This window comes from Paracoccus alkanivorans, from assembly GCF_003697785.1.
Classification (GTDB): domain Bacteria; phylum Pseudomonadota; class Alphaproteobacteria; order Rhodobacterales; family Rhodobacteraceae; genus Paracoccus; species Paracoccus alkanivorans.
Window position 1 is genome coordinate 1 of the sequence record NZ_QOKZ01000003.1, and the last position, 57,671, is coordinate 57,671.

General features: G+C 61.2%; 43 protein-coding genes (1 of these 43 running past the window's edge). 10 read left to right on the forward strand and 33 right to left on the reverse strand.

Features of this window, described 5'->3' with window-relative positions; translation table 11 throughout:
* Positions 1 to 740: 740 nt before the first annotated feature.
* The 10 genes from C9E81_RS08265 to C9E81_RS08310 form a co-directional block, all read right to left on the reverse strand.
* Complete coding sequence (locus C9E81_RS08265) at positions 741 to 1,439, reverse strand: TerC family protein (RefSeq protein ID WP_122111872.1); 699 nt, start codon at positions 1,437 to 1,439, stop codon at positions 741 to 743.
* 175 nt (positions 1,440 to 1,614) lie between these two features.
* Complete coding sequence (locus C9E81_RS08270; RefSeq protein ID WP_122111873.1) at positions 1,615 to 2,133, reverse strand: hypothetical protein; 519 nt, start codon at positions 2,131 to 2,133, stop codon at positions 1,615 to 1,617.
* 12 nt (positions 2,134 to 2,145) lie between these two features.
* On the reverse strand, positions 2,146 to 3,651 hold the full coding sequence (locus tag C9E81_RS08275; RefSeq protein ID WP_166461859.1) for an Nramp family divalent metal transporter: 1,506 nt from the start codon (positions 3,649 to 3,651) through the stop codon (positions 2,146 to 2,148).
* 426 nt (positions 3,652 to 4,077) lie between these two features.
* Positions 4,078 to 5,340, reverse strand: a complete 1,263-nt coding sequence (gene frc, locus C9E81_RS08280) for a formyl-CoA transferase (RefSeq protein WP_122112381.1) — start codon at positions 5,338 to 5,340, stop codon at positions 4,078 to 4,080.
* A gap of 36 nt (positions 5,341 to 5,376) precedes the next feature.
* Positions 5,377 to 7,146, reverse strand: coding sequence for an oxalyl-CoA decarboxylase (oxc, locus tag C9E81_RS08285; RefSeq protein WP_122111874.1), 1,770 nt, complete (start codon positions 7,144 to 7,146; stop codon positions 5,377 to 5,379).
* A gap of 816 nt (positions 7,147 to 7,962) precedes the next feature.
* Positions 7,963 to 9,015, reverse strand: a complete 1,053-nt coding sequence (locus C9E81_RS08290; protein ID WP_122111875.1) for a ketopantoate reductase family protein — start codon at positions 9,013 to 9,015, stop codon at positions 7,963 to 7,965.
* Positions 9,016 to 9,349: 334 nt separating this feature from the next.
* Positions 9,350 to 12,820, reverse strand: coding sequence for a DNA polymerase III subunit alpha (gene dnaE, locus C9E81_RS08295; RefSeq protein WP_122111876.1), 3,471 nt, complete (start codon positions 12,818 to 12,820; stop codon positions 9,350 to 9,352).
* 138 nt (positions 12,821 to 12,958) lie between these two features.
* Positions 12,959 to 14,125: a M20 aminoacylase family protein gene (locus tag C9E81_RS08300; RefSeq protein WP_122111877.1), complete on the reverse strand. Its 1,167-nt coding sequence runs from the start codon at positions 14,123 to 14,125 to the stop codon at positions 12,959 to 12,961.
* Between the two features lie 72 nt (positions 14,126 to 14,197).
* Positions 14,198 to 15,541 carry an NAD(P)/FAD-dependent oxidoreductase gene (locus tag C9E81_RS08305; RefSeq protein WP_243698575.1) on the reverse strand — a complete coding sequence of 448 codons (1,344 nt, stop codon included), beginning with the start codon at positions 15,539 to 15,541 and terminating at the stop codon, positions 14,198 to 14,200.
* Positions 15,538 to 17,370, reverse strand: a complete 1,833-nt coding sequence (locus C9E81_RS08310) for an ABC transporter ATP-binding protein (RefSeq protein WP_122112383.1) — start codon at positions 17,368 to 17,370, stop codon at positions 15,538 to 15,540. The genes C9E81_RS08305 and C9E81_RS08310 overlap by 4 nt, the downstream gene beginning before the upstream one ends.
* Before the next feature lie 264 nt (positions 17,371 to 17,634).
* Between C9E81_RS08310 and C9E81_RS08315 the strand changes: the two genes are divergently transcribed.
* The 5 genes from C9E81_RS08315 to C9E81_RS08335 all read left to right on the forward strand — a co-directional run bounded on the left by C9E81_RS08315 (position 17,635) and on the right by C9E81_RS08335 (position 24,464).
* A complete protein-coding gene (locus tag C9E81_RS08315; RefSeq protein ID WP_122111878.1) occupies positions 17,635 to 19,338 on the forward strand; it encodes a peptide ABC transporter substrate-binding protein in 1,704 nt (567 codons plus the stop codon).
* Between the two features lie 106 nt (positions 19,339 to 19,444).
* Positions 19,445 to 21,163, forward strand: a complete 1,719-nt coding sequence (locus C9E81_RS08320; RefSeq protein WP_122111879.1) for a peptide ABC transporter substrate-binding protein — start codon at positions 19,445 to 19,447, stop codon at positions 21,161 to 21,163.
* A 64-nt stretch (positions 21,164 to 21,227) separates the two neighbouring features.
* Positions 21,228 to 22,235 carry an ABC transporter permease gene (locus C9E81_RS08325; protein WP_122111880.1) on the forward strand — a complete coding sequence of 336 codons (1,008 nt, stop codon included), beginning with the start codon at positions 21,228 to 21,230 and terminating at the stop codon, positions 22,233 to 22,235.
* A complete protein-coding gene (locus C9E81_RS08330; RefSeq protein ID WP_122111881.1) occupies positions 22,228 to 23,223 on the forward strand; it encodes an ABC transporter permease in 996 nt (331 codons plus the stop codon). The genes C9E81_RS08325 and C9E81_RS08330 overlap by 8 nt, the downstream gene beginning before the upstream one ends.
* A gap of 302 nt (positions 23,224 to 23,525) precedes the next feature.
* Entirely contained in the window at positions 23,526 to 24,464 is a 939-nt protein-coding gene (locus C9E81_RS08335; RefSeq protein WP_122112384.1) for an AEC family transporter, read from the forward strand.
* 120 nt (positions 24,465 to 24,584) lie between these two features.
* Here C9E81_RS08335 and C9E81_RS08340 read toward each other — a convergent pair whose 3' ends face one another.
* Complete coding sequence (locus C9E81_RS08340; protein ID WP_122111882.1) at positions 24,585 to 26,294, reverse strand: thiamine pyrophosphate-binding protein; 1,710 nt, start codon at positions 26,292 to 26,294, stop codon at positions 24,585 to 24,587.
* Here C9E81_RS08340 and C9E81_RS08345 point away from each other — a divergent pair.
* Positions 26,253 to 27,137, forward strand: coding sequence for a GntR family transcriptional regulator (locus C9E81_RS08345; protein WP_122112385.1), 885 nt, complete (start codon positions 26,253 to 26,255; stop codon positions 27,135 to 27,137). The genes C9E81_RS08340 and C9E81_RS08345 overlap by 42 nt on opposite strands.
* Positions 27,138 to 27,448: 311 nt before the next feature.
* On the opposite strand, the gene C9E81_RS08350 is transcribed toward C9E81_RS08345, so the two are convergent.
* Positions 27,449 to 29,077: a Na/Pi cotransporter family protein gene (locus tag C9E81_RS08350; protein ID WP_243698576.1), complete on the reverse strand. Its 1,629-nt coding sequence runs from the start codon at positions 29,075 to 29,077 to the stop codon at positions 27,449 to 27,451.
* 433 nt (positions 29,078 to 29,510) lie between these two features.
* Between C9E81_RS08350 and C9E81_RS08355 the strand changes: the two genes are divergently transcribed.
* From C9E81_RS08355 to C9E81_RS08365, 3 genes are read left to right on the forward strand one after another with little or no spacing between them, the layout of a single operon-like run.
* On the forward strand, positions 29,511 to 30,635 hold the full coding sequence (locus C9E81_RS08355) for an ABC transporter substrate-binding protein (protein ID WP_122111883.1): 1,125 nt from the start codon (positions 29,511 to 29,513) through the stop codon (positions 30,633 to 30,635).
* On the forward strand, positions 30,625 to 31,695 hold the full coding sequence (locus tag C9E81_RS08360; protein ID WP_122111884.1) for a FecCD family ABC transporter permease: 1,071 nt from the start codon (positions 30,625 to 30,627) through the stop codon (positions 31,693 to 31,695). Before C9E81_RS08355 ends, C9E81_RS08360 begins: the two co-directional genes overlap by 11 nt.
* Complete coding sequence (locus tag C9E81_RS08365) at positions 31,689 to 32,465, forward strand: ABC transporter ATP-binding protein (protein ID WP_122111885.1); 777 nt, start codon at positions 31,689 to 31,691, stop codon at positions 32,463 to 32,465. The genes C9E81_RS08360 and C9E81_RS08365 overlap by 7 nt, the downstream gene beginning before the upstream one ends.
* Positions 32,466 to 32,588: 123 nt before the next feature.
* Here C9E81_RS08365 and C9E81_RS08370 read toward each other — a convergent pair whose 3' ends face one another.
* Both C9E81_RS08370 and fdxA read right to left on the reverse strand, forming a co-directional pair.
* Entirely contained in the window at positions 32,589 to 33,395 is an 807-nt protein-coding gene (locus C9E81_RS08370) for a ferredoxin--NADP reductase (protein WP_122111886.1), read from the reverse strand.
* 16 nt (positions 33,396 to 33,411) lie between these two features.
* Positions 33,412 to 33,744 carry a ferredoxin FdxA gene (gene fdxA / locus C9E81_RS08375; RefSeq protein ID WP_122111887.1) on the reverse strand — a complete coding sequence of 111 codons (333 nt, stop codon included), beginning with the start codon at positions 33,742 to 33,744 and terminating at the stop codon, positions 33,412 to 33,414.
* A gap of 169 nt (positions 33,745 to 33,913) precedes the next feature.
* On the opposite strand from fdxA, the gene C9E81_RS08380 reads away from it, so the two are divergent.
* Positions 33,914 to 35,080, forward strand: coding sequence for an amidohydrolase family protein (locus tag C9E81_RS08380; RefSeq protein ID WP_122111888.1), 1,167 nt, complete (start codon positions 33,914 to 33,916; stop codon positions 35,078 to 35,080).
* A gap of 12 nt (positions 35,081 to 35,092) precedes the next feature.
* Here C9E81_RS08380 and C9E81_RS08385 read toward each other — a convergent pair whose 3' ends face one another.
* The 19 genes from C9E81_RS08385 to C9E81_RS08475 form a co-directional block, all read right to left on the reverse strand.
* Positions 35,093 to 35,533 (reverse strand): MarR family winged helix-turn-helix transcriptional regulator, encoded by a 441-nt coding sequence (locus tag C9E81_RS08385; RefSeq protein WP_122111889.1) that lies wholly within the window; start codon positions 35,531 to 35,533, stop codon positions 35,093 to 35,095.
* Positions 35,534 to 35,624: 91 nt separating this feature from the next.
* Positions 35,625 to 36,338 carry an ABC transporter ATP-binding protein gene (locus C9E81_RS08390; RefSeq protein ID WP_122111890.1) on the reverse strand — a complete coding sequence of 238 codons (714 nt, stop codon included), beginning with the start codon at positions 36,336 to 36,338 and terminating at the stop codon, positions 35,625 to 35,627.
* On the reverse strand, positions 36,319 to 37,098 hold the full coding sequence (locus tag C9E81_RS08395) for an ABC transporter ATP-binding protein (protein WP_122111891.1): 780 nt from the start codon (positions 37,096 to 37,098) through the stop codon (positions 36,319 to 36,321). Before C9E81_RS08395 ends, C9E81_RS08390 begins: the two co-directional genes overlap by 20 nt.
* A complete protein-coding gene (locus C9E81_RS08400; protein WP_122111892.1) occupies positions 37,095 to 38,951 on the reverse strand; it encodes an ABC transporter permease in 1,857 nt (618 codons plus the stop codon). Before C9E81_RS08400 ends, C9E81_RS08395 begins: the two co-directional genes overlap by 4 nt.
* A 79-nt stretch (positions 38,952 to 39,030) precedes the next feature.
* Positions 39,031 to 40,239 (reverse strand): ABC transporter substrate-binding protein, encoded by a 1,209-nt coding sequence (locus C9E81_RS08405; protein WP_122112387.1) that lies wholly within the window; start codon positions 40,237 to 40,239, stop codon positions 39,031 to 39,033.
* Between the two features lie 41 nt (positions 40,240 to 40,280).
* The gene (locus tag C9E81_RS08410; protein WP_122111893.1) at positions 40,281 to 40,865 is read right to left on the reverse strand and encodes an amino acid synthesis family protein; all 585 of its coding nucleotides are present in this window, start codon (positions 40,863 to 40,865) and stop codon (positions 40,281 to 40,283) included.
* The gene (locus C9E81_RS08415; protein ID WP_122111894.1) at positions 40,862 to 41,443 is read right to left on the reverse strand and encodes an amino acid synthesis family protein; all 582 of its coding nucleotides are present in this window, start codon (positions 41,441 to 41,443) and stop codon (positions 40,862 to 40,864) included. The genes C9E81_RS08410 and C9E81_RS08415 overlap by 4 nt, the downstream gene beginning before the upstream one ends.
* Positions 41,436 to 42,293, reverse strand: a complete 858-nt coding sequence (locus C9E81_RS08420; RefSeq protein WP_122112388.1) for a UPF0280 family protein — start codon at positions 42,291 to 42,293, stop codon at positions 41,436 to 41,438. The genes C9E81_RS08415 and C9E81_RS08420 overlap by 8 nt, the downstream gene beginning before the upstream one ends.
* The gene (locus C9E81_RS08425; protein ID WP_122111895.1) at positions 42,293 to 43,783 is read right to left on the reverse strand and encodes a 6-hydroxynicotinate reductase; all 1,491 of its coding nucleotides are present in this window, start codon (positions 43,781 to 43,783) and stop codon (positions 42,293 to 42,295) included. Before C9E81_RS08425 ends, C9E81_RS08420 begins: the two co-directional genes overlap by 1 nt.
* The gene (locus C9E81_RS08430) at positions 43,773 to 46,538 is read right to left on the reverse strand and encodes a molybdopterin-dependent oxidoreductase (RefSeq protein WP_122111896.1); all 2,766 of its coding nucleotides are present in this window, start codon (positions 46,536 to 46,538) and stop codon (positions 43,773 to 43,775) included. The genes C9E81_RS08425 and C9E81_RS08430 overlap by 11 nt, the downstream gene beginning before the upstream one ends.
* The gene (locus C9E81_RS08435; protein WP_122111897.1) at positions 46,531 to 47,364 is read right to left on the reverse strand and encodes an FAD binding domain-containing protein; all 834 of its coding nucleotides are present in this window, start codon (positions 47,362 to 47,364) and stop codon (positions 46,531 to 46,533) included. Before C9E81_RS08435 ends, C9E81_RS08430 begins: the two co-directional genes overlap by 8 nt.
* Positions 47,365 to 47,543: 179 nt before the next feature.
* Complete coding sequence (locus C9E81_RS08440; protein WP_122111898.1) at positions 47,544 to 49,580, reverse strand: NADH:flavin oxidoreductase; 2,037 nt, start codon at positions 49,578 to 49,580, stop codon at positions 47,544 to 47,546.
* Between the two features lie 51 nt (positions 49,581 to 49,631).
* Complete coding sequence (locus C9E81_RS08445) at positions 49,632 to 51,068, reverse strand: NAD-dependent succinate-semialdehyde dehydrogenase (RefSeq protein WP_122111899.1); 1,437 nt, start codon at positions 51,066 to 51,068, stop codon at positions 49,632 to 49,634.
* A gap of 2 nt (positions 51,069 to 51,070) precedes the next feature.
* Positions 51,071 to 52,117: a tartrate dehydrogenase gene (locus C9E81_RS08450; RefSeq protein ID WP_122111900.1), complete on the reverse strand. Its 1,047-nt coding sequence runs from the start codon at positions 52,115 to 52,117 to the stop codon at positions 51,071 to 51,073.
* An 18-nt stretch (positions 52,118 to 52,135) separates the two neighbouring features.
* Positions 52,136 to 53,599 (reverse strand): aldehyde dehydrogenase family protein, encoded by a 1,464-nt coding sequence (locus C9E81_RS08455; RefSeq protein WP_122111901.1) that lies wholly within the window; start codon positions 53,597 to 53,599, stop codon positions 52,136 to 52,138.
* 124 nt (positions 53,600 to 53,723) lie between these two features.
* Entirely contained in the window at positions 53,724 to 55,094 is a 1,371-nt protein-coding gene (locus C9E81_RS08460; RefSeq protein ID WP_122111902.1) for an FAD/NAD(P)-dependent oxidoreductase, read from the reverse strand.
* The gene (locus tag C9E81_RS08465; RefSeq protein ID WP_122111903.1) at positions 55,091 to 55,414 is read right to left on the reverse strand and encodes a (2Fe-2S)-binding protein; all 324 of its coding nucleotides are present in this window, start codon (positions 55,412 to 55,414) and stop codon (positions 55,091 to 55,093) included. Before C9E81_RS08465 ends, C9E81_RS08460 begins: the two co-directional genes overlap by 4 nt.
* Positions 55,411 to 57,399, reverse strand: a complete 1,989-nt coding sequence (locus C9E81_RS08470) for a hydantoinase B/oxoprolinase family protein (protein ID WP_122111904.1) — start codon at positions 57,397 to 57,399, stop codon at positions 55,411 to 55,413. Before C9E81_RS08470 ends, C9E81_RS08465 begins: the two co-directional genes overlap by 4 nt.
* Positions 57,400 to 57,404: 5 nt before the next feature.
* Positions 57,405 to 57,671, reverse strand: partial view of a hydantoinase/oxoprolinase family protein gene (locus tag C9E81_RS08475; RefSeq protein ID WP_122111905.1) — the 3' portion only. Its footprint extends 1,785 nt past the window's final position; 267 of the gene's 2,052 nt are visible here — the last part of the coding sequence; its start codon lies beyond the right edge, outside the window; it ends in the stop codon at positions 57,405 to 57,407.

The window sequence follows — 57,671 nt, forward strand, 5'->3', positions numbered from 1 at the left end:
TTGTCGAGCATGGTTCCCCTCCCCGAAGCTTGATTCACTCAAAACGCGCCAAGGCGCAGCCTGAAAATGTTCCTGGTATTATGAATGATGGATTCCACAACAGGACAATGTCAAGATAAACTTCGCCGAGTTGAGGCCTAATACGAAGGAATGCAGGGTCACATGTGACGTAAACGAATAAAAACTTTTATTTTCAATATTTTAGATGGATTTTGTTTTACAGCGCTTCCTGAAGCGAACGCTTGTGAGATGGTCTGACGCTCCTGTCCGGCAAGACCTTGGAGCAAATCCTCCGCCCAGCAAGAATCGACCGCTTCCCGGTCAAATTCAGGGACCGATGCACGCGCCGCAAAGCTATGCTGCAGGTGCAAAGGCGGTATGCACACCCTGGTATACCTAATTCTATGCGCGACACCTATATAGCACGCGTAACCGGGCAATACGCCAATTCGCAAACATATGGAGTAGAAACATCATGGCATTCGTGAACCCCGAACGATACACCCCCACCCTCAATACCGCTAAGCGCATCGGCTTCCTCGCCGCCCTTTTCAGCGCCCTGCGGGCCGGTGCCTCTGTAAGAAGTGGCCGTAAGCCCGCGACATCCGGCCCTCTTCACTTCCACGGCAGCCCCCGGGTTTTTTGAGATTCTCGAGATCCTGCTTTCCCGCGCTTCTGTAAGTGCCCCTCAACAGAACAATACGGACCGGGAATGTCTGCATTCCCGGTCCCAAGCTTGGTTAGTGAGCCGCTACAGCGGGAACTGCCGACTTGATCAGCGGGATAGCCGGCAAAGTATGGTCCATCAGCTGGTCAGCGCCTTCGTACAGCATACGGATGGCAACATAGAGGATGAGGACAAGACCGATCCAGGCAATCCAATGGAAACGGTGAAGAAGGCGCGCAATGAAGCTCGCAGCAAAACCCATCATGACCACCGACAAAGCAAGGCCAAAGATCAGCGCCGAGAAGTGATGTTGTGCGGCGCCGGCAACGGCCAGCACGTTGTCGAGCGACATCGAAACGTCAGCGATTAGGATCTGAATGCAAGCCTGCCGCAGGGTCTTTTTGGGTGCCTTGCTAGCCACGCTGCCGTCAGCATTAAGGTCACCATCAGACAATGCTTCGGTCGCCTCGTGCTCCTCCTCCCGAGAGACGCTGAGTTCGCGATACATCTTCCAGCAAACCCATAGCAGCAGGATGCCGCCCGCGATCAGGAGAGCACCACCCATTGACAGGAGCTGAGTGGTGATAAGCGCGAAGAAAACGCGCAGAAGCGACGCAGCCAGAATACCATACAGAATAGCTTTCTTGCGCAGTTCGGGGGCAAGACCGGCGGCAGCCAAGCCGATGACAACAGCATTATCACCGGCCAGCACCAGGTCGATCATGATCACCTGCAACAAAGCGCTTAAAAAACTTGGGTCGATACCAAGCATAGAGACACCTCAAGAAGCGGCTGAGAGGTCGCGGTGCCGACATCACGAAACGCCGCCTGAATCGCCAGAGGGGCCCGGTCACCGATACTTTGCCCAAGCAAGTGGGCAGACTACATTCAGGTATTCGGCCTTAACCTTCCTTTCATAGTCTTCCTGCGAATAGAGCGATTTCCATTCAGGTGCGCTTTACCCGTTCCTTGTTTCGCTCCTGGTACACGCTTTGCTGCATATACGCGGCAACATATGCGGCAGCAACCGGGTTACGATCACGGATGCGCAGCCACCACAGTGGAGCAATATTTTCATGGAGCCACATGAAGCCCACAGCGAAACCGGTGCTAACGAGAAGCTGGAATCCGAAGAACGCGAACACGCCGTCGGAAAGAAGGAACGGCTGACCAAGATAGGTATTGACCGCTATCTCGTACACGGTGCGAGAAACCGTATATCCGATCAACCAGTAACCCACGGCGGGGGTAATACCTCCGATCCTGATCCGGGCACTGGCCAGCAGGAAGCTGTAGCCTGCGCCGAAGAGTGCCAGAGGCACACCGATGGCCAGGATCGAAACCACGATGTAGCCGGTAGGCAGCCCTCCATAGAGGGCTACCCCGCCGACAGCGAGTGCCGCGATGGCACCGAGCAGAGAGCCGGGCAGCAGCAGCTCGGCCAATCGCTTGATGGGATTATTCATTGTGATCGGCCCTCAATCCGGCAGCGCCCCGAAGACCGCCAGGCTAACGAACAGCGCGCCGAGATATAGGACCGCGCCTGCACCGATAAGCACATTAAACACAATATGCGGGCGGATTGCTTTCGGCAGCAGAAGATTGTTCACCAGCAGCAATACGATGCAGTATCCCCCCATCGAGAAGGCCGACAAGAACGCCAAGACCCCCAGGATCGCGGTGGGTCCGTCAGCAGGCCCGAACAGCAGGATGAGAACCCCGAAGATGGTCACACCCCACAAAAATGCAAAGTAGATATGGCCCATCTTGAACTTCTTCGCGCCCGGGACAAAAAAGTAGGTCATGTCGGCTTGGCCGCGGGCAAAGGCGTCAAGTATCCCCATGGTCCCCTTGTAACCCACCAGCACCATGAAAATGAAAAACAGGGTGCCAAGAAACGCGCCACCTGCCTCCGAGAACGCATTTGCCATCGCACGTAATGCGGCCTCCTGGTTTCCCTGCTCGAACTGCATTACAACATCAGGGCTTATCCTCGATGCCGACATGGCCAGAATGGTGAAGATAATGGTCACAATCATGGTTGTGCCAAAAAACATCAGTATTGCGTCGTAACGGACCCAGCGATACCAATCTCTCCACTTGGTCAGTTCTTCCGGATCGTCGGTATCCACCATGTAGCCGGCAACGGGATAGGTTTCTTCTTCCTCGCTATGGGCGAGCCCACGAATTCTCGGGATATGGACGCCATTGCCGGCACCCTTGTCGCGCAGCCATAACGTGTACCACATCTGCTGCATGCCGGACGGTCCGGCAAAGGCGATGGAGCCCACGATGATGGGGAACCATGCCGCCGTCATCATCTCATCGGGAATATAGCCGAACGCAACCATGCCCGTCAGAGTGAGCCAAAGATCGTTCCAGGTTCCTAAGATTCCGGCGATAATGGCAGAGCCGATGACCAGGAAACCAATAAGGAACGCCATCAGTTTCTCGAGCAAATCATATACATATTTGGCGAAGGTGAAAATCATGGCTATGGAAAGCAGGCCCAGACAGGCAAACCACAGCCAGTGAATCCCGGTGATTTCCTGAAACGCCAAGGCACCCGCTGACATGTGCCCGGGCCAGATATAGGTAGCCATTGCCAACGCAAAGAAAAACCACATCAAGGGTTTCCAGATGCGCGCGGCGCCCATGAAGATGCTCTCACCGGTGGCCATGGCCCAGCGGGCCATTTCCATCATCACAACCGTCTGCACCACGACTCCGATCAGAAACAGCCATCGGATATCAGGCCCGAACATGAGAACCAGCCGCGGCCACATGAAAGTCTCGCCGAGACCTACACCCACTGCAACGAGGATCATCGCCGGCCCAACGATGTGGATCGCCTGAGGTGCTGCCGGAAGTTTAGCGATCCGCAGTGGATCAAGCCCCCCCGCCTTCCAGTATCTCGGTTCCTCTTCACTCAACGTCACCTTGCCAGCTTCGGCAAGTGACAGATTTTCATTTTTGTAGTTCATAACGTTCTCCTCCCTAGAGTGTACGTTGAGGATTTCTGTCGAGGCTGTTATTCGTTCTTGGACTTCTCCTGTTTGCGGTTGAACTGGTGAGGAAGTTAATCTTGATTAGATCTATGGGAAAAATCTTACAGGGTCTTATTGGCGCGACGCCAACAATCAGACTGTAGGTGCACTTGCAGGCTGCCTTATTGGTATTATGAATTCTGAGCGCCAAAAAGGCAGCCTGTCAAGAATGATTGCGGAAGGGCGCGATCTACCGAAAGCCAGGGCGGGTTTTCGGAACCCGTGCCAGCGTAGTTCCAGTCAGTTGCCCCACTGATGTCCGTTCTCACGCTTCAAGGGCGAAGATTCCAAAGCAGGAACGGATATCATTCAAAAATGGGGCAACTGGGCAAGTTATAACGTGAAGGGTTTCCCTCTTGCGGATTATTTGGACGCGGCGCCTACGGCGCCTGATTCGACAATTTTCTCGATCGCAGTACCATCATAGCCCAGGACATCCTTCAGGATCTCCAACGTGTGCTCTCCCAGCAGTGGCGAACGCATCACCTCTACCGGACTGTCACTAAGCTTGATGGGACATCCGACCGAGGTATACCGGCCTCGCGTCGGGTGATCGACGTCGACAATGGTGCCGGTCTTGCGTAGCCCCTCATCCTCGATCAGCTCTTTCGTCGACAGGATCGGTCCGACGGGAATATCCAGCGGATTGCAGATATCCATGACCTCGTATTTGGTCTTGGTCATCGTCCATTGCTCTATCCGCTCGAATATCTCGTTCAGCTTGTCCAACCGCTCCGGCGGCGTGGCGTAACCTTCCCGGGTCTTCCATTCCGGCTCGCCGATCACATCGCAGATCCGTTCCCACACAGCTGCCTGGGTAATGAAATAGGTATAGGCGTTCGGATCGGTCTCCCATCCCTTGCATTTCAGGATCCGGCCCGGTTGCCCGCCACCCGAGTCATTGCCCGCGCGAGGCGTTGCGTCATCGAAAGGGATACCCTCGCCATATTGCGAATATTCCGTCAACGGCCCATGCTCCAGCCGTTGCTGATCCCGCAGCTTCACCCGGCAGAGATTCAGCACCCCGTCCTGCATCGCCGCCAACACCTTCTGACCCTTACCGGACTTCTCGCGATGGAAAAGCGCGGTGACGATACCAAGCGCCAAATGCAAACCGGTGCCCGAGTCTCCGATCTGCGCGCCGGTCACCAGAGGAGGACCATCGCGGAATCCGGTGGTCGAAGCCGCACCGCCCGCACATTGCGCGACATTTTCATAAACCTTGCAGTTTTCGTAATTGCCCGGCCCGAAGCCCTTCACAGAAGCCAGGATCATCCTCGGATTGATTTCCTGAATGCGTTCCCAACTGAACCCCATGCGATCGAGAGCGCCCGGGGCGAAATTCTCCACCATCACGTCACATGTCTCGATGAGGCGGGTCAGAATTTCCTTGCCGGTCGCGTTCTTCGAATTCAACTCGATCGAACGCTTGTTGTGGTTCAGCATCGTGAAGTACAGGCTGTCCGCACCCGGAATATCGACCAGTTGCTTGCGGGTGGCATCACCGACACCCGGACGCTCTACCTTGATTACGTCCGCGCCGAACCACGCGAGAAGCTGGGTGCACGTCGGCCCGGACTGAACATGGGTGAAATCGAGGATCTTGACACCTTCAAGGGCTTTCATATTTTTGTCCATCTTCTAAGAAATCGTATATCGCGTTCACTTGCCTTCGGCCTTGGCCCTGGCGCGTGCCTGTGCCACGATGGATTGCGGATTGAGGCTGCCGATATTGCCGCTTTCCTTGCCCGCAGCCGGATCGATCACGGCATTGATTAGCGTGGGCTTGCGCGAGGCGAATGCCTCGGTCACGGCGGTATTCAACTCGTCCGGAGTCTTCACGTTGACCCCGACTCCGCCAAAGGCCTGCATCATCTGGTCATAGCGCGCATCCGGGACGAAAACGGTCGTGGCCGGATCGGAAGTGCCGGACCTGTTGACGTCATCGCCCCGATAGATGCCGTTATTGTTCATGATAACGATGCAAACCGGCAGCTTGTAACGGCAGATCGTCTCGATCTCCATTCCGCAAAAGCCGAAGGCGCTGTCACCCTCCACGGCCAGAACCTGGCAGCCGGTTTCCACGGCGGCGGCCACCGCATTCCCCATGCCGACCCCCATGATCCCCCAGGTGCCGACATCCAGTCGCTTCCGGGGCTTCATCACATCGACCACCGACCGGGTCAAATCCAGCGCGTTCGCACCCTCATTGACCAGAACCGTATCCGGATTTTCGGCAATCGCCTTTTTCAGCACACCGAGTGCAGCGTGATAGTCCATCGGGTTCGAGTTGTTCTGAAGCCGCGGGGCCATCTTGGCGATATTCGCTTCGACCTTGCCGCGGATCATACCCGTCCAATCTTCGGACGGCTTCTGCCAGTCGTCGCCGATAGCTTCGAGAAGCGCCGTGCAGCAGCTCTCGATATCCCCGACCAGCGGCGCAGCGATGGGCTGGTTGCTGTCTATCTCCTTCGGATCAATCTCGATCTGGACAAATTTCTTGGGATCGCTCCCCCAGCCCTTGCCCTTGCCATGGCTCAGAAGCCAGTTGAGGCGTGCTCCTATCAGGAAGACACAATCGCTCTCTTTCAGAACCAGCGACCGCGCAGCCGAAGCGCATTGCGGATGATTGTCGGGCAACAATCCCTTGGCCATGGACATCGGAAGGTAAGGGTAGCCGAGCCTTTCGACCAGTTCCCTCACCTTCTCGTCGGCCTGAGCGTAGGCTGCGCCCTTGCCAAGAATGATCAGCGGCTTTTTCGCGGATTTCAACACCTCCACCGCCCGCGACACCGCGTCGGGGCCGGGGAAATGCGCAGGAGCCGGGTCGACGACCTTGACGAGGGACTTCTCGCCTTCGACCGCGTCCATGACCTGCCCCAGGAGCGCGCCGGGAATGTCGAGATAGACACCGCCGGGACGGCCGGTGATCGCGGCACGGATCGCACGCGCCACGCCGATCCCGATATCCTCGGCATGCAGGATCCGGTAAGCCGCCTTGCAGTGCGGCCGCGCGACAGCCAGTTGGTCCATTTCCTCGTAATCGCCCTGCTGCAGATCCACGATCTCGCGTTCGGACGACCCGGAAATCAGGATCATCGGCCAGCAATTCGTTGTGGCATGGGCCAGCGCCGTCAGGCCGTTCAGGAAACCCGGAGCAGAGACCGTCATGCAGACCCCCGGCTTCTTGGTGAGGAATCCTGCAGCCGCCGCCGCGTAGCCCGCACTTTGCTCGTGACGGAAGGACAGGACCCGAATGCCCTCTCCCTGCGCATAACGGCCCAGATCCGTGATCGGAATACCGGGTACATTGTAGATCGTTTCAATGCCGTTCAACTTCAATGCGTCGATCAGCAGATGAAAACCGTCGGTCAATGTGAGCGGATCCACATCCACCGCACTGTCTGCTTTCACCATACCGGAAATCGTCATTTTGCCTCCCCTCCAGGTACCGCAAATATCCTCGCGGCGTTTCAGTTGCTGGCAGACTTACGCCCTCTTACCCGTGCCCATCGGATATTGCCGCACGACCGCTGATCAGCATCGTTCAACATGATCTCCAGACACCCCGTCACCTTCAGGCGATTCGTCATATTCTTGGTATAACTTATCACTAATTTGTAATTCCGAAAGCGTTATTTTTGCAGACCACCTTGTTTGCAGGTGCAGAAAAACGTCTGATATGATAAGGAATTTCCTGAATATCGCGGTATTGCCCGGGGTTCAGCATGCCGGTTTCTCAGGACGTGATGGAGCGCGATATGATAATCGTATCGCCGCCGGGATCTTGCGCTCATCACACGTTGGCAAGCCGCCCCTCTCAGCCCATGTGACTGCTTTAGAGGAGGCTTTCGGTCGACATCGGGCCAGTGACCGATCACCGGCATGGTCGCCTCGAACATGTGATTGGTTAATAGGAGTCCGCCGATCCTGTCACAGGATGGCTCCGTCAACTCATTCAATTGAATACCGGCCAAAGACTTCCCGGAACCGGTCAGAAACATCGGCAAAAAGTCGCGAAACTCGGTCTATCCGGCGGTCAGGCGAGACCTCGGCCCGGATAGGAAAGCGCCCGTAGCTGCCGGTGCGGCATGCCTTCGCGCCGGTATTCGACCGGGCCAGCCTTCGCTCAATCATCCGACCGGCCTCAAGGCATCCTCCGGTCATCGCCTTGTGGGAAGGCAAAGCCTGAAACGAGACGGACGGGCCGTCTGGCCCGCCCCTGATGATCTTACTTGCAGGTAAGTTCTACGCGGATTTCTTGACGTTCTGCGCAAGTCTTGCATCCACCACGGCGACGATATCGTCGATATCGGCAGAAGGCATACCCACGGCCTCGCCCAGCTTCTGCACGATCTTGTCCACACGTTCGATTTCCGTCGCACCCCCGTAAACCGCACGCGCAGCCGAAGAAGGTTTCAGCAGCCCTTCGGCCGCCTTGGCATATTTTTCGAATGGCACCTGGTCTGCGGAATCCGCTCCCAGTTTGCGAGCCACCGCGTCCACATGGCCATAGATGGCGCGCGATTTCTCCATATCCGCATGCACGGCTTCACGGATAGCCTGCGCATCGCCCGGCGTGATGCAGCGATAGTTGCCGGTCAGCAGCATCGACCACTTCGCCAGCGGCACGAAGAGCGAATCGAAGACGCGCAACTTGACCGGCACATCCTTGCCGTCGAATGTTACCGCGGCAATGTCGTCCTCCATCTGGCGCAACATCCGGGTATGTGCATCATCCGCGAAAGCAGCCGCCTTGAAATTCGTCGGCAGGCCGACATGCAATATGTTTGCTTCCTCGTCGGGTGGCCGGAAGGCCTGCGGGTCGGGGCTGCAAAGGCTCATCAGTCCCGGTTCAAAGCCATCCCAGACCCGTGGCGCCGAATAAGCGTCCTCCAGCATCGCATGGTCGATCCCCTTCATTCGACGCAGGAAGGGCAAGGGTGGCATGTTCATGATCGACAGGCACGGGCGGCCGGAATGAGCGATATCGGTCATCAGCGGTCTCACTCCGGGGGCCCCATATTGGGGCTCCTGCATGGCCAATGCGATCATGTCATACTCTGCCGGCGTGACCTGGCCGGGCGTGACGGCACCGACTCGACCGGGCAAGTCCACCGACCGAATCGCACGATGCGCATCTTCGCCTCGTAGCTGGATTCGAACTTCCGCTCCCTTCTCGTTGATCAGCTTCGCTGTAGCCGAGCGGCATACCAGATCCACCTCATGGCCCGCCATCGCCAGTTTCGTACCCAATAGCGACCCATAGGAAGCTCCAAGTATCAGTATCTTATATGCCATTACGGCCCTCGCTCTTCTCTGTTTCGATTTCCGGGAAGAAAGGCATTCGCGATTTCCTGTATCCACAAGCCTTTGGTTACGGTATACATGAGAGTACAAAAGTTGCGAATCACGCCCTCCTTGCGCCATATTGTTATCAAGTGGCGGATCGGGGATGGTCAAGTCCGTAAACAGCAATATCCCATCATCATTATATGTGCTGACCTGCAGTCACCGGTGCTTCTGCCCGCTGAGCGGCTGCTTCGCCATGCCGCCTTTGCGCTTTAGGGTATGGTCTTTCTCGTCAGGGCGGGCAGTGCCCAGCCCATAGCAGAGCGCAATCGATTGTTGCCCGCTATTGCTCGATTACCTCCAGCACGCCCGGCACCGCGCGCAAGGCCTGCCGTGCGGGCGTAGTCAGCGGCGCATCACTGGCGACCTCGATCTCGATCATCTCATCGCCCGCACGTATACGCAGCAGCACCGGGCCACGGCTTCGCATCGGCACGTTGATCTCGCTCCTGATCCGGCCCAGAACCTCGGCCAGGCGCGGAATCGTATCTGCCCCTTGCATCTCGACCGCCAGCGATCCGGCTCCGGCATCTGCAACCGCGTCCTCCAGCCCGGTGACGGAATTGGCCAGCATCTTGACCTGGTCGCCCGAAGGCTCGACCTTGACCTGCAACACGACATTTTCACCCGGTTCCAGCCGGTCCCGGGCGGCATTCAGCAGGTCCGAGAAAACCGTCACCTCGTATAATCCGGTCGGATCGGACAGGCTGACAAAGGCGTATTGCGTGCCCTTCGCCGATTTCCGCTCCTGCCGCGCGGAAACCGTGCCTGCGATCTGCGTAACCAGCGGCCCCCCTTCGGCCTCGGCGGTGATCTCGGCCAGGGTCTGCACCTTCTTGCGGCGCAGCGCAGGCAGGTAATCGTCCAGCGGATGGCCGGACAGGTAGAAGCCGACGGCGCGATGTTCCTCCCCCAGTTTCTCGGCGGGAAGCCAGACTTGCGCAACGGCCGGCCTCGGCGGCGGCAGGTCCTCGCCTCCGCCGAAAAGCGAGGATTGCGAGGATGCCGCCTGCTCCTGCACCGCCGCCGACCATGCCACCAGCGCATCCAGCGATTTCAGCACCCGCGCCCGGTCGTCCTCCAGCAGGTCGAAGGCCCCCGCCCGCGCCAACATTTCCAGCGGACGCTTGCCGACCCGGCGCATATCGACACGGCGGGCAAAGTCATGGATATCGGCGAAAGAAATATCGCCACGGGCCGTCTCGATCAGCCGCATCGCCTCGACACCAACCCCTTTCAGCGCGCCCAGAGCGTAGTGAATACGGCCCTCTCTCACGGTGAAAAGCGGCGCCGAGCGGTTCACGCAAGGCGGCACGATCTCGATCCCCATCCGGTCGCATTCGCGCTTGTAGACCGCCAGCTTGTCGGTCAGGTGGATATCGCAATTCATCACCGCCGCCATGAATTCGACCGGATGATTGGCCTTCAGCCATGCCGTCTGATAGCTGACCACCGCATAAGCGGCGGCATGCGACTTGTTGAAACCGTAATTGGCGAACTTCTCCAGCAGGTCAAAGACCTCACCCGCCTTCTTTTCATCCACGCCATTTGCCACCGAGCCCTTGATGAATTTCGGCCGTTCCTTGGCCATTTCGGCGGCGATCTTCTTGCCCATCGCCCGGCGCAGCAAATCCGCGCCGCCAAGCGAATAGCCCGCCATGACCTGCGCGATCTGCATCACCTGTTCCTGGTAGACGATGATGCCCTGCGTTTCTTCAAGGATATGGTCGATCAGGGGATGGATCGACTGCAACTCGCGCAAACCGTTCTTGACCTCGCAATAGGTCGGGATGTTCTCCATCGGGCCGGGACGATACAGCGCGACCAGCGCCACGATATCCTCGATGCAGGTCGGTCCCATCCGCCGCAGCGCGTCCATCATGCCCGAGCTTTCGACCTGGAACACCGCCACCGTGCGGGCACTGGCAAAGAGGTCATAGGTCGGCTTGTCGTCCAGCGGGATCAGGTTGATCTGGTCGACCGCGCCCTCGGGCGGCTGATACAGTTCCCGCCCGTCGGCGGCGATATGCAGATGCCGCCCACCGCCCCGGATCAAGTCCACGGCGTTCTGGATCACGGTCAGCGTCTTGAGCCCGAGGAAGTCGAACTTCACAAGCCCGGCCTGCTCAACCCATTTCATGTTGAACTGGGTCGCAGGCATGTCCGAGGCCGGGTCGCGGTACAGCGGCACCAGTTGATCCAGGGGCCGGTCGCCGATCACCACCCCGGCGGCATGGGTCGAGGCGTTGCGGTAAAGCCCCTCCAGCTTCTCGGCATAATCCAGCAGCCGCCCGACCACCTCTTCGCGCGCGGCTTCGCGCAGGCGCGGTTCCTCGGCGCGGGCCTTGGTGATCGAGACCGGCTTGACCCCCTCGACCGGGATCAGCTTGGACAGCCGGTCCACCTGCCCATAGGGCATTTGCAGCACCCGGCCCACATCGCGCACTGCCGCCTTGGACAGAAGCGCACCGAAGGTGATGATCTGGCCAACCTTCTCGCGGCCGTATTTACCCTGCACATACTGGATCACCTCCTCGCGGCGATCCATGCAGAAATCGATGTCGAAATCGGGCATCGAGACCCGTTCGGGATTCAGGAACCGTTCGAACAGAAGACTGTACCGCAATGGATCCAGATCGGTGATCGTCAGCGCATAGGCCACCAGAGAGCCCGCGCCCGAACCCCGGCCCGGCCCCACCGGGATCTCGCGCTCCTTGGCCCATTTGATGAAGTCGGCCACGATCAGGAAATAGCCGGGAAAGCCCATCTGTTCGATGATGCCCAGCTCAAATTCCAGCCGCTCGTGATATTGCTCGACCGGGACGGCATGGGGGATCACCTTCAGCCGCGCCTCCAGCCCCTCACGGGATTGACGGCGCAGTTCCTCGACCTCGTCATCGGCAAAACGCGGCAGGATGGGCTTGTGCCTGCTGACGGCGAAGGCGCAGCGGCGGGCGATCTCGACGGTATTCTCCAGCGCCTCGGGCAGATCGGCGAAAAGCACCGCCATTTCCTCGGGCGTCTTGAAATAATGTTGCGGCGTCAGGCGGCGGCGGGGCTGCGACTGATCGACATAAGCCTTTTCGGCGATGCAGATCAGCGCGTCATGTGCCTCGTATATTTCGGGCTTGGGGAAATAGACGTCATTGGTGGCGACAAGCGGCAATTCCTTTTCATAGGCCAGCGCGATCAGCCCCGCCTCCGAGGCAGCCTCGGCCTCCATCGGCTTGCCGTTCTCTCCCGGATGACGCTGCAACTCGACATAAAGCCGGGTCGGGAACGCCTCCGCCAGCCGATCCGCCAGGGCGGCAGCCTTGGTCGCATGGCCCTGCGCGATCATGCGCCCCAGAGGTCCGGTCGCGCCCCCTGTCAGGCAAATCAACCCCTCGGCCCGTTCGCAAAGCTCATCCACGGTGACATGTGCCGGCGCATTACCCTCACGCAGGTAAAGGCAGGTCGAAAGCGACATCAGGTTCAGCCAGCCGGTCTGGTTCTGGGCGAGCAGCACGACCGGGCCGGTTTCTTCTGCCTGAAGCGTTACCTGGCAGCCAATGATCGGCTGGACCCCTTTTTCCATAGCCTTCACGCTGAATTCGAGCGCCGCAAACATGGCGTCGGTATCGGTCAGCGCCACGGCGGGCATCCCTGCCTCCGCAGCCAGCACCGGCAGTTTGCCCACGGGAACTGCGCCTTCCAGCAGGGAGTGCTCCGAGTGAGTGCGCAGGTGAATGAATCGGGGGGATTTGGATGACATGGCCGGACAGTATCGCAATCGCAGCAAGCTGCGCAATTACCCGATCACCGATCCATGCAGATCTCTCTTTATGGGAACTCTCGCGGAGGCTGGGGGTATGGCCCCCCAGCCATTGCAAGGCGCGAACCAACCGCTCTCTCAGGCGGCGGGCATCCGCGTCTCGACCATACCGGCATACCAACTGGAGCCGGCCGGGATCGCATCGTCATTGAAATTATAGGCCGGGTGGTGGACCATCGCCGTATCGCCGTTGCCGACGAAGATATAGGCGCCAGGACGCTCGTTCAGCATGAAGCTGAAATCCTCGCCGCCCATCATCGGCTGCATGGTCAGATCCACGTCTCCGGCAATCTCGCGCGCCACATCGGCGGCCCAGACCGTCGCCTCTTCGTTGTTCATCGTCACCGGGTAACCGCGCTGGTAATCGATCTCGGCAGTCGCACCCATGGCGGCGGCGACATTGGTGGCAACGCGCTTGATCCCCTCTTCCAACTGGTCACGGACTTCGGGTGCAAGGCTGCGCGCAGTGCCCTTGAGCTGGACCACCTGCGGAATGACGTTATGCGCCGTCGAGTCGGTCTGGACGACACAGACCGATATCACCGCGTTCTTCAGCGGATCGATATTGCGCGACACGACGGATTGCAGCGCCACGATGATCTGCGCGGCGGTCAGGGTGGTGTCGATGCATTCATGCGGCTTGGCGGCATGGCCACCCTTGCCGGTCACGGTGATGTCGAACTGATCGGCGGCTGCCATCATCGCACCGGGACGGATCGCGAACTGGCCGACAGGGATGCCCGGCATGTTGTGCATGCCATAGAATTCCTGGATTCCCCAACGCTCGGCCAGCCCGTCCTTGATCATCGCATCGCCGCCCGCGCCGCCTTCTTCGGCGGGCTGGAAGATGACCACGGCGGTGCCGTCGAAATTGCGCGTCTCGGCCAGGTATTTCGCCGCGCCCAGCAGCATCGCGGTATGTCCGTCATGGCCGCAGGCATGCATCTTGCCCGGCGTTTTCGAGGCGTATTCCACCCCGGTCTGCTCATTGATCGGCAGGGCGTCCATATCGGCGCGCAGCCCGATTACCCGCCCCTTGCTGTCGGTCTTGCCCTTGATGACACCGACCACACCGGTCTGGCCGATGCCCTCTGTCACCTCGTCACAGCCGAATTCACGCAGCAGTTCCGCAACCTTTCCGGCGGTGCGGTGGACGTCGTAAAGCAATTCGGGATGTTCATGGAAATCGCGTCGCCACGCGGTGATTTCTGGCAGAAGCTCTGCAAAGCGGTTCTTGACTGGCATGATGTTCTCCTTCGGCGCATAGGATGCGGACTTTATGCAGAGTCTGCAAGAGGCCGAAGAGGCGCCGGCGGATCACAACTCGGGACCAAGCGTGACCGGCGAACCATCCGAGAAGCGCGCGAAGCGAAACCTGCCCAGATCAAAGCCGGTTTCTCCCCCGCGGATCAGATCGGCCATGACCCGTCCCACGCCGGGACCGATGCCGAAACCATGGCCAGACAGGCCCGTGGCGATGAAGAAACCCCGGATCGTGGTTTCATCCAGCACCGGAACCTGATCGGGCGTGGTGTCGATCATCCCCGCCCATGCCGCCCGCAGCCGGGGGCGTCCTATCGCCGGGAAAGTCGCGGCGAAATCCTCTTGCAGCCGGGCCAGCGCGGCGGCGTTGGGCTCGGGGCTGAGCATGCGCATCGCCTCGAAGGGCGAGGCACGGTCGGCGGACCATCGGCGCGGAGTCCCCCATGCGTCCGGATAGCCTTTCGGGGCACGAAGCTGCAGCCGGGTCTGGCCCAGATCGCGGCGGATCAGCGGCAGGTAACTGCGCAGGTGGCGGAAGGCGGCAGGGCCGATCCAGAAATCATGCGTGGTGCCGGGGGCCAGCGTATAGCCGCCATCGGCACGGCGGCGGAAGGCGAATTTGGAATCGGCGGCCGCGCCCGACCAGAATTCAGGAAGCGGCTCGGTTGCGGCAACGGTGGCACGGACCGAAAGTTGCGGCAAGGATATCCCGGCATTGCCCGCGAACAATCCCGACCAGGCCCCTCCGGCAAGCAGCACGCGATCGGCGCGGATGGGTCCATCCTCGGTGATCACACCAGAGACATGGCCGGCCGAGACCTCCAGCGCCCGGACCGCGCAATGTTCCCGGATCGTGACCCCCTCATCCGCCGCCAACCTAGCGATGGCCGGAACGGCGACGCCCGGCTCGGCGCGCATGTCCGAAGGCGTGACCAGCGCACCCTGCCAGCCCGCATCATTGGGCAGCAGCCTGTCCAGCTCCGACCGCCCCATCATTCGACTGTCCAGGCCATGGGCATGGGCGATCGCCAGCCATGCCTCGTATCGCGCCAGCGCCGCCTCGTCGGATGCAAGATAGCTGACGCCGCAGGTCGTCAGGCCCAGTCCCTCCCCGATCTCCTGTGCCAGCCCTCGCCATAGCTGCCGGGCCATCATCATGATCGGCAATTCGGCCTCGTCCCGGCCCTGCGCCCGGACCCAGCCCCAGTTGCGCGAGGATTGCTCGCCCGCGATGACGCCCTTTTCGCACAGCACCACCGAAAGCCCGTCACGGACCAGGTAAAGCGCCGAGGTCACACCCGCGATGCCGCCACCGATCACGACCACATCCGCCGCATCGGGCAGATCATTGCGGAAGCGCGGCACCTGGCCCGGAGAGATGGGAGGGTCGGCTCTCACGAATGGGTCACCGGATCGACCAGCACGCGATGGCCCGGCGCGACCTCCTGGTAGACCGAGGGCTTGGGCTGGTAATCGACCGGATGCATCGGCGAGGGGATCGGGCTGAAATTCAGGTCCTCGCTGATCTTCTTTTGCCGGGGATCGGCGACAGGGACGGCCAGCATCAATTGCTTGGTATAGCTATGCTGCGGATTCTCGAAGACCTGTTGGCGGGTTCCCATCTCGACGATACGGCCCAGATACATGACGCCGACATGATGACTGACCCGCTCGACCACCGCCATGTCATGACTGATGAACAGCATCGAGATGCCCAGATCCTGCTGCAACTCCATAAGCAGATTCAGCACCTGCGCCTGCACCGAGACATCCAGCGCCGATACCGCCTCGTCAGCGATGATCAGCTTGGGGTTCAGTGCCAATGCACGGGCGATGGCGATCCGCTGGCGCTGACCGCCCGACATCTCGTGCGGGTAGCGCCGCATGAAACTGCGCGGCAGCTCCACCCGGTCGAACAAGGCGGCGATGCGGTCCTCGCGCTCGGATCGGTTGCCGATACCGAAATTCTGCATCGGCTCGGCCACCTGGTCATAAAGTTTCATATGCGGATCGAGACTGGCGAAGGGATCCTGAAAGATCATCTGCATGTCGCGGCGCGCGCGGCGCAGGGCCGAGTGTGACAATGCCAGAATATCCGTGCCACCGATGGACACATGTCCCGATTCCGGCTCGACCAGGCGCAGGATCGAACGGCCGCAGGTGGATTTCCCGCAGCCGGATTCACCCACCAGGGACATGGTTTCGCCGGAATTGATAGTGAAAGAGACATCCTCGACCGCGTGAACATTGGCGACGGTGCGGCGCAGCACCCCACCCTTGACCGCGAAGCGGGTGACGAGATTTTCGACCCTCAGCAGCGGCTTGGGATCCTTGACGATGATCGGCTCGGGCTCGCCCAGGCTGCCGTCGCGCATCAGCCGCAGGCGCTCGGGCGCAGGCTTGCCGGTCATCTCGCCCAAGCGCGGCACGGCGGCCAGCAACATGCGGGTGTAATCCTCGCGCGGTTCCTCGAAGATCTGCTCGACCGGGCCTTCCTCGACCTTGTCGCCGCGATACATGACGACGACGCGATCCGCCATCTGCGCGACCACGGCCATGTCATGGGTGATGAATAATACGGCAATCTGCTTTTCACGCTTGAGTCGGTCGATCAGGGCGAGGATCTCGGCCTGAATGGTCACGTCCAGCGCGGTGGTCGGCTCGTCGCAGATCAACAGGCTGGGTTCGCAGGCCATGGCGATGGCGATGACGACGCGCTGGCGCATGCCGCCTGACAACTCATGGGGATATTGATCAAGGCGCCGCTCGGGCTCGGGAATGCGGACCTGCCTGAGGATTTCCAGCGCGCGGGCACGTGCCTGCGACTTGCTCATCCCGCGATGCTCGATCAGCCCCTCGGTCAGTTGGTCGCCGACCGTAAAGACGGGGTTCAGCGCCGTCATCGGTTCCTGGAAGATCATCCCGATCCGGTTGCCGCGAATGTCGCGCATGACGGGAGCGCCCTGATGCGCAAGGTCGATGGGCTTGCCGTCGCCGGGATCGAACATCAGCCGGCCATTGGTGATCGTGCCGCCGCCGAATTCGACCAGCCGCATCAGCGAAAGCGAGCTGACCGACTTGCCCGAACCCGATTCACCCACCACACAGACACATTCGCCGGGCTTGATGTTGAAGCTGATATCCCTGACGCCCACCACGGTGCCGTCATTGGTCTCGAACTCGACCCGAAGGTTCTCAAAGGAAACAAGCGGTTTCTCGTCCAGCATCATACATCCCCGATCATCTTCTCCGAAGGAAGGCTAACGGCAGGCGAAAGAATGTCAAAGCCGAAACTTTCATGCGGAGAACGTGGATAGGGCTTGCCATTCCGGGGCGGATTGTTTGAAACTGCAAACATTCCGCAGGGAAACGGTACCATAACAAAGACCCGAACAATACGGGACAGGAAATGAAAAATTCAGTCCAAGCAATGGATTACTATTCCTTATGGCTCCGACCCGTGCGGCTTTTTCATCCAACGGGAGAAAGTCATGAAACTGAAGACCTTGCTGATGTGCGCCGTCGCATCGCTGGCCCTGGCTCCTGCCGCCATGGCCGAACGCGGCAGCGACGGAGAGGTGAATGTCATCATGTGGCAAGCGCCATCGACGATGAACATGTATCTGTCCAGCGGAACCAAGGACATCATCGCCGCCAGCATGTCGCTTGAGCCGCTGGCCGGTTTCACGCCGGAAGGCGAACTGTTCCCCCGGCTTGCCCAGGAAATTCCCTCGCTTGAGAATGGCGGCATCGCAGAAGATCTGAAATCGGTCACCTGGAAGCTGAAGGACGGCCTTAAATGGTCCGATGGCACGCCCGTCACATCGGCCGATGTGGTCTTTACCGCCGAATACTGCATGCATCCCGAGGGCGGTTGCGCGCAGCTCGCGAAATTCGAGGGGGTCGAGAGTGTCGAGGCAATCGATGACCTGACCGTAAAGGTCAATTTCACCGAGCCGCGCCCCGACCCGTTCTCGGCCTTTGTTGGCGGGCAGTCGCCGATTATCCAGAAAGCGCAGTTCGAGCAATGCCTTGGCGCCGCCGCCCCGACCTGCACGGAGCAGAATTTCAACCCGATCGGCACCGGCCCGTTCAAGGTCGTCTCGTTCAAGACCAATGACGTCATCACCTTCGAAGCCAATCCCGAATATCGCGATCCCGAAAAGCCCGCCTTCGCCAGGCTGACCATGAAGGGCGGGGGTGATGCCGCCGCCGCCGCGCGTTCGGTCCTGGAAACAGGCGAGTTCGATTATGCCTGGAACACGCAGCTTGCTCCTGATGTAATCGCAGGGATGGAAGCGCTTGGAAGAGGCAAGGTTCAGGCAGCCTTCGGCAGCCTGGTCGAACGCATTCACGTCAATCTGACCGATCCCTCTTCCAGCCTTCCGGAAGGGGAGCGCTCGACCGTCAAACATCCGCATTCATTCCTGACCGATCCGGCGGTGCGCAAGGCGCTGTCCATGGCCATCGACCGCGAATTGCTGGTCGAGATCGGCTATGGCCCTGCGGGCAAACCGACCTGCAACCTTGTTCCAGCCCCCGAGGCATGGGCGTCGCCCAATACCGAATGCCTGACGCAGGATATCGAAGGTGCGAAGGCGCTTCTGGACGAGGCCGGATGGGTTCCCGGCGGCGATGGCGTGCGCGAAAAGGGCGGCGTGCGGCTGTCGATGCTCTACCAGACCTCTGTCAACGCGGTGCGCCAGGATTTCCAGGCGTTGATAAAGCAGTGGTGGTCGGAAATCGGGGTGGAGACCGAGCTCAAGACCGTCGATGCCTCGGTTTTCTTCGGTAGCGACGCGGGCTCGCCCGACACGCTGCAGAAATTCTATGCCGATGTCGAAATGTATGCCAACAATTTCGAAGGCAACAATCCCGAACCCTACTTGGCCAAGAACACCTGCGACAAGGCGCCCGGCCCCGAGAACCAGTGGCAGGGCGAGAATACCAGCCGTTTCTGTAACGAGGAATATGACAAGCTGGTCCTCGAACTGGGTAAGACCGTCGATCTGGAAGAGCGGGGCAAGCTGGGCCAGAAGCTGAACGAAATGCTGACCAAGGACAGCAACGCGATTATCCCGCTGGTCTATCGTGGCACGGCCTCGGCGGTCAGCAATACGCTTGGCGGAGTCCAGTTGAATGCCTGGGATACCGAGCTTTGGAATGTCGCGGACTGGCACCGCATCGAGGAATAATTGCCACGCATTGTCATGTTGGCCTATCGCGGCCGACATACGCCATACAGGCAACCGTCCCCATATGACGGTGGCCTGCAATGGCTCAACAGGGAAGGGAAATCAGATGTCTATCAGGAAATTGAATGCCTGCTTGCTGACCGGGGCCGCAGCCATGGCAACGCTGGCTGCCGCCCCGGCGTTCGCCGAGCGTGGCACGGATGGCGAGTTGAAGCTGCTGCTCTGGCAGGCCCCGTCCACGCTGAACGTCTATCTTTCGACCGGCGTCAAGGAGATGCTGGCCTCGTCGCTGATCCTGGAGCCGCTGGCGACCTTCGCGCCCGATGGCGAGATCGTTCCCCGGCTGGCCGCCGAAATTCCCACGGTGGAGAATGGCGGCATCTCCGAGGACCTGACCTCGATCACCTGGAAACTCAAGGACGGGATAACGTGGTCTGATGGCACTCCGTTGACTGCCGAGGACGTGAAATTCACCGCCGACTACTGCATGAATGACGAAGGCGGTTGCGCGCAGGCGGCCAAGTTCGAAGGCGTGACTTCGGTCGAGGCGGTCGATCCGCTGACGGTCAAGATCACCTTCAACTCACCGCGCCCCTACCCCTATGCCGCCTTTGTCGGGGCTCAGGCGCCCGTGCTGCAAAAGGCCCAGTTCGAAAATTGCACCGGCGCGAAGGCGGCGACCTGCACCGACGAGAATTTCGGCCCGATCGGCACCGGGCCCTTTCGCGCGACCGGCTTCAAGACCAATGATGTCGTAACGCTGGAGGCAAGCCCGGAATATCGCGAGGCGGACAAACCCGCCTTTGCGAATGTCACCCTGAAGGGCGGCGGCGACTCGACCTCGGCGGCCCGCGCGGTGCTGGAGACGGGCGAATACGATTACGCCTGGAATATTCAACTCGCCCCCGATGTGCTGGAGGGAATGCTCGCCGCAGGCAAGGGCAAGCTGGAGGTCGATTTCGGCTCGACGGTCGAACATATCCTGCTGAACATGTCCGATCCGTCACCGGAACTGCCCGAGGGCGAGCGTTCGACGCTCAAGCACCCGCACCCGATCCTTTCCGATCTCAAGGTCCGGCAGGCGCTGTCCATGGCCATCGACCGGCAATTGCTGAACGAGATCGGCTATGGCGAAACCGGCGAACCGACATGCAACATGGTTCCGAACCCCGAGGTTTACGCTTCGGATAACGAAGACTGCCTGACGCAGGATATCGAGGGAGCCAAGGCACTGCTGGAAGAAGCAGGCTGGACCGTCGGCGGCGATGGCATCCGCGAGAAGGACGGCAGGAAACTGAAACTGCTGTTCCAGACCTCGGTCAATGCCGTGCGTCAGGATTTCCAGGCCCTGATCAAGCAGTGGTGGTCCGAGATCGGCGTGGAAACAGAGCTCAAGACCGTGGATGCCAGCGTCTATTTCGGCTCTGATCCCGGTTCGCCCGATACGATCGTCAAGTTCTATGCCGATGTCGAGATGTATACGGATGTCTATGACGGCACCGATCCGGGCAGTTTCCTTGCCGAGCGCTCTTGCGAGGCGATCCCCAGCCCCGAGAACCAATGGCAGGGCGAGAACAATGCCCGTTATTGCGACGAGGAATATGAAAAGCTGATCGCCGAAATGGCGCAGACATCGGGAATAGAAGCGCGGGCGGAACTGGCCAAGAAGATGAACCTCATGATCACCCGCGATTCCATGACTCATCTGCCGCTGATCGCGCGTGGTCGTGTCTCGGTCAGTTCGAACCGCCTTGGCGGCGTCCAGATGAATGCCTGGGACAGCGAATTCTGGAACGTGGCCGATTGGTATCGCGCCGAAGAATGATCGCAATCCGGCTCGGCCTCAACGGTCGGGCCGGCTCCATCCTGACGCGTAAAAGAGGTTCCGGATGCTGAATTTCACGATCCGCCGACTATTGCTGGCGATCCCGACCCTGCTGTTCATCTCGCTGGTGATCTTCCTGCTGCTGGAGGCCTCGCCTGGCGATCCCTTGGGCGATGTGCCGCTGACCGTGCCCCCCGAGGTCAAGGAGAAGATGCGCGAAGCGCTCGGGCTGGGGCGTCCATGGTATATCCGCTACGTGCTGTGGCTGAAGCAGTTCTTCTGGGTGGAACCACTTTACTGGATCGACCAGATGCTGGGCACCTATTTCAGCGAAGGGATGCAGCGGGTTATCAGCTTTCAGTCCCGCAGCCCGGTCTTTGACGTGATCGTGCAGCGCGTGCCGCAGACGCTGACCGTGGTGGGCATGTCCTATATCGTCGGCGTGATGATCGCGATCCCGATCGGGATCCTGTCGGCCTACAAGCAATATAGCTGGTTCGACCAGCTTGGCACCTTCGTCTCGATGGTTGGTTTCTCGATGCCGACCTTTTTCACCGGAGTGGTGCTGATCATCATCTTCGGGGTCAAGCTGCAATGGTTTCCCTCGGTCTACGACACCACGCATCAGGTGACGGACTGGAGCAGTTTCCTCGTGCAGGTGCGTCAGATGATCATGCCGGTGACGGTGCTGGCTTTGTATAACGCCGCGCAGATCAGCCGTTTCATGCGGGCTTCGATGCTGGACAACCTGGGACAGGACTATGTCCGCACTGCCCGCGCCAAGGGATTGGGAGAACGCAAGGTGGTGCTGAAGCATGTCCTGCGCAACAGCCTGATACCGGTGGTAACGGTGATTGCATTGGGTCTGCCCACCGTGTTCGGCGGCGCGATCATCACCGAGCAGGTGTTCAAGGTGAACGGGCTGGGGCAGCTGCTGATCTCGGCCATCCACGCCAATGACATCCCGATGGTGCTGACGCTCACCTTCATCTTCGCCATCCTGATCGTCACATTTACCCTGATTGCCGATGTTCTCTATGGCGTGCTGGACCCGAGGATTCGCTATGACTGAGATAGAACGCCAGCAACGGATGAATACCGGGGAACTGATCGAGGAAACCGCCGGGGCCGCGGCAGCCACCAGCGCCCTGCCGCCCGATGATCCGCAGATCGCGGGCGGCGAGACCCGCAGCCAGTGGCGCGATGTCTGGCGGCAATTCCGCAGCCACCGGGGTGCCATGGTCGCGCTGGTGCTGTTTGTCGGAGTGCTGCTTTTCGTATCGGTAGGGCCGTGGATCTGGACGCTGGATCCAACCTATGTCGATATCCGCGCCCGCAATACCGGCTTTACCGCCGCCCATCCCCTGGGCACGGACCAGCTTGGCCGTGACATGCTGGCCCGGCTGATGGCGGGCGGGCGCGTCTCGATCGCGGTGGGGCTGACGGCCATGCTGATCGCCATCTTCCTGGGCAGCACGATCGGAGTGCTTTCGGGTTACTTCCGCCGGCTCGACGCACCATTGATGCGGGTGACCGAGCTTTTCCTGGCATTACCCCTGCTGCCTCTGCTGCTCCTGATGGTGACGCTGTTCCGCGAGCCGCTTTCGCAATCCTTCGGCCCGGCCATGGGTATCTTCATACTGATCGTCTCGGCCATCGGCGCGACAAGCTGGATGCAGTCGGCCCGGATCGTGCGCGGCGATGTGCTGGGGCTGAAAGAGCGCGAATTCATCCTGGCTGCCCGATCCATCGGCACGCCGCCGCGCCGGATGATCCTGCGCCATATCCTGCCCAACGTCCTGTCGCCCATAATGGTGGCCGCAACCCTGGGAATCGCCACCGCGATCATCACCGAAAGCGCGCTGAGCTTTCTTGGCCTGGGCTTTCCCCCGGATTTTCCGACATGGGGGCGGCTGCTCTATGACGCGGTTGACCAGATGGTGCTTTATCCGAGCCGGGTAATCCTGCCGGGGATATTCATCTCGTTGACGGTTCTATGCGTGAATTATATCGGCGACGGACTGCGCGATGCCATGGATCCACGGATACGGGGGCGTTAAAGGGGGCCTCTGCCCCGTCGCGATACACGGCCCCGTGGTATCTGCCTTGGGATAGGATGTGATTGGTCTGGCGATTTTACCTGGCCATTGATCAATGGTCGGTCCCGGCATCTGCCCGATCGGATCGAAAGTGAAACGATCCGGCTCTGATGCCGGGATTTGGCGCCATTATTCGGCTCCGGCACGGGTGTATTCGGGTTGGCACTTGCACCCGGATGGGGGAAGGCATTCTCTGGGCCCGCATCCGATATTTCCGGAATGACACATGGACCCAAACCCATATCACAACGAGTTCCGCACCCATGCTTGCCAATCTGCTGATCGTATTGCCGATCTTTGCCCTTATCCTGACAGGCTGGCTGGCGCGGCGCCTCGGTGCTCTCGGGCCGAATGCCACGCGCGAGGTCAATCGCGTGGTCGTTTACCTGGCATTGCCCGCACTGCTTTTCGATATCACCGCAAATGCCGTTCCTTCCCAGATCTGGCAACCGGGCTTTCTCGCCGCATTCACGGCAGGCTGCGGAACGGTCTTTGCCTTCACGATCTGGTTTCGGATGCGGCAGGGGTCACAATTGGCGGATGCCGCCATCGACGGGCTGAACACGAGCTATGCGAATACCGGCTTTATGGGCTTCCCGTTACTTCTGGCCGTAATCGGAGAATCGGCAATGGCGGCGACATTGATCGCGACGATCGTCACCGCTTGCATCCTCTTTGCCTTTGCCATTGTCCTGATCGAAAGCGGTCTGCAGACCGAAACACGCCGTCGCGACATCACCCGGAAGATTTGCCTGTCGCTGCCGAAGAACCCGCTTCTTGTCGCACCGCTGCTGGGCGGAATGGTCATGGCGGCCGGGATTCAAGTTCCGGAAGCGCTGGATACCTATCTGAAGCTGCTTGGCGGGGCGGCATCTCCCTGTGCCCTGATCGCCCTGGGCCTGTTCCTCGCGGATAATTCCGGTCGGCAACCGCGTGCGGGCACGAGGGTTCAGAATAATCTTGTGGCATTGAAGCTGATCGCCCAGCCCGCAGTCACATGGGTGATCGCCGTGCCGGTCCTGCGCCTTCCGTCAGAGATGGCTCATATTGCGGTGCTTCTTGCCGCGCTTCCGACAGGCACCGGCCCATTCATGTTGGCGGAATTCTATGAGCGCGAGGCATTGCTGACGAGCCGTGTCGTGCTGATCACGACTGTCCTGTCGATCGGCACGCTGTCGCTTTACCTCGCCTTGGTTCAGTGAATTGGCTGATTACAGTCAGGACACGGCTTCACCAGGCGCGGCGCTCTCAAGCCACTTTGCACCCTGTTGACTTTCTGGAGACTGCGCCAATGCCGAAGGTCACTTCGAACATATGCCGGATCAGTAGAAATAAGGCAGCTTCTTTTCCTTCGCGGCACGGACCCATGAGGGAACAAAGGGAATGATCCTGTCTTGCGATGGCACCATGACCTCGATGAAGTTGGCACCGGGACTGTTGATCGCCTCGGTCAGAATCCCCTCGATCTGATCTTCCGAGGTGATCCGTGCCGTCCTGAAGCCAAAACCCTCAACGACTTTCAGGTAATCGACGGCACCGAAATCAGTGACCCAGGGCGCATCGACATCATCCAGCAGGATCGCCTCTCCGCGGATCCAGCCGTAGCTGTCGTTGCGGGTCAGGATGACGGTGATATTCTTGCCGCTGCGCTTGACCGTTTCGAAATCGCCCAGCACGAAGGCCAGCGAGCCATCCCCGGTGAACGAGATCACCGGTCCGTCCGAGGCGAAGGCCGCGCCGATTCCCGCCGGCACGGAATAGCCCAGGGCACCCATCGAGTAGTTGGTGATATAGCGCCGGCCTGCCTCGCGCACCGACAAGAGGGCCGAGGGATAGATGGCGCTGACACCCGGCTCGGACGTGACGATAGCGTCAGGGGGCAGGATACGGTCCAACACCTGGGTCAGCTTTACCGGGGAAACAACACCGTCCGGCATGGGGATATTCGAATTGAAGACCGCATCCAGCGCCGTGCGTTTGATCCCGGTCAGATCCAGCATCTTGCGTTCCAGGCCGGGATGCTCGGCCCGGATCAGGTCTACCATATATTCAAGGCTGGCGCGGGCGTCACCGACCATGCCGACCTTGACCGGGAAATTATTGCCCAAATGCGCCTCGGCGATATCGAGATGCAGGAATGTCTTGCTGGCCGGATCACCGTAAAGCTTCCAATGATCGGTGGAGCTGGAATCGGTATTGCTGCCGATGAAGAAAACAGTATCCGCGCTGCCGGCATAGCTGTTGGAATAGTCCATCCCGCCGCGCGCGCCAACCACGCGCAGCGCCAGCGGATGCGTCTCGGGGATTGTGCCCTTGCCCGGCGTGGTCGTGCCCACCGGGATCTGCAGCAGTTCGGCCAGTTCCTGCACAATTTTGGACGCGCGCGAGATCAATGCGCCCTGACCGCAGATTATGACCGGCTTTTCGGCGGCCAGCAGCAGCCTGATCGCCTCTCGGATCTTGCCATGATCTGCAACCGGGCGATGCGCGGGATAGAACCGGTATTCGGGTTCGGCGTATAGGTCGCCGATCTCGGCCGTTTCGTGAAAGATGTTGATCGGCACGCGAATATGAACCGGCGCCGGCCGTCCCGATGTGGCAACCCGGAAGGCCCGGCGCAACATGAAGGGAATTTCCTTCACGGTATGAAGGTGGAAGGATTCCTTGCAGATGCTGTTATAAAGCGCCGTCTGATCTATGCCGGTCAGGCCGTGCTTCTTGTCCTGGTTGATCGGGATATCCGAGCTGAAATAGATCACCGGAACCGAACTGAGCCACGCCTCGGCAATGCCGGGTGAGCAATGGGCCACGCCGGGGCTGGGCGCCTCGAGCACGCAGGGACGGCCGGTGATCTTAGCGTAGGCTTCGGCCGCGTAAGAGGCCGTCCGCTCGTCCCGGGTCAGGACATATTCGATATCGGAATGCTCCTGCCACTCCTTGTACCAGCCGATAGTGGTTTCACCCGGCAGGCCGAACACATGTTGCACCCCATGCAGCTCCAGCATTTTCAGGATGACCTGTGCTCCGTTCATCACTTCGCCCAAAACGACCTCCAATCCCGGCGCCTAAAATTGTGTTCTGATCTGTATACAGATCAATACGCAGGCTGGACCACAAGGCAATTGTTTTTTGGTGACGACCGTCACATTCTGTCGGGACTTTGCACAGGGATTCACAACCGGTTGACAGACATCAGGAAAAATCTCGGCTCCGTTGAACGCGCATACAGGCTGTTAAAAGAGATGGCGGCCAGCTACGAGTTCAAGCCTGATGCACGGCTGAACGAGGGCGAGTTGGCGAAGCGGCTGGATACCAGCCGCACACCGCTCCGCGAGGCACTTAATCGCCTTGTCGCGGAAGGCTTCCTGATATTTCGCAGCGGCCAGGGCTTCTTCTGCCGATCGCTCACGCCGGGCGAGATCATGGATCTCTACGAGGCCCGTGCCGCTATCGAATGTGAGGCTGCGCGCCTTGCGGCGATTCGCGCCAAGCCGGCCGATATTCGAGCACTGGAAATGTTCCTGATCGAGTCGAGGGCGGATTATCAACCTGAAACCTCGCCAGTCGAACTCGTCAGGTTGGACGAAGAGTTTCATCTCAGGTTGACGGCGCTTTCAGGCAATGCCGAAATGTCACGGATGCTCGAAAACATGAACGGGCGGATCCATTATGTGCGCCTCATCGACCTGAAAACGCTCTGCGAACGCAACGGGCCCGATATAGTCACCACGGAGCCGCACAGGCGCATCCTCGAGGCAATCAAGCGGCAGGATTCCGATGCTGCCCAAAAGGAAATGCGCAACCATATCGAACGCCGGCTGGAATCGATTACGGAGAATGTCCGAAACGCCTTCGCCCAGCTATATGCCCCCTGATGCCGGAATGACTGAAAGGGAAGCGGTTGGACACCGGTCCTGAAGAGCTTGCGAAGAACCCGGATTGGATTTCGACAGCCCGGCGCGTCAAGGTCTCGTGATACGATCTTTTCGCCGAAGAATTCGAGGCGACGCGTTTTCGCCTCGATCCGATTTCGCATGCGATAGCCCAACAATCGCTCCCGGATCACCTGCCCGAAGTGCCGGGTTGTGCAGAGGATTTCATGGTGGACAGCCGCGGCGGCGCAGGTCCCGCTTCAAGTAACCTTCCAATCGATATGATAACTAACGCGACCGTGACGCCGCCGGCCTCATCCCGAGCGGAGCCGGCTTTCGACCAGCAACCCCTCTTCATCCAGAATCGGTTGGGCGACCGCAACGATATGGGCGTTGATGCGCTTGAGGTCCCGCAGCATGTCCAGATGCAAAGAGGAGGTATCATGACTTTCGGTCTGACCCTCTCGCAACCTGATCAGATGGTGCTGGGATGACTGTCGTTCCAGCTTGCGGATATCGACCTTGACCTCCATCAACCGCCGGGCCAAGTCGCGGTCGCGGGTCATGAACACCGTCTGCGCCATCCGCAGGTTTTCCTCCGTCATCAGGAACATCCGGTCCAGTTCCTTGTATCCTTCATCCGAGAACCACAGTCCCAGCCCGATCTTCTTGCGCACCATCGGCACCAGGCCCTTGTCGATGATGTCACCTGCATGCTCCAGATTGATGACGTAATCGAGAATGGTGATCGAGCGGCGCTTGTCTTCTTCATTGGCCTCCCGCCCAAGGCGTGAGAGATAGGTTTTCACCTCTTGCTGGCGCCGGTCCACCCTCTCCTCCTGCGCGGCCACCTCGGCAAGCGGCGCCGGATCGTTCCGGTGAAAGGCTATACGGGACTGGTTCAGCATGCGCTCCACCGCGTCGCCGATGGCCAATGCCTCGCGGCTTGCCCCGGCAAGAGCCAGCGGCGGCGTTTCCAGCGCCGCTTCGTCAAGCCAACGTGCCGTCATTGCCGCGGGGATTTCCTCATCGGGCAGGAAATGCGTGATCAGCCGGTATAACAGCCCGGTGAATGGCCAGATTGCCGCCGCCAACGCCAAGTTGAAGGCCAGATGCGTCTCGACCGCCAGCCCTGTCTGCAAAAAGGGTAAAGTTTCCAGGAAGCCCCCGACTTGCCCGGCAAAAGGCAAGACGGCCAGGCAGCCGATTCCCCGGATCAGCAAATTACCGGCTGCAAGCCGCCGGGCCGATACGGCAGCCCGTATCGTCGCCAACACCGGAGGAACCGCACCGCCAAGATTGGCACCAAGCACCAGCGCCACGGTCAGGCCGGGGGCAAGATTCAGCGACAGGATCAGCAGAACCGCCGCCAGTGATGAAGAGCAAATAACCGCGATCAGGGCCGCGAAAAGCAGCGCCACCGGCCAGGCGCCGTCCAGCATGGCAAGAAACACCGCTACTGCGGGGGCATTCCTTAGCGGCTCGGTCGCTTGTTCCAACAGCGTCAGGGAAACCAGCACCAACCCGATACCGATCAGTGCCCGTCCACTGCCTTTCCAGACGGGCTTTGCCTGACGGGCCATGATATAGCCAAGAAACAGCAATGCCGGTGCAACGGCCTCAAGCCCCGCCGACACCACTACGGCAGTCAACGCAGTCCCGACATTCGCGCCGAGCAGAACGATCTGCCCCATATGCCCCCGGATCAGGCCGCGCTCGGCGAATGACGCGGTCATCAACGCCGTCGCCGTGGAAGATTGAAGGCCAAGAGTCGCGATCAATCCCGAGAAGAAGGCGCGCAACCCGGTTCGGGTTCCCAGTCCCAACGCCGTTTTCAACCGCACACCGAAGGCATCCGTCATCCCGTCGCTGACCAGCCGCAATCCGAACAGCAGCATGGCCACCGCGCCGGCAAGCTGGAAAAAGACAGACAGGGATTCCACGTTACTTGCACCTCCGTCAAAAGCGGGATCGCATCGCCATCATTATAGCATTGCCGCAACCCGTTGAATCGCGGTTTTACTATAATTCTTTGTTTTTACCTGTTTCCAAAGACAATACAGGCATCGGGACAGGCCAAGGCACTTTCACGTAAGGTGTTATTTTAAAGCAATTTTCATATCAAACTTGCATACCGTTTCGATGACTGCGCCTCGAACAAAAGGAATGCATGCATTTTATGTAGATCGGCAATCATAATCGTTAATTCGCGTTGAACCCGGCACGCAGGAAAGTCATGTTCCGCATCTCGGCAGATTGCGCAGGGCGGAAATCAGCGAGGTGACTGCCATGAACTTTCCCACAGGTTACTTGACTCTTTCTATAGGCATTTATAGGCGCAGATAGGAAATTCGAAACCCTACTGTGGATATCGCCATGCTCGCTCGCCCCACCGCTTTTTTAACGATCACCCTTGCGGCGGCGTCGCATGGCGCTATCGCGGAACCAGTCACGATCACGGATATCGCCGGGCGCGAAGTCACGGTCGAAGCGCCGGCCGATCGCATCATCCTGGGAGAAGGGCGGCAAATCTATCTGCTGGGCGCGCTGGAACGTGAAGCACCGTTCGCCCGTGTCGTCGGCTGGCGCGAGGATTTGCTTCAGGCCGATCCCGACAGCTACGCCGCCTATGCGGAAAAATTTCCCGAGCTCAAGGAACTGCCCACCTTTGGCGGCTTCAAGGACGGCACATTCGATGTCGAGCAGGCCGCCGCGCTCAAGCCTGATGTGGTGCTGATGAACCTGGAGTCCCGGGCCGCGACCGAGGATGCGGGCTATGACGACAAGCTGGCCGAGTTGGGCATTCCCATCGTCTATGTCGACTTTCGCGAGGACCCCATGGCCCACAGCATCAAGTCGATGCGTATCATGGGCAAGCTGATTGGCCAGGAAGAACGGGCGCGGGAATATGTCGCCTATGTCGAAGAACAGATGGCCCGGGTCACGGATGTGCTAGCCAAGGAGGAGTTCGAACGGCCTTCGGTCTTCGTCGATCGCGCGGGTGGTTACTCCGAGGATTGCTGCATGACATTCGGCGACGGCAATTTCGGCGAGTATGTCGAGATCGCCGGCGGCACGAATATCGCCGGGGACATATTACCCACCACCTTCGGCACCATGAACCCGGAACAGATCATCGCCGCGAATCCCGATCATGTCATCGTCACCGGCGGTCAATGGGAAGCCTATGTTCCCGGCGGTGCCTGGGTTGGCGTCGGCCCTGGCTCGGACATGGAGGCCGCGCACACCAAGCTGGAGGCCTTGACCCGTCGCACAGCCATGACCGGCATCGACGCAGTGGAAAACGGCCAGTTCCACGCCATATGGCACCAGTTCTACGACAATCCATACTACTTCGTGGCGGTGCAGCGGATCGCGAAATGGCTGCATCCGGACCTGTTCGCCGATCTGGATCCCGAAGCCACGCTGAAGGAACTGCACGAACGGTTCCTGCCGGTGTCCTATCAGCCCGGCTACTGGATCTCGCTTGATGAGCAGTAAGGCGGATACTTGCGAGCAGACAATCGAAGGGCGCGATTACTATCGCGCCCTCGTCATTCGGCGGCAGTTCATTCTAATCGCCCTCGCTGCGGCTCTTGCGCTCAGCCTATGCGTGGATCTGGCGCTCGGCCCCGCGCGCTACGGGCTGGGACAGGTGATCGAAGCCCTGATCCGGCCCTCCCATGTCGATGAACAGTTGCGGGTCATCCTGTGGGAAATCCGCATGCCGGTGGCCTTGATGGCACTGGTGGTGGGGGCAAGCCTGTCCGTCGCGGGGATGCAGATGCAGACCATCCTCAACAACCCGCTGGCGAGCCCCTTCACCCTGGGGATCTCTGCCGGAGCGGGTTTCGGTGCGGCCCTGGCACTGGCCTTCGGGGTGGTGATATTTCCCTTTGCCGTGGATTACGTCATTCCGGCCAATGCATTCCTGATGGCGATGCTGACCTCTCTGGCGATCTATGGGCTGAGCCTGCGCCGGGGCGTCAGCAGCGAAACCATCGTGCTGCTGGGCATTGCACTGGTTTTCATCTTCAACGCGCTCATGTCACTGATCCAGTTCTTTGCCAGTCAGCAGGCCGTCGCTGCGGTGGTATTCTGGACCATGGGCAGCCTGACCAAGGCGACCTGGCCCAAGCTGTGGATATCGTTCGCGGTATTGGCAATATCCCTGCCGCTCCTGGCGCGGAGAGGCTGGGCGCTGACTGCCATGCGCCTAGGTGACGCCAAAGCGGAAAGCATGGGCGTGAAGCTGCGCAGCCTGCGGCTCGAGGTGCTCCTGATCGTCAGCCTTCTGGCCTCGATTTCGGTTTCTTTCGTGGGGACGATCGGTTTCATCGGCCTCGTCGGCCCGCATATCGCCCGGATGCTGCTTGGCGAGGATCAGCGCTTCCTGCTGCCGGGCACCGCATTGTCGGGGGCGCTGATCCTGTCGATCGGCTCGGTTCTGTCCAAGATGATCATTCCCGGAACGGTCATTCCCATCGGGATCGTCACTGCGATCGTCGGGATCCCGTTCTTTCTGTATCTGATCCTCAATCGCAGGGTCGCGACATGGTAACCTTGCAGCTTCACGATCTCGGCGCATCCTATGGCCGACGGCAGGTCCTTTCGGGCGTATCGACCCCACCCCTGTCAGGTGGGCAGCTGGTCGCGCTTCTGGGTCCGAACGCCGCTGGCAAATCCACGCTGTTTCGGCGGATCTTCGGCCTGCTGTCAGGCAGTGGCAAGGTATGCGTGGATGGCGCGGACGCTCCCCGGCCTATTGCCTACATGCCGCAGGACAACGGCGCGCGGCCGGTATTGTCGGTCTATGAGTCGATCCTGCTGGCACGGATGCAGGGGCGGCATCTCAGGGTTTCGGCAGAGGACCATGTAGAAGTCGATCGCATGCTGGAGCTGCTGGACATCGCTCATCTGCGCGGCCGCAATGTCGGAGATCTCAGCGGCGGGCAACGCCAGATGATCGGCGCGGCGCAGGCCCTAGTGCAGCAACCCCGGATCCTGCTGATGGACGAACCGACCTCGGCACTTGATCTGAGCCGGCAGATCGATTTGCTGACACTGTTGCAACGGCTGGCGAAAGAACAAGGGTTGCTGATCATCGTCGCAATGCATGATATCGGCCATGCGCTGCGTTTTGCCGATGCAGCCATGGTGATCGACCGTGGTCACATGATCGCCTGCGGCCCGACGGAAGAGATCGTGACACCTGAACTCTTGCGGCAGGTTTTCGAGGTGGAAGCCAGGATCGAACCCTGCTCGAAAGGCCGCCCGCAACTGATCGTCGAGGGGCGCGCAACCGGCTCCCCGGCACCCGAGGGAAGATAACGGAACAGAGCGAGGGTGCGGCGATATCCCGCCAGCACCAAAGCCCTTGCGGCGCGAACGGGTCACAATCGCCGTGCCGCTGGCCGGATATTCCAGTCCAAGGTCCCCTGACCTTCGCCTGTTTCAATCCACGAATGCCCGCTCGACCACATAGGTCGCGGGATTATTGTTGGCGCCTTCCTTCAGGCCAAACCGCTCCAATACCCGCTTGGTATCGTTCAGCATTGCCTTTGAGCCGCAGATCATGCCGCGGTCGGTCTCCGGCGAGATCGGAAGCAGACCGAGATCGTCAAAAATCTTGCCGGAGGTCATCAGGTCGGTGATACGTCCCTGCCGGGGATATTCCTCACGGGTGACAGTGCAGTAATGCCGCAGTTTCTGCGCCATCTCTCCGACCAGCGGATCGTCCCTCATCGCCGAGACCAGTTCCTGCCCGTATCTCAGTTCGTCCACATTGCGGCAGGTATGGGTCAGGATCACCTCGTCGAATTTCTCATAGGTCTCGGGATCGCGGACCAGGGATGCAAAGGGCGCGATGCCGGTGCCGGTCGAGAACATCCACAGCCGTTTTCCCGGCAATAACGCATCGTTAACCAAAGTGCCGGTCGGTTTCTTGCGCATCAGCACGGTGTCGCCGATGCGGATTTTCTGCAAATGTTCGGTCAGCGGTCCGCCCGGCACCTTGATCGAATAGAATTCCAGTTCATCGTCCCAAGCAGGAGAAGCCACCGAATATGCGCGAAAGACCGGCTTTTCAGCGTTGGGCAGCCCGATCATCACGAACTCGCCCGAACGAAAGCGAAAACTCGCGGGGCGCGTAAGGCGGAATTTGAACAGGCGGTCGGTGTAATGTTCGACCGAGGTAACGGTCTCGGCAAAGATGCCGGCAGGAACCGGGAATTCGGTCTTGGCAGTCGCGTCCAGTGACATCGAAAGCTCCTATGGCTCAGGCAGCAGCGGGGGTTTCGGAAAGCAGGGAGAGCTTGCCGGTTCGATCCTTCCATGCCTCGGCATCGGGAAGCGGATCCTTCCTTTCGGTAATGACCGGCCAGATCCCCGCATATCTGCGATTCAACTCGACCCATTGATTGCTGCCGGGATCCGAGTCCGGGCGGATTGCATCTGCCGGGCATTCCGGCTCGCATACACCGCAATCGATACATTCGTCGGGATGTATCACCAATGTATTCTCACCCTCGTAAAAGCAATCCACCGGGCAAACCTCGACGCAGTCGGTGAACTTACAATTGACGCAGGCATCCGTCACGACATAGGTCATTCGGCATACTCCATTTCATTCGTATACTAACAATAATCAAAAGCTGCACCCTGCTGTCAAGACGTTCGTATACATATGAGTTTGGGATGTATCCGCACTTGACGGAATCTCGAATTCCATTAGCCTACTAACAAGCCGGGATCGCAAACCAGAGCCAGTGGAGGAACCCATGCCGCAGAAATTGGTGATCAGGAACATCGGGATGCTGCTGTCGGGCAAGATGGAGGAGCCCATTCTCGACGGAGATTGCCTCATAGCATCCGACGGCAAGATCCTGGAATGGGGCAACGAGAAGGATCTTGATACCGAGGGGGCCGATACGCTGGTCGATGCGCATGGCGTAACCGTGGCACCGGGGCTGATCGACAGCCATATTCATCCGGTGGTGGGCGATTACACGCCGCGCCAGCAACAGTTGCACTGGATCGATTCCACGCTGCATGGCGGCGTCACCACGCTGATTTCCGCCGGAGAGGTGCATATGCCCGGACGGCCCAAGGATGTGATCGGCCTGAAGGCGATGGCGATCGCGGCACAGCGCTGGTATGAAAATTTCCGCCCCTCCGGCGTGAAGGTGCATGCCGGGGCACCGGTGATCGAACATGGCATGGTCGAACAGGATTTCAAGGATTTGGCCGATGCCGGGGTTACTCTTCTGGGTGAAGTCGGGCTGGGCAGCGTAAAGGACGGCAAGACGGCGCGGCAGATGGTCGATTGGGCGCGCAAATACGGCATTCAATCGACGATTCATACCGGAGGTCCCTCCATTCCCGGTTCGGGTTTGATCGATGCCCAGATGGTGCTGGAGACCGGCACCGATGTGATCGGCCATATCAATGGCGGCCATTCGGCACTGCCCGACGATCAGATCACCTGCCTTTGCGAAAGCTGCCAGGCAGGGCTGGAGATCGTGCATAACGGCAATGAACGTGCCGCGCTGCTGACCCTGAACACCGCGCGGGAACTGAAGCAGATGGAGCGGATCATCCTGGGCACTGACGGACCGGCGGGTTCCGGTGTGCAGCCACTGGGGATCCTGCGGATGATCGCTATGCTGTCCTCACTGGGTCATGTGCCCGCCGAGATCGCCTTCTGCTTCGGCAACGGCAATACCGCAAGGCAGCGCGAACTTGATACCGGCCTGATCGAGAAAGGCTATTGCGCGGATTTCGTGCTGATGGATCAGGCACAGCACGCACCGGGCAAGAACCTTCTTGAATCAGTGCAACTGGGCAATCTGCCGGGCGTCGGCATGACCATTATCGACGGCGTCATCCGCAGCGAGCGCAGCCGCAACACGCCGCCTGCGACGCGCCTGCCGGAACGAGTCGCCTGAAGCCGCGGCCGATCAGCAAATCTTGCGCAATATCTTCAGGAGGTTGCGCTGTTCGGAAGCGGTCAGGGGCTGCAGGGTCTCTTGCGTGATCCGGTGCCCGACCTCACGCAGCGGCCCGATAAGCTCCGCCCCTTCAGGGCTCAACGAAATCAGGCTGCGCCGCCGGTCATGCGGTGCGGGCTTGATCGTGATCAGCCCCTTTTCCCGCAGCCGGTCGACCACCCCCTTGATCGTCGCGACATCCATCGCCGCCAATCGGCCAAGGTGGTTTTGCGAGCACTCCCCCTGTTCGGCGACCCGTATAAGCGCCGTGAACTGGGTCGGGGTCAGCCCGTGCAGCGTATGCGCCTGAAAAATCGTGGTGTGCCTCTGATTGGCGAGACGCAGAAGAAACCCTACCTGATCATCCAGACTGTATTCGCCACCATGCGGATCGTTCACTTCTGCCCCCATTTACCTGCTCTCGCCTGATTTCGTTCACATTTTAGTCGCATTACACCGACAGGCAATATGGTCCCCGGAGTTTCCGGCAAAGCCGCATTCGTCAGACCGCAAGATATTTCCTGCTGATCTCGGGATGCTGATCCAGATCGTCGAAACTGCCGTCATAACGAACCTGCCCCTTCTCGATGATATAGGCACGGTCCGAGACCAGCCGGGCGAAATGCAGGTTCTGTTCCGAAATGAGCACCGACAGCCCCTGGCGCTTAAGCTCGGCAATGACGAACCCCATCTGTTCGACGATGACCGGGGCGATGCCTTCCGAGGGCTCGTCAAGCAGCACCACAGCCGGATTGCCCATCAACGTGCGGGCGATGGTCAGCATCTGCTGTTCACCGCCCGAAAGGTGCTTGCCCAGATTGCTGCGCCTTTCCCTTAGATTGGGAAACAGGTCAAACAGCCGTTCCAATGTCCATTCCGGCGCATTCTCGCGCTTTGCCCGGCGGCCGACCTCAAGATTTTCCTCAACGGTCAGATCGCGGAAGATGCGCCGTTCCTCGGGCACATAGCCGATCCCGGCGCGGCAGATCATATAGCTCGGCTTGCCGAGGATATCCTGATTCTCATAGCTGATCCGGCCATCCACCTGACGAAGCATTCCCATGATCGACTTCATCGTCGTGGTCTTGCCCGCGCCGTTGCGCCCCAGCAACGCAACCACCTCGTTCCTTCCAAGCAGGATCGACACGTCATGCAGGATTTGCGCACGGCCATAGCGCGCATTTAGATTGGCGACCTCAAGCACTGGCGGCCTCATTCTCAGCTTCAAAGACAGCACCGCCACCGAGGTAAACCTCCTGGACCATCGGATTTTCCCGGATCTCGCTCCCGGTTCCTTCTGCGATCAATTCGCCCCGGTTCAGCACCAGGATCCGGTGAGCATGTGCAAAGACCACATCCATATCATGTTCGGTAAACACGACGCTGACCTGCTGCCTGGCGACGATCTCCGCCGTCAGCGCCATCAGCGCCACTCGCTCCGAAGGCGCCATGCCCGCAGTGGGCTCATCCATCAGCAGCAACACCGGGTCATGGGCAAGTGCGATCGCCAGTTCCAACCGCTTCAGATCCCCGTAGGCGAGTTCCGAACAGGCACGCGACGCGTGCTCTTGCATCGACACCAATTCAAGCAATTGCTCCGCCCTGTCGCGATAAAGCCGTGTCGCCCGCGAAAACAGGTCGAAACAGCGGCGGTGATATGAGATCAGCGCCATCTGGACGTTTTCCAAGACAGTCATCGACAGGAATGTCTCGGTAATCTGGAATGTCCGTCCCACGCCCATCCTCCAGATCTTGCGGGGGCGTATCCCGACCAATTCCTTGCCCTGCAGTCTGACCGAGCCGCGATCCGGTTTCAGATAGCCGTTCAGCATGTTGAAACAGGTCGTCTTACCCGCCCCGTTCGGTCCGATCAGGGCGAGGAATTCACCGCGCCGCAGATCGAAACTGAAATCGTCAACCGCCTGAATCCCCCCGAATGCCTTGGAAAGATTACGGGCCTCAAGAACGGTATTCATGCCGTGCCTCCCTTCCGGACGGCCCGGATGCGGGCGAACAGACGATTGATCCCGCCCGCGATACCATCGGGAGCGAGCAATACCACCACGAGGATGATGATACCGAAGATAACACGCCAATAGGCCAGCCGCGTCACCCAATCCTCGATCATCACGAAAACACCCGCGCCGAGGATGGGACCGGCAAGGGCATGGATACCGCCAAGAAGCACCATGATCAGCCCGTCGATGGATTGCGCGATGCCGAGTGAATCCGGAAAGACACTTCCCTTGGAGAAAGCGAAGATCGTCCCCGCCAGCCCGGCGACGGCTCCGGCGAGCGTGAAGCCCATCCATTGATGAAAGCGCGAGTCGACGCCGATTGCCTCGGCCCGGGTCCTGCTGTCACGTATGCCCCTGAGCGTGTAGCCAAAGGGTGAATGCGCGGCCCGGCGCAGAAACCAGATGCCGCCGATGCAACACACGAAGGCAAGGTAGAAATAGACCTTGTCCGAGCTTGCCCAGCCCGCCGGCCAGACCCCGACGATGCCGTCATCGCCACCGGTGAACTGCTGCCATTGGAAGGTAATCCCCCAAAGGATCTGTGCAGCCGCCAAAGTGAGCATCGCCAGATAAACCCCGGACAGCCGCACGCAGAACCAGCCGAAGAACAATGCCCCTGCCCCGGCGACGGCAGGCGCCAGGAAAATCGTCGGCAACATCCCGATGCCCAATTGCTTGACCATCATCGCGGCCGCATAGGCCCCTATGCCGAAATAGGCAGCATGTCCAAAGCTGACCATGCCGCCGATCCCCATCATGAAGTGCAGCGATACCGCAAATAATGTGGCAACCATCACATCGACCAGCAGAACAGTGGTGAAATCGCCGACGATGACAGGGCTAAGCGCGAATACGGCCATCGCGGCAAACAGGATCATCATGCCCTTCTCGCCCATCAGCCTCAGCGGCTGCTCGGGTTCTGTCGGCGCACCGTGTTCGCTTCCCGCTGCGCCGAACAGGCCGTGGGGGCGCAGTGTCAGCACGATCGCCATGACGATGAACGGCAGCACGATGGAAACCTGCGGAAATATGAGGATGGCAAAGGCGTTGAGCACCGAGATCAGCACCGCCGCCACATATGCGCCGGTGACACTGCCCATGCCGCCGATGACCACGATCACGAAGGCTTCCCCTATGACCGACAGGTCCATCTGCAGGCTCACTGTCTCGCGCGGGATTTGCAGCGCACCGCCCAATCCGGCGAGAAACGCGCCCAGAACGAATGTGGCCGAGAACAGCCACGCCTGATTGACGCCAAGCGCGGCAACCATCTCGCGGTCCTGTGTCGCGGCACGCACCAGCACGCCCCAACGGGTCTTACGGAACAGCAGCCAGATGCCAAGCAGCACCAGCGGTCCGATCGCGATCAGGGCAAGGTCGTATTCGGGAATCGGCTCGCCCATGATCCGCAGGGCTCCGTCCAGCCCCGGCGCGCGCGGTCCCAGCAAATCTTGCGCCCCCCAGATGGCAAGCGTGGCATCCTGGAAAATCAGCAGGACGCCGAAGGTAGCCACCAATTGGAACAGTTCGGGCGCGTGATAGATGCGGCGCAGGATCGTCATCTCGATCAGCAGCCCGATCAGCCCGACAATGGCGGCGGCCACCAGGACGCCCAACCAGAAGCCGAAGGCGCCCAGGTCCATTGCGCTGACCAGCGTATATGCCAGATAGGCCCCGACCATATACAGCGAGCCATGCGCGAAATTCACGATCCGCGTCACTCCAAAGATGATCGACAGCCCCGATGCGATCAGGAACAGCGAAGACGCGTTAGCCAAGCCGGTCAGCAACTGCGCGAAGTAAAAGCCCATGAGATAGCCATCCTTGCCATTGCGGAATAAGGAAAGGTGCCGGAGCGATCAGGGCCGCTCCGGCCCGGTGTCGTCGGTCTTATTCCGCCGGGCGCAGCTTGGCGGCCTCCTCTTCGGATGGCAGATAATCGGCGCCATCGGCATAGACCCAGTCCACCATGGTCGGCTTGCCGTCGACCAGGGCGGTCTTGCCTACATAGGCACCCATGGTGGATTGGTGATCGGCAGCGCGGAACATGAAGGGGCCGGTCGGGCTGCTCTCGACCTGCAATCCTTCCATCGCCTCCAGCAGCGCCTCGGTCTCGGTTGATCCCGCTTTTCTCAGCGCAGCGGCAATCGCCAGGATTGAATTATACCCGACGATCGAGCCGGTCCGCGGCTCTTCTCCGAACTTGTCCATATAGGCCTTGGCGAATGCGACATGTTCTTCGGTTTCGATAGCGGCTGGCGGATAGCCGGTCACGATCCAGCCTTCCGGGGTTTCGTCACCCAGGGGCAGAAGATATTCCGGCTCGCCAGTCAGCAGCGACACGACGGGGCGGTCCTCGAACAGGAAGCGCAAAGAGCCCTCGCGGACGAATTTGGGCAGGTCGCCCCCGAAGGTCACGTTATAGATCGCATCGGGCTTGGCGGCCTCCAATGCCCGCACGGTCGAGCCCGCATCGATCTTGAAGACCGGGGGCCATTGTTCCTCGACGAATTCCACGTCGGGACGCAGGCGGGTCAACTCAGCCTTGAAGGCCTTTACCGCGTCCTGCCCATAGGCATAGTTCGGCGCGACCGTCGCCCATTTCACCGCGTCCAGCTTGGCGGCTTGCTCGGCCAGCATGGCGGCTTGCATATGGGTCGAAGGACGCAGGCGGTAGGTGTATTTGTTCCCCTTGGACCAGACAAGCGCATCGGTGAGCGGCTCGGAGGCAAGAAACAGCACCTGCTTTTGCTTGGCAAAATCGGCCACCGCCAGCCCGATATTCGACAGGAAGGTGCCGAACAGCAAAGTGACCCCGTCCTTTGTGACCATCTCTTCGGCAATACGGATCGCCGTTGCCGGATCACCGGTGTCGTCCCGGCTTATGACCTCCAGCATGCGTCCATCGATACCGCCCTCGGCATTGACCTGTTCGACCGCCAGTTGCCAGCCCTTCTTGTAAGGTTCGGTAAAGGCAGGCAAGCGGGTATAGGAGTTGATCTCTCCCAGCAGGATCGGGTCCTCTGCGGCCAGGGCCATGCCGGGCGTCAGCCCCAGAAGCGGCAAGGAGGCGATGGCTCCCAGCAAGATACGGCGCATATTCATCTTCTACTCCACTGTTGTCTTCTGTCTGTTGTCTTTCAGCGCAGTCCGTCTTTCCCGACGGCTTCTTGCGCGGTCAACCCACCCACCCGAGGCAAGGGGCGGCCGCTATCGGTGACGGCGACGGCGACCATGATCTCTCCAGCGCGCGGCGCATCGTTCAGCCTGACCTCGATACCATCGAAATGGCTGCGCACATAGGCGGCGTCCTTGTGGCCAAGCGGCACGTCCAGAACCTGGCCGGGGCTCCCCATCTTCTTGGAGGATGGCACCAGTGCCGCACCCTTTTCCACCGCCTTGCGTAGCGGCGCGCCAAGCTTGGGATGCAGAATGGCGGCGGCATGCTCCAATTCGCCATTCTCGCCAACCATAGCGGATTTGCCATAGCTTTCAGCCTGCTCCGGACGAATCCCCAGGGCGGCCACGCATTTTTCGCCCAACAGCCCGCCAAGCTCGGCACCGATCTCCATCAGTTCCGACAGGTCTTCCTGATAACGCCCGGCAAAGGGATTCTCGATCACCGCCACCGCCACCGCCTTGCGGGTCGGCGGATCGATCCGCCGCCCGATCTCGGCATGGGTTTCCTCGATATTGACGGCAATCTTGCGTATCCTTGCCTTCATCTCAATCCATCCTCTCCCTTGATGTCCCAGGCTTCCAGCCCACCCGAGCGCGAATGTATCCGCGGACCGGTGGTCATGACGAGCGCGAAAGCCATCTCGTCGGCACGGGGTGCATCGTTGCAACCCACCTCCATCGAGTCGAAGTGACTGCGCACATAGGCCGCGTTGATATGGGTGATCGGCACATCGAGCCGCGCCCCCACCCCCCCCACCTTTTTCGCCGAGGGCACGATGGCCTTGGTATCGGCCAGAAGCTGGCGCATCGCATAGCCGCCCGGCGCGTGCCACAACGCGCCATGCTCCAACTCGCCGGCCTCGCCGATCAGCGAGCCCTTGCCGTAACCCTCGATCCGCTCCGGCCCGCCAAGCAGATCAACCAGCCGCTGCGCCATCCGCAGGCCAAGCGGCTTCAGATCCTCCATGAAACCCTTGATCTCGGGTTCATACCGCCCGGCAAACGGGTTCCTGATGATGGCCAGGGCCGAGCCACGCAGCAGCGGAGTATCGGCAACAGGGCCACCCTCGTGATAAATCTCTTCCAGCGAGAAAACGGTCTTTCGCAAGATGACATCAGGCATGCAGCAATCTCTCCTGTATCGGGGTAAAGGCGGCATGGCCGGCCAGCCGGGTTTCGCCCTGCAGAAACAGTGCCGCCCCAAGAATATGCCCGTCCCGCAACATCGCGGCAGCGCGGCGGTGACCCGCGTCAAGGGCAGCAGCCACATCCTTGGCAGGCAACGCCGCGCAACCCGTCACCACCTTGCGGTGGCCCAGATCGCTGTCGGGTTGCAGGCTGTCGGCCCGCACGCGGCGAATGGCGGGATGGCCGGGCAGATCCACGGCATTGGCGATCAGGGTGGCAGCGGCATCCGCCCCGGCGGCGCAAGGCGCCAGAACCGTGACATTATCGGCGATACCCATGGACAGGCTGCGGCCATGCCGCCCCGAACTGGCGATACCGCCAATACCATCCCCTGCCCCGATATCGATCCGACCGAGCGTCTTGCCGTGATGATCCGCCATCGCAGTCGCAAATGACTGCCCTTGCGCCAGATATATCGCGATATCGCCGCCATTGTTCACATAGGCGCGGCGCAGCCATGCCGCCCGGCGCATCGCGGCAAGTATCGTGTCGGCCACCGCACCCGCCACTGCCGCCATGCGGGTCAGGAACTCGCCGCAATATGGCCGGGCAGCCCGGTCCATCAACCGGGCGATGCCGCCTTCGGGTAATGGCGATCCAGCCTCCAGAGGCGAGCGCAGAAGCGGCAGTTCCGCCACCAGCTCCTCCAGCACCGTTTCGAATCGCGCCATCGCTGCGGCGAAAGCCGCCTCGCGCTCACCATCTGCTCCGATCACCAGATCGATCGGACCGTGCTGCAGATGCAGCCGCGTTCCGCAAGGGAGCAGGGAAGCAACAGGCGCCATCACGAACGCTCCCGCGCCCAACGGTAATTCCTTCGGTCCCTCGGATCGGGTTGGTTTCCTGCCTGCGGCACCTTTCGGGCAACATCTGAAACAACCGTCTCGACCCGCTTGATCTCGCCGATATGGCCGCCAAGAGTGCCGTAATCGGTCACGCGCATGGTAAACTCGATCGGCGCGACCAGCGCGGGCGTCGGCACGTAACCGAAAGAGCCGGTCGGCATGTCCAGCACATCCACCATCACCGTGATGCCACCGCCGGGCCAGACATATGCCTCGGCCCCCCCGCAAGAGACATATGTCAGCGAATCCTTGACCGAACGCGTCAGGCGTACCGGGTTTTCGGTCACGCCGGCCCGCAGGCTGCCCCCGGCCCCGCCCATGAACAGCACCGAGCACACCGAGGGCTCGCAATTCTCGGCGATCAGCTCGGCGGATGCTTTCAGTGCATCGGGGATTTCGGCGGGTCGCGGCACCAGATCGGCATCCAGCTCGTAATAGCCATATTGCTCGCCCGTGGTCGAAACCATCAACAGGCGCAGCCCCTCCCATGCGATCTTGGGGTTGAAAGCACCGAGGATACAGAGCGGATCCTGAATATCGGTGCCGCCCCAACCGGTCCCCGGCTCGGCCACCTGGAAATACCGCCCCGGGGTCGAGCGGCGACCATTGATCCTGATCCCGGTGGGGGGGACGTCCAGCAGCTTGCCCGCCTGATGCTCGGAGAGCACACCGGTGATATGGTCGTCCACCACCACCACCTCGTCGACCCGGCCGACCCATTGCTTGGCGAACATGCCGATCGTGGCCGATCCGCAGCCGACCCGCATCAATTGCTCCTCCACCCCGTTGATGACCGGCGGCTTGCCGGCCTGCACGACCACGCTGGCGCTGTGACCCCCTTCGCCGATGACCATTTCGACGGCCTCGCGGTTGCACAAGCGCAGCAGCGCGTCGCATGTCACCCGCCCCTCTTTCTTGCTTCCCCCGGTCAGATGTTCGACCCCGCCCAAAGACAGCATCTTGGAACCGTATTCGCTGGTCATCACATGACCGATCGGCTCGCCCTCGACGCGCACAACGTCGCGTTCATGGCCGATATGGCGATCGGTATCGATCTTCACCTTGACCCCGCAGTAAGAGAAAATCCCCTCGGTCACGACCGTAACCATATCCACCCCTTCGATCTCCTGGCTGACGATGAAGGGAGCAGGCTTGTAGTCGGGATAGGTCGTCCCGGCGCCGACCGCGGTGACAAAGGGACGGCTGCCCTGGACGATGTCGCCATCCCAGTCTTCGGGACTGGCATCCTTCATGAAGGGCACCAGCTTGTGACCGGTATTCTCGATGATGGTCAGAGCATCCAGCCGGACCAGTTCACCATGATGATTGGCGTAACGGTCGCAGGCACCGGCCTTACCCTCGGCGATATAGCACATCACCGGACAGGCATCGCAGCGGATCTTGTCGGAAACGGCGCGGTCATTGGGCATGTGCGGCCTCCTTGATGGCGGCACGCAGCCGGGCGGGCGTGGCCGGCACCTCGGTCAGACGTATTCCGGTTGCGTCCTTGATGGCGTTCAGCAGCGCGGGCGCGGTCGGGATCAGCACATGCTCGCCAAGCCCCTTGGCGCCATAAGGTCCATGTGCGTCCGGCTCTTCGATGATCAGGGTTTCCACCGGGGGCATGTCGCCGATCGTCGGGATCAGGTAATCGTGCAGGTTCTCGGTTCGGCCAGGAAGATATTCCTCCATCAGCGCCATGCCCAGCCCCTGCGCGATGCCGCCCTGAACCTGCCCCTCGACCAGCATCGGGTTGATCGCCTTGCCGACATCATGCGCGGCGACGAACTTGAGCGGCTTCACCGTTCCAAGGGCGATATCCACCTCGACCACGGCAAGATGTGCAGCATAACCGAACTGCGCATAAGGCACGCCCTGTCCGTTCTCGTCCAGCGCCCTGGCCGGAGGATCGTAGGTTTCTTCAGCGCGCAGCACATAGCCCTCGGCATCAACCGGAAGCCCGGCGAGATCAAGCTCATGCGCGACATTCCCGTCGATAACACGAATATCCTCCCCGGCAAATTCGATCCGGGCTTCGTCTCCGGCATTGACACGCTTGAGGATATCCCCGCGCAAAACCTCTCCGGCCAGGCGGGCGGCATTGCCGGAAACATAGGTCTGGCGCGAGGCAGAGGTCTTGCCCGCGTCCGGGGTGACATCGGTATCCGCGCCGATCAGGGTAAGCAGATGCACCGGCACGCCAAGAGCGGTCGCAAAGATCTGCGGCACCACCGTATTGGCTCCCTGTCCGATATCCATCGCCCCCTGATGCAGCACGACCGAACCATCAGGGCGGATGCCCGCCTTGATGGTCGAGGGGTTGGGCAAGGAGGTATTGCCGCATCCATACCATCCCGCCGCGATCCCGACACCGCGCCGAAACTTCGGATCACCGGCATTATGTGCCCGCGCGGCCGCGCGTTCGGCATGCCAGGCGGGGCGCAGCGCCTCCAGGCAAGCCCCGATCCCGACTCCCTGCTCAAAGACCTGCCCGCAGACTGTTGGCACACCGTTTTTCAGGGCGTTCAGGATACGGAATTCAAGCCGGTCCATGCCCAGCCTGTCGGCCAGTTCGTCGAACAGGCTCTCTTGCGCAATGGCCGATTGGGGGACACCAAAGCCACGGAATGCTCCGGCAGGCGGGCAATGTGTATGGATGCCTGCGGATTCTGCCCGGTAATCGGTGATCCGGTAAGGTCCCGAGGCATGCACCGGAACCCGGTTCGCCACGGTCGGCCCCCAGCTTGCATAGGCACCGGTGTTGAAAACTCCCCGAAAATCGAACCCCTTGATGCGCCCGTCCTTGTCCGCACCGATCTTTAGCGTGATCTCTGCGGGGTGGCGCTTGGTGGTCGATTGCATCGATTCCGTGCGCGAATAGGTCAGCCGCACGGGCCTGCCGGTTTTCAACGCCGCAAGCGCCAGGTAAGGCTGCACCGACAGATCCAGCTTGGAACCGAAGCCACCGCCCACGCCGGTCGGAACGATGCGGATATCGTTCCGGCTCATACCCAGGATGATCTCGAGCGCATCCAGATCCATGACCGGAGCCTGCGTGCAGGCATGCACCTCGATCCGGCCATCGCGGATTTCGGCGAAACCGGCCTCGGGCTCGATATAGGCATGTTCGACAAAGCCGGTGCGAAACCGGCCCTCGACAGTTACATCCGCCTCGGCCAGGGCCGTGGCCGCATCGCCGCAGCGGACCAAGCCGCCGCACATCCGGTTGCCCTCGCGCCCCTCGTGCAATTGCACGGCATCCGGAGCCTGCGCCTCGGCCACGGATTGCATCGCTGGCAATTCCTGCCATGTAACCGGGAAGCTTTCGGGATCGAAACGGCGCATAGCCGCAGATGTTCCGATCACGGCTGCCACCGCCTCGCCGCGAAAGCGGGTCTCGACCTCGGCAAAGACCGGCTGATCGGCAAAGGCGGGGATCACGCCAAAGCGGTTCTCGCCCGGCACATCGGCATATGTCAGCACTGCCTCGACCCCCGGCGTATCGGCCACCCACCCCGCCAGATCGCCAAGAGTGAACCGCGCACGGGGGTAAGGCGAACGGATGATCCGCAGCACCAGCGCATCGGCGGGGGCCACGTCGTCACCAAACGCCTCGCTTCCGTCAACCTTGCCCGCGCCGTCGAGCCGCCGAATGGCAGCGCCGGCATGGCCGTCATCGACTGCCATGTTCTCTGCCGCCGCAGCACGAGTCTCGCCCGCCGCCACGACCGCATCAATGATCTTGCGATAACCGGTGCAGCGACAAAGAACGCCCCCAAGCGCGTCTTCGACCTGCTGCGCATCCGGCCGGGATACCCGCCGCAGCAACGCCACCGCCGAAACGATCATCCCCGGCGTGCAAATCCCGCATTGTGCAGCACCGTGGTCAAGGAAACAGCCTGCCAGACGCAGGGCATCGGCATCCGTTCCAGCCAGCCCCGCCAGCGTCTCGACCTGGCGGCCCTCTGCCTGTTGTGTCGGGGTCAGGCATGCGCAGACCGGTTCGCCGTCGATCAGGACGGTACAGGCTCCGCAATCTCCGGCATTGCAGCCGACCTTGACATCGCGCCGCCCAAGGCGCTCGCGCAGACTATCCGACAGCCGCTCTCCCACATCCGGGTTCACGCCAACGGGTTCCGCGTTCAACCGGAAACGGGTCATGGCGTCGACAACCGGATTATCCATTTGCATCCGCTGCCTTGCAGACAGCCCTTCTGATCTGTTCGCCGACTGCTTCCATACGGAAGGCGGCATCCGCCCTGACATCCGAAATTGGCGCCAGTTCGGCGAGGTGATGCGGTTCCACGACGATTGCATCGGGAATTTGCCCAAGCAGATCATCCTCCAGCGCCGTCAGACGAAGCGCCACTGGCGAGCAGGCCCCGACGGCAACGCGGGCAAAATCGATTCTGCCGGAAGCATCGCAACCGATGACGACCGCTGTCATCGTGATCGAGATCACCAGATATTTGCGGCTGCCGAGCTTCTCGAACGCCCCCCGGGCATGCGAAGGCGGTAACGGAAGATGCAGCGCAGTCACCAGTTCCGCAGCCCGCAACGCGGTTTGCCGGGGACCTTTGATGAAACTGGCCAAGGGCATTTGGCGGGTTCCATCCGGTCCCGCAAGCTCGACCTTGGCCCCAAGCGTCAGCAATGGCGGAACACCATCCGCTGCTGGTGAGGCATTACAAATATTGCCAGCGATGGTGCCGGCATTCTGAATCTGCAAGCTCCCGACCTCTCGTCCGGCCGCCTGAAGCCCGGCAAAGGCGGCGGGCAGATCGGCGTGGACAATATCGCTCCAGCGGGTCGCCGCCCCGATGCGGATCCCGTCGCCGACACGCGTGATTCCCGTCAGTCCGGAAATGCGGGTCACATCGAGAATGTCGTCCGGCAGCGGTCCGGAAACGCGGGAAGGATAGAAATCGGTGCCGCCCGCAACGATATTGACGTCCCGCACGGCCATCAGCCCGATGGCTTCCCCCAACTCTGTTGGAACGAAATAGCTCACTCGCACCCCTGCTGCTGGCTGATTATTATTCGTTCGTATGCAAATGATAGGAGGACGGGTTTTCGCTTGTCAACGAATTTTATGATCGGCACCACATCCGAATGCCGATCCGTTGTCGCGCAGAAAATCCGCAGCGACGGCCATCGCATGGCACCCCGGCAAATCCACCGCCGCTTTGGTCAAAGCCCCCGAGTCAGGCGCAATGCGTCATAGATCGCTGCATGGGTGTTGCGAGAGGAAACGGCGTCGCCAATCCGGAACAACTGGAAACCGCCTTCCGGATTCGATGTGACAGTCTGTGGCGCCATGGCCGTGAGAGCGGCGATATCCACCTCTCCCAAATTCGAGGAGAACGGCCTGAGTTCGAAATAGAGATCGTCCAGCGGAACCGTCCCGTTGTTGACGACGACCTGATCGACCTCCCGAAAGCGGGTTACCTCGCCGTAATCGCTACCCAACTCCGCTAGCAGGCCGTTGCCCTTGCGGATCACCGATTTCAGGCGCCAGGTCACGGTAAAATGCGCGTCCAGCGTTTGCAGGCTGCGCATATATGGCGTGAGGTTCATCGCCATGACCTCGGGCGCGAAACTGCGGTCGGGGGTCACGATCTCCACCCTCGCGCCGGTCGCCGCGATCACCTCGGCCGCCTGAAGCCCGGCATGGTCGCCCGCGTTGTCGAACACCAGGACCGAGCGGCCGGGCTGGGCATCACCCGCAAGGATATCCCATGCCGTGACGGTGAACTCCTCCCCGCTCCGCAAGGGAACCTGATGCGGCAGTCCCCCGGTCGCGATAATAACGACATCAGGGTTTTCCGCAGTGACCGTGCCGGCATCCGCAAGGCTGTTGAAATGGAACCGCACCCCCCGGCGCGCGCATTCAGACATCCGCCATTCGATGATCGAGATCATCTCGCGCCGGCGGATCGATTGTGCTGTCAGCCGGATTTGCCCGCCGGCATCCTTGGCAGCCTCATGCACGATCACCTCATGCCCTCGTTCGGCGGCGACGCGCGCCGCCTCCATCCCTGCAGGTCCGGCCCCCACGATCACCACCCGGCGCGGCACCAGGGCGGGCTGGATCGCATGGGGCATGAACAATTCGCGCCCGGTCGAGGGATTATGGATGCAGAGCGCATCCGCGCCCTGAAAGCGGCGGTCAAGGCAGTAATTGGCCCCGACGCAGGGCCGTATGTCATTCTCGCGGCCGGCGATGACCTTGCGGACAATATCAGGATCGGTGAAATGCGCGCGGGTCATGCCCACCATGTCCACCTTGCCCGCCGAAATGGCATGGCGCGCCGTCGCCAGATCGGGAATCTTGGCGGCGTGGAAAACCGGAAAACGCGTCGCGGCACGGATCTCTCCCGCCAGATCCAGATGCGGCGCGTTGCGCATCCCCTGCACGGGAATCATGTCGGTCAGCCCGGCATCGTCATCGATATGTCCGCGCGTGACATTCAGGAAATCCACCAGTCCGCTGTCCTTCAGGCGGTGCGAGATCTCCAGCCCCTCGGCCGGATCGATGCCATCGGCGGCATTCTCGTCCCCGGCATAGCGGATGCCCAGAAGAAAATCCTCGCCCACCCGCTTGCGCGCCTCGGACAGGACCTCGAATGTCAGGCGCAGCCGGTTGTCCAGCGAGCCGCCATAGGCTCCATCCAGCATGTTCGAGCGCGGCGACCAGAACTGGTCCAGAAGGTGCCCGGTCGCGATGAACTCCACCCCGTCCAGCCCAGCCTCCTTCATCCGTTCGGCAGCATCGGCGTAATCCTGCACGATCCGCCTGATATCCCAGTCCTCGGCCAGTTTGGGCGCGCCGCGATGCGATATTTCACGCTCGTGGCTGGCGGAAACCGTGGGTAGCCAATCACCCTTGTCCCACCGGGTGCGGCGGCCGTGATGGGTCAGCTGGATCATCACCGCCGTTCCATGCTCGTGACATTCATCGGCAAGCTTGCGCATCCAGCCGGTGATCTCGTCGCGATATGCCTGCACCCCGCCAGCAGATGGCGGGCTGTCCAGCCCGACGGCGGCAGAGCCGATCGTCATGGTCAGCCCGGCCCCGCCCTTCGCACGCGCCACGTGATAGGCACGGTAACGGTCTTTCGGCAGCCCATCCTCTGCATAACCCGGCTCATGCGCAGTCACGAGAATACGGTTCTTCAGCCGCAGGTTCTTGATCTGGAGCGGTTGCAGCAGCGGATCTGATGACATTGCCGGTTTTCCCTGTGGCTGACGCGTTGCCATTGCCCTTTCACTCGGCGCTTACAGTCCCCCGAAATGAAAAGCCTTGGTTTCCAGATATTCCTCGATCCCCTCACGGGCGCCTTCGCGACCCAATCCCGACGCCTTGACCCCGCCAAAGGGCGACACCTCGTGACTGATCGCCCCGGTATTCAACCCGACCAGCCCGAATTCCAGCGCCTCGCCGACACGGAAGGCACGGGCCATGTCGGTGGTGTAGAAATAGGCGGCAAGACCAAAGGGCGTGCCATTGGCGATCCGCAAGGCTTCTTCCTCGGTCTCGAAGCGGAAAATCGGCGCAACCGGACCGAAGGTTTCCTCATCGGCCAGCCGCATGCCCGTGTCGGCACCGGACAGCACCATCGGATCGGCATAACCCGCAGGCAGGTCACGGCTCCGCGTGGTGCGCATTGCCCCCTTGGCCAGGGCATCCGTCACATGGGTAGTAATCTTGTCGATGGCAGCATTGTTGATCATCGGGCCGATCTCGACGCCGTCCTCGGTGCCCGGCCCGACCCGCAGCGCATCGACGCGGGCGGTCAGAGCCGCCACAAAGGCATCATGGATGCCCGATTGCACCAGCAACCGGTTCGCGCAAACGCAGGTCTGCCCGCCATTGCGGAATTTCGAGGCCATGGCTCCTTCGACCGCAGCCTCCAGATCGGCATCGTCGAACACGATGAAGGGCGCATTGCCACCAAGTTCCAGCGACAGTTTCTTCAGCGTCGGCGCGCATTGCTCGGCCAGCATCGCACCGACCCGGGTGGAGCCGGTAAAGGACAGTTTACGCACCACCGCGCTGCCGGTCAGCGTGGCCCCAATCGCCTCGGGCCGCCCGGTGAGGATGTTGATCACCCCTTTCGGAATCCCCGCCCGTTCGGCCAGAACGCCAAGAGCGAGCGCAGAATAGGGGGTAAAGTCCGAGGGCTTGATGACCATGGTGCAGCCTGCGGCAAGGCCGGGCGCGACCTTGCGGGTAATCATCGCATTGGGGAAATTCCACGGCGTGATGATCGCACAGACCCCGACCGGTTCCTTCATGGCAAAGATCTTCTTGCCCGGTACCGGAGAGGGAATGATCGCCCCGTTGATCCGCCGCGCCTCTTCGGCGAACCAGCGCACGAAGGACGCGCCATAAAGGATCTCGCCGCGCGCCTCCTGCAGCGGCTTGCCCTGCTCGGCGGTCAGGATCCGTGCCAGATCCTCGGCATGATCCAGCATGAGCTGATACCAGCGCATCAACAGATCGGCACGTTCGGCATGGGTGCGGGCCCGCCAATCCTTCATCGCCGCTTCGGCGGCGGCGATTGCCTCGGTGGTTTCGGCGGCAGAGCAATCAGGCATGTGCCCCAGGGTCTTGCCCGTGGCCGGATCCGTCACCTCCATATCGGGGCGCGAGATCCATTGCCCGCCGATCAGGGCTGCCTGCCGGAAAAGATCGGGATCGTCGAGTTTCATGGTCAGACCTCCAGCGTGGCGATCACGGCATCGGTGATCTGTGTCGTCGAATGGGAACCGGGGCGGATACCGATGCCTTGCCGTGTGGCGGCCTCGATAGCGCTCAGGATATCGGCGGCTGCCCCCGCTTCGCCCAGATGGTCGAGCATCATCGCCCCGGACCAGATCGCCGCAATCGGATTGGCGATACCCTGCCCGGCGATATCGGGGGCAGAGCCATGCACCGGCTCGAACATCGAGGGGCCGGAGCCGTCGGGGCAGATATTGGCCGAGGCCGCAAAGCCCAACCCTCCCTGGATCGCCGCGCCCAGATCGGTCAGGATATCCCCGAACAGGTTCGAGGCCACCACCACATCAAGGCTTTCCGGCGCCATCACCATCTTTGCAGCCATGGCGTCGATATGCATCTGGCTGACCGTCACCTCGGGGTATTCGGCGGCAAGCTGCCGCGTCATCTCGTCCCAGAACACCATCGAATATTTCTGTGCGTTGGATTTCGTCACCGAGGTCAGATGCCCGCGCCGCGCCCGGGCCTGCTCGAATCCGAAACGCAGGATGCGCTCTACCCCGGCGCGGGTAAAGACCGAGGTCTCCACCGCGACCTCGTTCTCCTTGCCCTGGTGAACGCGCCCCCCGGCGCCGGAATACTCGCCCTCTGTATTCTCGCGGATGCACAGGATATCGAAGCCCTCGGCCTTCAGCGGCCCTTCGATACCCGGCAACAGCCGGTGCGGGCGGATATTGGCATATTGGTTGAAGGCCTTGCGGATCGGCAGCAGCAGCCCATGCAGCGAAACCGCATCCGGCACCGTTTCCGGCCAGCCCACCGCACCCAGATAGATGGCGTCAAAACGGCGCAGGGTCTCGATTCCGTCGCCGGGCATCATCGCGCCATTGTCCAGATAGTATTGACACGACCAGGGAAAGGTTTCACAGGCCAGCGCGAATTCATGCCGTCTTGCAGCGGCCTCGATCACCTGCATTGCGGCCTTGGTAACATCGACGCCGATCCCGTCCCCCGGAATCAAGGCAAGCTTGTAGGTCTTCATCTGTCTCTCCACGGGTCTTCAAAGGTCGATCAGCACCGATTTCCGGCGGCGGTTGGCATGATAGGCTTCGCGCCCCAAATCCTTGCCAAGACCGCTGGCCTTCCAGCCCCCGGTCGGCAGGATGTGATCGCGCGAGCGTCCATAGCGATTGATCCAGACAGTCCCGGCCTCGACACGGCGCGAGAGCCGCAACGCGCGGCCGATGTCACGGGTGAACAGCCCGGCGCACAGGCCATAGCTTGGATGGCTGGCCAGGGCCATGGCTTCTTCCTCGCTGTCAAAGGTCTGGAATGTTGCCACGGGACCGAAGATTTCCTCGGTCACAGCAGGGTTCGAGGCATCGACGCCGCCGATCAGCGTCGGGCGGTAATAGCTGCCCTCGCGGTCGAACTCCGCGCCGCCGCACAGGACCTCGCCTCCTTGCGCGACCGAGGCCGCAACGATGCCGTCGATCCGGGCAAGCTGCGCCCGGGATATGATCGGAGAGAAACCGGGGACTTCCTCCCATGTGGCGGCCGGGCTGTGGCGGGCGAAACGCTCGACCAGCCTTGCGGCCAGTTCATCTGCGATTTCACGGGCGACGATAATCCGCGATCCGGCCACGCAGAATTGTCCGGCATTCGGCGTGATCCCACGATCAAGGCACGCCGCGGCCAGTTCCAGATCCGCATCGGCAAAGACCACCATCGGGCTTTTGCCACCCAGTTCCAGCGTCATCGGCTTGATACCGCTATGCGCGATGTTCTCCATGATCTGGCCACCCGCACGGGTCGAGCCGGTGAAGGAAATCTTGGCTATCCCGGGATGTCCGACCAATGCGGCACCCGTGACCGGACCGTCACCCAGGACAATATTGACCAGCCCTTCGGGAATGCCCGCGCGCACCGACAGCTCGGCAAGATAGAGCGCGGAATAGGGCGTCATCTCGGACGGCTTCAGCACGACCGCATTACCCGCGGCCAGCGCCGGACCCAGTTTCCAGCCTGCCATCGAGATCGGGAAGTTCCAGGGTGTGATCGCACCGATCACCCCGTATGGTTCGGACGAGATCATGCCCAGATGATCCTCGGAGGTCGGCACGAGATCGTCGCATTCCTTGTCGGCGAACTCGGCGAAAAAGCGGATCTGTTCGGCTGTGACAGGCACATCCCCGGCAGCCACCTCGGCCACCGGCCGGGACGAGCAGACAGCCTCGAGCCGCGCCAGTGTTGCCGCTTCAGCCTCGATCAGATCGGCCCAACGCGACAGCGCGCGCAGGCGTTCGCGCGGGGCTATCCTGCCCCAGCCCGATTGGTCCAGCGCCGTGCGGGCGCTCGTCACCGCCCGATCGACGGTCCCGGCATCGGCTCGGGGAATGGCATGCAAGGCGAGGCCGCTGGATGGGGCCGTCACCGCGATCTCTTCCGGGCCTTCTACATGGCGACCGCCGATGAAATGGCCACAGGGGACCGTCAGGCTGGAAGGATCGAAGGCAAGCGTCATGGAAACCTCTCGTCGTCTTGACATCAGCTTTGCGCGGAGGGGCTGGCACCTGCTGCCGAAAGCGCCGGCCTTGCAGCATAATCCGCTTTCAAACAGCAGGGCCGGGGCAGAAGATTGTGTGATGTCAGCCGTTATCTGTCTCTGAACACAACAAGGAAATCGGCGCCGGGCGCACCGGTGGCTGCGCCCGCAACCGGCCTGCCTGAGCGGGCGCGATTCCGGCAAGGGCTGCGATCAACTCCGCTCCGGCGCGCTGGCAATAGCGGCCCTGGCATCGCCCCATGCCGATCCGGCCAAGGGATTTGACACGGTTCGCCTCGGCCCCGGCAAGCGGTAGCGTGTCGCCGAGTTCTCCCGCCGTAATCCCTTCGCAGCGGCAGATCACCGTGCTGTCGGGCAGGTTCCGGATCATTTCGGCGGGCCAGGGAAAGGCGCGGGCCACACCACCGGCAAAGCGTCGCATCCGGGCGAGACGGCGCATGTCCCTGCCCCGGTTCCGCAACGGAATGGCATATCCCAGATCCGCTAGGCAGGCGCTGGCGGCCAGACGACCGGCAACCTCTGCCCCGTCCGCACCCAGGATGCCCATGCCGTCCCCGGCCAGGTAGACACCGCCGCTCGCACGCCCCTCGGCATCTGCTCGCGGCAGCCATTGCGCCCATGTCCCGGACCAGTCGAAGGCAACCCCGGCCAGATCGGTCAGCGCCGTCTCGGCCTGAAGATGCCAGCCGAGTGCAACTGCGTCGCAGGGGGTGACATGCGACCGGTTCCGCGCATCGCGCCAATGCATGGCACAGGGACCATCATCTCCGGCCTCGATCCGGTCCAGCCGCACGCCCGCATGATAGAGCCGCCCCAGACCGGCGCGCATGGCGAGTCCGCGCGCCGTTACCAAGGGGCGCGCCATCGCCATGCGCAACCCACCGACCGCCTGCGCCGAAAGCGGAGCTGTGTCCAGCACCGCCGCGACATTCGCCCCCGCCTTGCGAAGCTGATGCGCGACCAGCGTCAGCAATGGCCCTGAACCGGCCAGCACGATCCGCCGCCCCAAGGCAACGCCTTGCGCCTTGAGTGCAATCTGCGCGGCCCCGAGACTGTAGACTCCCGCGTGCTGCCAACCCGGCACCGGCGCGAGACGGTCCATCGCCCCGGTCGCGAGGATCAGCCGGTCAAAGCCAATCGCGGTCATACCCTCCGGGCCGGTAATCTGCGCGGTATTGCCCGAAAACCCCAGCACGGAACTTTGCGGATGATAGGTGATCAGCCCGGCCCGCAGCATCTCCTCGAACATCCGGTGCAGTGCTGCCGCCTTTTTTGCCTCGGCACCATAAAGCGCTTTCGGCGGACGGATGAAACCATCGGGCGGGCGGCGATAGATCTGACCGCCTGCCCTCGCACCCTCATCGACCACGATCGGAACCAGCCCCGCCCGTGCCAGCGTTTCGGCGGCCCGCATCCCTGCTGGCCCCGCGCCGACGATCAGCACACGGCTCATGATCGGGGATCCGGCCAATAATGGGGCGAACCGGACAGAAGCCGCATCCCCTCGCGCAACGGCGTCGAGCAGGCGCGCAAACGCGGGCCATCCTCCTGCCAGATCCAGCAATCCTGGCAGGCTCCCATCAGGCAGAACCCGGCGCGGCGCTCCGGACCGAACTCGGCCTTGCGCAGATGACCGGCGGACAACAGCACCCCGGTCAGCACCGTATCCCCCGCAAGCGCATGCAGCCTGACCCCATCGAAATGGAAGCTCAACGGTTCGCGCCCGGTCTCGGCGAGGCGGCGCAATCGCCCCGGACTGCCTGCCGCACTCATTCCGCCGCCTCGGCGACCAGCAACGGGCGCGGCAGTTCGGGGAAGCGCGCGCAGGTCTCGGCGAAAGCCGCCTCGACCCCCTCGGCACCGGAACGCCCGGGCATGCGCCGGAAGATCTCGGTCTTGGCGAAGAAACGCCAATGGATCGGCAGTTCCGACAGGATTCGCGTCAGCCGGTCATAGGCCGCCGGAGTCCATTGCGCCTCGTATGCCTCGCGCTCGGGGCCGAAGTGGAAATGCCCCTCATGAACGCGCGCCTGATCGCGCAGCATGGCGGTCGCGGCCTCGTCCACCTCACCGTCATCGGTCAGCACAACGCCATATTCCTCGCGCGCGGCCCGGGCCGAGACATGTCCCCGCGCGACATCCCTTGCCACCCGCCAGGGCTCCCGCGTCATGGGATCGCCCCGGCCACCGCCACCGGCGGAGCGGATCTCCAGCACGTCGCCGGGCTGAAGCACCGCCGTGTCGGTATTGCCAAGCCTCCGCTCGTCCCCTGCGCCCGGATTGACCACCATATCCGACAGCCCCGCCGCCCGGCCGCCCAGCACTCCCCATGGGCGAAAGACCGAGCGGTCGCGGTTACGGGCGGTGATCCGCGTATCGGGCGCAAAGACGCGAAAGCTCATCTCGGTCGCCAGCCCACCACGCCAGCGCCCGGCCCCGCCGGTATCCCGTGCCAGACCGTATTTGACGAATTCGACCGGCACCTCGGTTTCGGTGATCTCGATCGGGGTATTCTTGAGATAGGCCGCGTCCGCACCCGAGCCGTTGGTGCCATCGCGATGCGGCATCCCGCCGCCTCCGCCAACCACCGGGTTCACGGCGGCGATCACCATCTTCCGGCTGCGCTCGTCATGGGTCATGACATTGACGATGCAATTGTTCCCGGCGGGCGCCGCGGGCATCCTCTCGGGAATGGCCTGGCTGAATGCCCCGAAGATCACCGAACGCAGCCGCGCACAGGTCAGCGAGCGCATTCCCACGGCAGCCGGGGCAACCGGGTTCAGCACCGTACCCTCGGGCGCGATGCAGGTGAAGGGACGGGTCAAGCCGGTGTTCAGCAGGATCCGGGGGTTGAGCGTGTAGAGCACGTAATAGACGCCCACCAGCAGGATGGTATGCCTCGGATCGCAGCCCGAAGGGACGTTGAGCGAACTGGCAAGCTGAGGATCCGAGCCGGTGAAATCCAGCACCGCGCTGTCATCGCGAATGGACAGCGTCAGCTTGAGGCGGCAGGGATTGCCGATATCGCTGTCCTCGTCGGCGTAATCGGCAAAGACGTAATCGCCATCCGGTATGCCGCGCAGGATCTCGCGCGCCTGCGCCTCGGCCTGATCCTTCAGCGCGGCCACACCGGTCAGGAAACCCTGCTTTCCGAAACGTTCCAGCATCGCGTGAACCTTGCGCTCACCTGTATTCAGGGCTCCGACCAGCGCCTTGATGTCACCGATATTCAGCGCGGGCTTGCGGACATTGGTTTCCATGATCCGCAGGATCTGCCGATCGAAGACCCCTTCGCGCACCAGCTTCATCGGCGGGAAACGCAGCCCTTCCTGATGCACCTCGGTCAGCGAGCGCGACAGGGAGGCAGGCACGGCCCCTCCCATATCGGTATTGTGGATATGCCCGCCGGTCCAGGCGACGATCTCTCCCTCGCTGAAGACGGGTTTCCACAGATGGGTATCGGGCGCGTGCGTCGCCACATGGCCCGAATAGGGATCGTTGGTGAAAGCGACATCGCCGGGACGGTAATCCTCGACCATCCCGATGGCGCGGCCATAGGTGAGGCCCGGATACCATGTCGCGCCAAGTTCCATCGGCACGGCGAAGGTATCGCCCGCCCGGTCCATCAGCATCACGGTGAAATCCTGGGTCTCCTTGACGAAGGCCGAATGGGCGGTGCGGTGCAATGTATGGGCCATGTTCTCGGCTGCGGCACGCGCATGATTGGCCAGAACCTGAAGCGTCATCCTGTCATACATCGGGTTCACTCCTCGAAGCCGAGATGGATATTGAGGTGGCTGTCCACCCGTGCGGAAGCGCCATCGGGGATGGCGAAGGTGGTATCCTCCTGCGTCACGATGGCGGGGCCCTCGAACCGTGCCCCGGCGGTCAGTGCCGACCGCTCGAACAAGGGCACCTCGCGCGGGCCGTGCAGATGGATCGGCACAAGGCGCGCCGCCTGCGCGGGGCTTGATTGGCCATCAGTTTCGGGAAAGACCGGTTTGGGGCCGGCGCCGATGGCCGAAAGACG

Bases quoted from the DNA above. Each gene is read 5' to 3' on its own strand.
- C9E81_RS08265 (WP_122111872.1), bottom strand. From the start codon at position 1,439: ATGCTTGGTATCGACCCAAGTTTTTTAAGCGCTTTGTTGCAGGTGATC.
- C9E81_RS08270 (WP_122111873.1), bottom strand. From the start codon at position 2,133: ATGAATAATCCCATCAAGCGATTGGCCGAGCTGCTGCTGCCCGGCTCT.
- C9E81_RS08275 (WP_166461859.1), bottom strand. From the start codon at position 3,651: ATGAACTACAAAAATGAAAATCTGTCACTTGCCGAAGCTGGCAAGGTG.
- frc (WP_122112381.1), bottom strand. From the start codon at position 5,340: ATGAAAGCCCTTGAAGGTGTCAAGATCCTCGATTTCACCCATGTTCAG.
- oxc (WP_122111874.1), bottom strand. From the start codon at position 7,146: ATGACGATTTCCGGTATGGTGAAAGCAGACAGTGCGGTGGATGTGGAT.
- C9E81_RS08290 (WP_122111875.1), bottom strand. From the start codon at position 9,015: ATGGCATATAAGATACTGATACTTGGAGCTTCCTATGGGTCGCTATTG.
- dnaE (WP_122111876.1), bottom strand. From the start codon at position 12,820: ATGTCATCCAAATCCCCCCGATTCATTCACCTGCGCACTCACTCGGAG.
- C9E81_RS08300 (WP_122111877.1), bottom strand. From the start codon at position 14,125: ATGCCAGTCAAGAACCGCTTTGCAGAGCTTCTGCCAGAAATCACCGCG.
- C9E81_RS08310 (WP_122112383.1), bottom strand. From the start codon at position 17,370: ATGCTGGACGAGAAACCGCTTGTTTCCTTTGAGAACCTTCGGGTCGAG.
- C9E81_RS08315 (WP_122111878.1), top strand. From the start codon at position 17,635: ATGAAACTGAAGACCTTGCTGATGTGCGCCGTCGCATCGCTGGCCCTG.
- C9E81_RS08320 (WP_122111879.1), top strand. From the start codon at position 19,445: ATGTCTATCAGGAAATTGAATGCCTGCTTGCTGACCGGGGCCGCAGCC.
- C9E81_RS08325 (WP_122111880.1), top strand. From the start codon at position 21,228: ATGCTGAATTTCACGATCCGCCGACTATTGCTGGCGATCCCGACCCTG.
- C9E81_RS08330 (WP_122111881.1), top strand. From the start codon at position 22,228: ATGACTGAGATAGAACGCCAGCAACGGATGAATACCGGGGAACTGATC.
- C9E81_RS08335 (WP_122112384.1), top strand. From the start codon at position 23,526: ATGCTTGCCAATCTGCTGATCGTATTGCCGATCTTTGCCCTTATCCTG.
- C9E81_RS08345 (WP_122112385.1), top strand. From the start codon at position 26,253: ATGCAGCTCCAGCATTTTCAGGATGACCTGTGCTCCGTTCATCACTTC.
- C9E81_RS08340 (WP_122111882.1), bottom strand. From the start codon at position 26,294: ATGAACGGAGCACAGGTCATCCTGAAAATGCTGGAGCTGCATGGGGTG.
- C9E81_RS08355 (WP_122111883.1), top strand. From the start codon at position 29,511: ATGCTCGCTCGCCCCACCGCTTTTTTAACGATCACCCTTGCGGCGGCG.
- C9E81_RS08360 (WP_122111884.1), top strand. From the start codon at position 30,625: ATGAGCAGTAAGGCGGATACTTGCGAGCAGACAATCGAAGGGCGCGAT.
- C9E81_RS08365 (WP_122111885.1), top strand. From the start codon at position 31,689: ATGGTAACCTTGCAGCTTCACGATCTCGGCGCATCCTATGGCCGACGG.
- C9E81_RS08370 (WP_122111886.1), bottom strand. From the start codon at position 33,395: ATGTCACTGGACGCGACTGCCAAGACCGAATTCCCGGTTCCTGCCGGC.
- fdxA (WP_122111887.1), bottom strand. From the start codon at position 33,744: ATGACCTATGTCGTGACGGATGCCTGCGTCAATTGTAAGTTCACCGAC.
- C9E81_RS08380 (WP_122111888.1), top strand. From the start codon at position 33,914: ATGCCGCAGAAATTGGTGATCAGGAACATCGGGATGCTGCTGTCGGGC.
- C9E81_RS08385 (WP_122111889.1), bottom strand. From the start codon at position 35,533: ATGGGGGCAGAAGTGAACGATCCGCATGGTGGCGAATACAGTCTGGAT.
- C9E81_RS08390 (WP_122111890.1), bottom strand. From the start codon at position 36,338: ATGAGGCCGCCAGTGCTTGAGGTCGCCAATCTAAATGCGCGCTATGGC.
- C9E81_RS08395 (WP_122111891.1), bottom strand. From the start codon at position 37,098: ATGAATACCGTTCTTGAGGCCCGTAATCTTTCCAAGGCATTCGGGGGG.
- C9E81_RS08400 (WP_122111892.1), bottom strand. From the start codon at position 38,951: ATGGGCTTTTACTTCGCGCAGTTGCTGACCGGCTTGGCTAACGCGTCT.
- C9E81_RS08405 (WP_122112387.1), bottom strand. From the start codon at position 40,239: ATGCGCCGTATCTTGCTGGGAGCCATCGCCTCCTTGCCGCTTCTGGGG.
- C9E81_RS08410 (WP_122111893.1), bottom strand. From the start codon at position 40,865: ATGAAGGCAAGGATACGCAAGATTGCCGTCAATATCGAGGAAACCCAT.
- C9E81_RS08415 (WP_122111894.1), bottom strand. From the start codon at position 41,443: ATGCCTGATGTCATCTTGCGAAAGACCGTTTTCTCGCTGGAAGAGATT.
- C9E81_RS08420 (WP_122112388.1), bottom strand. From the start codon at position 42,293: ATGGCGCCTGTTGCTTCCCTGCTCCCTTGCGGAACGCGGCTGCATCTG.
- C9E81_RS08425 (WP_122111895.1), bottom strand. From the start codon at position 43,783: ATGCCCAATGACCGCGCCGTTTCCGACAAGATCCGCTGCGATGCCTGT.
- C9E81_RS08430 (WP_122111896.1), bottom strand. From the start codon at position 46,538: ATGGATAATCCGGTTGTCGACGCCATGACCCGTTTCCGGTTGAACGCG.
- C9E81_RS08440 (WP_122111898.1), bottom strand. From the start codon at position 49,580: ATGTCATCAGATCCGCTGCTGCAACCGCTCCAGATCAAGAACCTGCGG.
- C9E81_RS08445 (WP_122111899.1), bottom strand. From the start codon at position 51,068: ATGAAACTCGACGATCCCGATCTTTTCCGGCAGGCAGCCCTGATCGGC.
- C9E81_RS08450 (WP_122111900.1), bottom strand. From the start codon at position 52,117: ATGAAGACCTACAAGCTTGCCTTGATTCCGGGGGACGGGATCGGCGTC.
- C9E81_RS08455 (WP_122111901.1), bottom strand. From the start codon at position 53,599: ATGACGCTTGCCTTCGATCCTTCCAGCCTGACGGTCCCCTGTGGCCAT.
- C9E81_RS08460 (WP_122111902.1), bottom strand. From the start codon at position 55,094: ATGAGCCGTGTGCTGATCGTCGGCGCGGGGCCAGCAGGGATGCGGGCC.
- C9E81_RS08465 (WP_122111903.1), bottom strand. From the start codon at position 55,414: ATGAGTGCGGCAGGCAGTCCGGGGCGATTGCGCCGCCTCGCCGAGACC.
- C9E81_RS08470 (WP_122111904.1), bottom strand. From the start codon at position 57,399: ATGTATGACAGGATGACGCTTCAGGTTCTGGCCAATCATGCGCGTGCC.